Origin of the sequence: Pseudomonas sp. G(2018), from assembly GCF_005502415.1 — a bacterium.
In the GTDB taxonomy this organism is placed as follows: Bacteria; Pseudomonadota; Gammaproteobacteria; order Pseudomonadales; family Pseudomonadaceae; genus Aquipseudomonas.
This window is the reverse complement of sequence record NZ_SCOO01000024.1, coordinates 1-57,671: the sequence shown is the minus strand read 5'-3', so window position 1 is coordinate 57,671 and position 57,671 is coordinate 1. Positions and strand designations below refer to the sequence as shown.

The following is a 57,671-nucleotide window of genomic DNA, read 5'->3' as shown; positions in this document are numbered from 1 at the left end:
GCAGCATTCGCCAGCGCCTGGGGTTGCCGGAAAGTGCCTTCAGCTACCTCAGTTCCCACGGATCGCTGGATATCGAGCACATGCAAACCTATCGCCGACTGATGAATGCGCTGGACGACCCGGCCGATCAGGCTGCGGTGATTCATGCGTCCAAAGTGGTCTACAAACTGTACACCGACATGTTCCGCGGCTTGCCGCATGACGGGGAGAACCTGCATGCGCCTGTCTGAGGCTCGCGTCGTGCTGACCGGTGCCAGCGGTGGTATCGGCCTGGCCATCGCTACCGCGCTGTGTGCCAGTGGTGCTCATGTATTGGCGGTGGCGCGGCATCGTGAGCCATTGATGCCATTGCTCGAACGCTACCCGCGCAACCTGTCCTGGGTTGGCGCCGATCTGACCGCTGCGCCCGACCGGCAAAAAGTGCTGGTCGCCGTCGAAGCCATCGGCGGCGTCAACCTGCTGATCAACGCCGCTGGGGTCAATCACTTCGCCATGCTCGAACAACTGGATGACCGTGACATCCACGCAATGCTGGCCGTGAACGTCGAGGCGCCGATCTGCCTGAGCAAACTGTTGTTGCCGCTGCTCAAGCAAGCCGAGAGCGCAATGGTGGTGAACGTCGGCTCGACCTACGGCTCTATCGGCTACCCCGGTTACGCCAGCTATTGCGCCACCAAGTTTGCCTTGCGCGGGTTTTCCGAAGCCCTGCGCCGGGAACTGGCGGACACGCGAGTCGGGGTCCTGTATGTCGCGCCACGCGCCACCCGCACGAGCATGAACAGCCCGGCGGCGCAGGCTCTCAATGACGCGCTCAAAGCCAGTGTCGACGATCCGCAGGTCGTGGCTTCGGCAGTGATTCACGCCATCACCGGCGAACGCCGTGACTTGTACCTGGGCTGGCCGGAACGTTTTTTCGTACGCCTCAATAGCCTGCTGCCCAACCTGGTGGACCGGGGTTTGCGCAAGCAATTGCCACTGGTCCGTCGCCTGAGTCATAAGCCCGATAACGAGAACCTCAAGCCATGAAAAAATTCGCTGCGTGTTTACTGCTGGGCGCCCTGAGCCAGAGTGTCTGGGCCCTGGACGCTGCCGACCAGCAACGCCTGACCGGCATCCAGCAAAGCTGGGCTCACATCCAGTACGAACTGCCCGCCGATCAGCGCACGGCCGCTTTTGAAAAACTCGCCGCCCAGACATCGAGCTTTACTCAGGAACGCCAGTCGGTCGCCGAGGCGTGGATCTGGTCCGGCATCGTCACCAGCAGTTGGGCCGGCGCCCAAGGCGGGCTTGGCGCACTGAGCAAGGTCAAGCAGGCGAAGGTCGATCTGGAAAAAGCCCTGGCCCTGGACCCCAAGGCTCTGCAAGGCTCGGCCTACACCAGCCTAGGCGCGCTGTATGACCGTGTACCGGGCTGGCCGATCGGTTTCGGCGACGCGGACAAGGCAGAACAGTTGCTCAAGCTCGCCTTGCAATTGAACCCCAACGGTATCGACAGCCTGTATTTCTGGGGCGATCACCTCTACCGTCAAAAACGCTACAGTGAAGCTAAAGCGGCACTGCAAAAAGCCCTGAACGCGCCACCACGGCCAGGTCGTGAAACCGCCGATGCCGGACGCCGCCAGGAAATCCAAACGCTGCTGGTCGACGTGAACAAGAAACTCAACTGACAGGAGTCCACGTGCGTTTATTACTGATCGAGGATGACGTGGCCCTGGGCGAAGGCATCCACCAAGCCCTGGAACGCGAAGGTTACACCGTCGACTGGATACAGGACGGCAGCAGTGCCCTGCATTCACTGCTCAGCGAAGCCTTTGATCTGGCGGTGCTCGACCTGGGCCTGCCACGCATGGACGGCCTCGAAGTCCTGCGCCGTCTGCGCGACAGCTGCTCGAATGTCCCGGTGCTGATCCTGACCGCCCGGGACGCCACCGAAGATCGCATCGCCGGGCTGGATGCCGGCGCCGACGACTACCTGGTCAAGCCCTTCGACCTGGCCGAGCTCAAGGCGCGTCTGCGCGCCTTGCTGCGACGCAGCGCCGGTCGCGCGCAAGTGCTGATCGAACACGCCGGCATCAGCTTGAACCCCGGCACTCAGCAAGTCAGCTATCGAGGCGAGCCGGTGGCACTGACGCCCAAGGAATATCAGTTGCTCCACGAACTACTGTCGCCGCCGGGTCGGGTCATGACCCGCGATCACTTGATGCAGTTGCTCTATGGCTGGAGCGAGGAAGCGGAAAGCAACACCCTGGAAGTGCATATCCATCACCTGCGCAAAAAATTCTCCACCGACTTGATCCGCACCATTCGCGGTGTGGGCTACCTGGTGGAGGAGCGCCGATGACTTCGATCAGGCGTCGCACCCTGACGCTGATCATCGGCCTGATGCTCGCCGGTCTCGCGGTAATCAGCGCGCTCAACCTGCACGACAGCAACCACGAAATTGCCGAAGTCTACGACGCCCAATTGGCCCAGAACGCCCGGCTGCTCCAGGGCGTCATGCGCATGCCGCTGGCCAGCGAAGAACATGCTCATCTGTACCAGGCGTTCAACCTGGCCTTGAGCGAAGCGGTGCCGAGGGTCGATGGCCATCCTTACGAAAGCAAGATCGCCTTTCAAGTCTGGAACCACAAGGGCGAGGTGCTGGTACACACCGCCAGCGCGCCCTCCTTCACCGTGCCCCCGTCGAGTCCCGGTTTCAGCGACGTGGTGGACCTTAACAACCGCCACTGGCGCGCGTTCCTGCTGGAAGACAAACAGAACGACCTGCGCATCTGGGTGGGCGAGCGCGACGACGTCCGTGCCGACCTGGTAGACCGGATCGTGCGCCATACGCTGTGGCCGAATGTGCTGGGCAGCCTGATTCTGGCGGCGATGGTCTGGCTGGCGATCGGCTGGGGCCTCAAACCCCTGGCCGACATGGCGGCCACCCTGCGCGCACGGCACAGCGGATCGCTGGAGCCATTGCACTTGACGCCGCTGCCCAGTGAACTGGAACCGATGCAAGCGGCGCTCAACCGGATGCTGGCGCAGATCCAGGAAGTCCTGGGCCGCGAACGGCGGTTCATCGCCGATGCCGCCCATGAAATGCGCACGCCCCTGGCCGTGTTGCGAGTGCACGCGCAAAACCTGCTCGAAGCCGGCACCGAAGAGGAGCGACGCGAATCCCTGGCGTTCCTGATCGCAGGCGTTGACCGCACCAGTCGCCTGGTCAATCAGTTGCTGACCATGGCCCGCCTCGAACCCAAGGCCACGCCCCCTGCATTGCACACCATCGACCTTACCCAGACTGTTCGCGACAGCCTGGTCCAGCTCACACCCTGGCTGCTCAGCAAAAACCTGGAATTGGCCTTCGACGCCAGCGACCAGCCTTGCAAAGTGACCACGGACGCCGCCGCCATCGACATCGCCCTGAACAACCTGATCACCAATGCGGCGAACTTTTCCCCTGAGCACGGCGTGATCACCGTGCAGTTGAATCAGTCGGAGGGGTTCTTTCACCTGAGTGTCGAAGACCAGGGACCGGGTATCGATGAAGTCGATCGTGCCCGCTTCTTCGAACGTTTCTATAGCCGTGGCAACACACAAGGCGCGGGGTTGGGGCTCACCATCGTCAACACCATCGCCACCCGACTGGGCGGACAGATTACGCTGGTCAACCGACCGGAAGGCGGATTGCGCGCGATCCTGTCGATTCCCGATGGAAGACCGCGCAGTTCAGCGCAGCGCGCTACCCGCGAACCACCGAAGGGGTAGGAGCGAGCTTGCTCCTACAGAGGATTGGGACCGAGCAACAGATCTTGCTCACGCTCGCACAACTGCACCACGTAATCCCACATCACCCGCAGCCGCACGGATTTGTGCAGTTCGCGGCGGGTGCTGATCCAGTAGCTGCGAAGAATGCTTTCGTCTGCAAACAACGGCACCAGCCCGGGATCGGCACTGGCCATGTAGCACGGCAGCACGGCGATGCCCAAACCTGCGCGGGCGGCCTGTTGCTGGGCGATGACGCTGGTGCTGTGAAAGACCACCCGGGGATTGCGGCAGAAGCTGTTGAGGAACATCAGTTCCTGGCTGAACAGCAAATCGTCGACGTAACCGATCCAGGCATGACGCCCCAGGTCTTCGCGACTGCCCAGCGGTGGCGACTTGTCGAGATAATCCTGGCTGGCATAGAGCGCCAGACGATAGTCAGTGAGCTTGCGTGTGACCAGCATGTCGGCGGCCGGCCGTTCAAGGTGGATGCTGATCTCCGCTTCGCGGTTGAGAATGCTGACGAAGCGCGGCACCGCCACCAGTTCCACCTCAAGGCCCGGATAACGCTCGAACAAGCCATTCATGCGGCTGGCGAGGAACATGATGCCCAGCCCTTCCGTGACCCCGACGCGGATCTTGCCCAGGGGCGCCGTGGACTGGGTGATTTCCTCCTGTGCCAGCAGCGCGACGTTTTCCATGGCCTCGGCATGTTTGAGCAACGCCTCACCCGCCGGCGTCAGCTCATAGCCCTGGGCATGCTGCACAAACAGTGCGGTGCCCAGGCTCTTTTCGATGGCCTCGATGTGTCGTGCCACCGTGGCGTGGGTGGTGTTCAAGCGACGGGCAGCGGTCAACAAACGCCCGCTACGCTGTAACTCCAGAAAAAACCGCAGGTCATTCCAGTCGAACATGAATCGTCCTTGAGGCTTGGCGATTGAAGACGCTGTTTAAAAACGCACAGCGGGTGGGTAAAAACTAACATTCTTTAAACGAAAGCTAACAACTAGGATGGGATACAACAAGAACAACAACACGAGGTCATGGATGCAGACTTCCCTTGATGAATACGACTACATCGTGGTCGGGGCCGGGCCGGCCGGTTGTTTGCTGGCCAATCGCTTGTCAGCCGACCCGCAATACCGGGTGCTGCTGCTCGAAGCCGGTGGCCGCGATAACTATGCGTGGATTCACATCCCCGTGGGTTATCTGTTCTGCATCGGCAACCCGCGCACCGATTGGTGCTTCAAGACCGAAGCGCAACCGGGCCTGCAAGGCCGCGCCTTGAGTTATCCGCGCGGCAAGGTGCTGGGTGGTTGTTCCTCGATCAACGGCATGATTTACATGCGCGGTCAGGCCAACGATTACGACCGCTGGGCCGCCGATGGCAACCCGGGCTGGCGCTGGCAGGACGTGCTGCCGCTGTTCAAGAAAAGCGAAAACCACTTTGCCGGCGAATCGGAATTTCATGGTGCCGCCGGCCAATGGCGCGTCGAGCGTCAGCGCCTGTCATGGCCGATTCTCGATGCCTTCCGCAGCGCCGCCGAGCAAAGCGGCATCGCCAGCATCGATGACTTCAACCAGGGCGACAATGAAGGTTGTGGCTACTTCCAGGTCAACCAGAAGGCCGGTATCCGCTGGAACGCGGCCAAGGCGTTTCTCAAGCCGATCCGCCGCCGTCCGAATCTGACGGTGCTGACCGGCGTCGAGGTCGACCGTGTGCTGCTGGAAAACGCCCGGGTATCCAAGGTCAGCGCCCGCTGGCAGGGTCAGGCGAAAACCTTCAGGGCGCGCAAGGAAATCATTCTGTGCGCCGGCTCCGTCGGTTCGCCGAGCATCCTGCAGCGCTCGGGTATCGGCCCTCGCCCGCTGCTGCAACGCCTGGGCATCGGCGTCGCCCATGAACTGTCGGGCGTGGGTGGCAACCTGCAGGATCACCTGCAACTGCGGCTGATCTACAAACTGGAAAACGCCCGCACGCTCAATCAGATTGCCGGCAGCCTGTGGGGCAAGATGGGCATGGGCCTGCGTTATCTGTATGACCGCAGCGGCCCGCTGTCCATGGCACCAAGCCAGCTCGGGGCCTTCGCCCGGTCAGGGCCGGAGCAGACTTCGGCCAATCTTGAATACCACGTGCAGCCACTGTCGCTGGAGCGCTTCGGCGAACCGCTGCATGCCTTCCCGGCGTTTACCGCATCGGTTTGCGACCTGCGCCCACAGAGCCGTGGCCGGGTGGAAATCCGCTCCGCCAATCCGCAGCAGACCCCCCTGATCCAGCCCAATTACCTGAGTCATCCCGAGGATCTACGCGTGGCCGCCGATGCCATTCGCCTGACCCGGCGCATCGTCGCCGCGCCCGCCCTCAAACAGTTCAAACCTGTCGAATACCTGCCCGGCAACAGTCTGCAAAGCGAAGAGCAACTGCACGAAGCCGCCGCCCGGATCGGCACCACGATTTTCCATCCGGTCGGTACCTGCCGCATGGGCAACGATGCGGATGCGGTGGTCGACGCTCAACTGCGTGTTCACGGCATCCCCGGCCTGCGCATCGCCGACGCCTCGATCATGCCGCGCATCACCTCGGGCAACACCTGTTCGCCGACGCTGATGATCGCGGAGAAGGCAGCAGAACTGATCCTGGCCACTACTCTAGACAACGCCCCTGTGGGGGCGAGCCTGCTCGCGAAAGCGGCGGATCTTCAACATTGATGGTGACTGACACAACGCCATCGCGAGCAGCCTCGCTCCCACAAGGGATTTGCATCTGATTCACGGACAAGCAACACCAGTGGAACAACAAAAACAATCACTGTGAGGGATACCGATATGTCAGAACATGTTCAGAGCCTGGAAGCCGTGCGCAGCGCCGTAGTTTTTCACCGAGAACTGAAATTTTTTCATGGAAGCTGAAATGGCGAACGGCATCGGAGCATCATTACCACATTTTTTCTGCAGAGTTTTATGGACGACGCCCCTTGAACATTGGCTTCACTTGGTTCGCTCGCTCCCGAACTACACTGACCATGACTCAGCCTTTCCGCCTTGCGCTTTGCCGTGGCCAACGCCGGCCCGGCACGCCCGTTGCGAGCCATCCGGTTGCCTTCCAGGGCGGTGACCATGGACGACGATTCACCCGGGGTGTTGAGCAGGATCGAGGTAGTGGAACCGCCGAACTGCGCGCCGTAGTAAATCCCGGCAAACATGATCAGCGCCCCGGAGGGATCGACCTTGGCGGTGATCGGCAGCAGCAAGGCCACCGTCAGCGCCGGCCCGATGCCGGGCAAGACACCGATAGCGGTGCCGAGCAGGCAGCCGATGAAACCCCACATCAGATTGATCGGCGTCAGCGCCGCCGAAAACCCCATCAACAGGCCATTGATCACGCCCAGAATTCCTGCCGCCAGTTCGTGCTTTTCTAGCAGGCGACGGAAGTTGAGGATGGTGGTTTCGTCGGGAATGCGCTCCAGACTCAGCCCCGCAAACTGGCGCAGGATAGTCGTCTCGTACAGTGCTTCTTCCATCGTTGGATCGCTGTAGCCGAACCAGACTCCACCCGCCGAGTTTCCCGATGAAGCAAATGACCTTCGCCGATGCCGCGTACTTTGCCAAAATCAGGAAGTATTCTTCAGAGTTTCCCTAGTTGTCCAAACTTGCGTCAAAACTTCGCACTATCAAAGAGCAACCTGCACTAATGCGGTGCTACAGCGTCCGACGGACTGTTGAATTAACTTTTCTTTAAACGGCCTTTAATCACACCGTAAAAGAACAGCACCACCAGAAGTAATGGCGTTCCATCCACCCAGGCCGATTCACTGCCGGTCAGCAGCGCGTAGTTCTCATAGATCAGGTAAACCGCCAGGCTAAACCCCGCCAGTGCAACCAGTGGGCTGACCAAGACTTTGAGAGACCTGCGATCGCTGACTTTCTTGAAATGGACAACCACCGCCAGCGAAATGAATGCCTGAAACCCGATGAGCCCAAGCGTTGCCAACGCCAGCGTCACCGGGAAAAGGAAGACAAAGGCGTCGTAACCCAGCAACACCGCCGGCTTCGGCCGAGCCCGACCTCTTTCTTGAGAGGTTTTTTACTAAATTTTGCCGTCGCTGGACGTCAACCATGGGCCGGTTTCAGCCCGTCGAGGAAGGCAGAAATCAGCCACAAGCAGTCACTCGGGGGTGAGGTGGAATCTCCCTCCATTTGCCCGATTAAGTAGCCGTGGGAGGTCGCCTGTGCATTTATGTCGCTTTCCGAATTGTGGTTGTTGCCGCTGACCAATAACTGACCCAAGTGTTCAACTACCCCTGCTCCCCTTTCGACCGGGATTACACTGAGTAAGCAAATCCGAATCTGAAATTCCCTCACACAAATTCCAATCAGCAGGTTGGATCAGTTTTAGATCAGAGCCAACACGAGAGCTTTCCGAGCAGTCTCAGCCCTACTTTTCCCAGTATCCCGGACTTTGGTAAACCGTCTTCAGGTACTCAATGAAGTAACGCACCTTCGCCGGCAGAAACCGTTGCTGGGGATACACGGCCTGGATGTCATAGTCAGGCAGGGCGAACTCATCCAAGACAGTTACGAGTTCGCCACTCATCAACTCGTTATGGATCTCCCAAGTCGAACGCCAGCCGATGCCCAGCCCCTGGCGCATCCAGGAGAACAGCAACTCACCGTCGTTGCATGCCAGGTTGCCGCCGACCCTCACGGCCACCTGACGGCCATCGCGCTGGAACGTCCAGCCACGTTGCTGTCCACCTTGCAGGAGCGCCATGCAGCGACCAAGCGCGAGCAACAATTGCATGAACGTCTGCAGCATTTAGAGGGCCGCTTGCAACGCCTGCGCGAGGTCGAGGTGCGGCAACTGCAACTGCTGGAGGAGCGAGCCAATCAGATCCTTTCACTGGAAGACAAACACAGCCACGCGTGGGCAGCATTGGAACACTACCGTGAGCAGCACGTGCAACAACGCAACGAGGAACTCACCCGCCATGACCTTCAAGTGCAACAGCTGCAACAGGAACTGCGACGCGCGCTGGACCGTTTAACGACCAAGCAGGAAGAACTTGCGCAGATATACCGGGATTTGGAACGGCTGAGCGCCTTGCAGCAGGCCCGCAATCTGCAGTTGCGCAGCCAGAGCCAGGCGCTGCAGCAGAGTCGCGCCGAGTGCGAGCAACTTGCCGCAGCCGTACAATTGGCCCAAGACAGACAGCAGATATTGCAGACTGACACGTCCGCGCTGCGCGAGCGTGCCCACCGCTACCTCCTCGATCGTCGTCAGGATCGTCGAGACTTGCGCGACATGGCGCGGCAACTGACCCAGTTGCACGGTCTGTTGGCACGCCTAAAGACAACTTGAGATGGCATTTTTTTAACTGCGGTCGCTGGCGCACCGTCTGGTAAAAGACAGTAACTGACGGAACAAATGCGTCATTGGATGGCACTGCTTAAATACCTACAAACCAAGGAGACAGGCAGGCCGTCAGCGCTCAGAGTTGCTCGTATACTGCAGGCTTCTTCCTCGTACGGTAACGAATACAACCACCCTCCTCGCTCAAAAGTTTAGGAGGCGCCCGATGAAGGGTCGACGTAAAAAGCGAGACGCTCAATGGGAAAGCGTACTGCGTTACCGCAAGGAAGCCCGGCGCATGGCGTCTAGCCCCTCTGCTAACCAGCAACGATTTTTTCACGCCGCTTCAACACGAGGAAGTCTGCTCGAACCGGCTGGGCCCATGGCGGGGCCGCCCATCGTCGGGGCTGATCAGAGTTCGTGAATGCCGCGGTCGTCTCGCAGCCACATCGATCGGTCTACTTATTGTGGGGCGATCCTCGATGTATAAAGCGCATACGGATAGTGATTCATCCTGCTGTATGTTTGGGTTTCGTTGACCCGCCGCTGGTAGCGACTGACACTTCGGAAATCACAGCGATATCCGTTCAGTGACACAGGACGATCGCGCCAATCCTGGAGCTTTCTTGTCCAATTACGCCGAAAAGCAATTGGTATGAGCGCTCTCGAAACACTACGCTCATCAAACTAGAGCTCCGCGATATGCCACACAGTGTGTGCCTATCGATTCGAAATAAATAAAAGAAAGTTCTGATCGCAATAGGAAATCCAGTCGAACTCACGTGTTTGCTTAACAAAGCTAAGGTGAGTATGCGTTATTCGCCACTCTTACCACCTGTCGACCGGGACTCAAGATAATTCCGAGTCGAAATATTAAGCGATAGCTTTCTCGTACTAGCAGAAAGGATCAGGTACCACATAGTGGTCCACTGTAATGGGCATCGCCTGCCAAAGCTTGCTTCGTCGTATCCATATCCGTCTTAGCTTCAGCGGCCATTTGATCGGACAATTCTCAGGAATGAAAGCGATGCTAGTGATGAGTTCAGAATCGACTTCCATCAGGGTCCACAACAACAATGCGTGTTGTGCTTCGACGTTGCCGAGCCAATTGAGCGTCCTAATACCATCGAGCATAAAATAATACATCCCAAGCTGGTATTCAAACTCTTCGACAGAGTCTGGCCAGACTATAACTGTATGCAAATCAACATCTCGCGCAAGCAGCTCCGTCAGCAGATCATACAGTTCGAGCTGGAAGTCCAGCAAAGGGGCTTGCAGGCAAGCAATGTAAAAGAAATGGTAAAAATTCAGCTGCAACCATTTGCGATGCAGTAGAAAGCGATTCGATTGCGTCCTGAGCAAGATAATCATCAAACCCAAACAGGGCCAATCCACCCGGCTGAACAGTAATAGTGAAGCGCTACTTTTGAGGCCCCCCAAAGGTTGATCACCAACTCGAACTCTAGCTGCAAGCTGATCCCAGTCCTGTCTGTGCTCAGGATCTGCTGATAAAGCCAGCCACAAGGGGTTATCAAACAGCGCCCGGAGCGAGGGAAAGTGCGTATACATTTCTTCCCGCAGACTAGGCCGGGGGGTGACTCCCTTGAAATATGCATCCCATTTTCGCCTGTCGTCTTTTTGTTCCTCCTGGTGCAGATGCCACCATCTCCACAAGGCGTAAGGCTTTCGCTGACATCCGGCCAAATCACACAATCTCCACACCAATGCCTTGGCCCTCAAATGTCCCACAACAAGGTCGACGTGAGTCGTTGGCATAATCGTTTTACCTCTATGCCGATTCAGCATATGTTAGCTGTGCACGACGCGTAACATGCTCCTCGCATTTATATGCTTGATTTTGGACTCTTTTTCATTTTAAGAAAAAATTGTACATGCGCTAGCTTTTCAAGAAAGTATAGGCAAAGATGAAACCTCACGCAGCGAGTGCCCGTTTTAAAGAGCAGGTAGCTAACCTCATGTAGTAGAACTACAAACGTTTCAAAAAACTATCTGAGAGGGAATGACGATCATGCATTTCCCTCCGGCTAGAGATGATGAATTCCACCAGTCCGGGTCACCACGAAGGCTGGAACGCCGAAAGGCTCCACGCCGATTTACAGCTGCTTGCTGTCAATAGCATTTCGTAATAGCGCACAAACAAACGAGGAATAGTCATTAAACCGATGCTGCTCCTCCTTCCTGGTGCGGGATCCATCCGTAAAAGGAGTGACTCGGCTGCTCCTAACGGGCCCAGCTTGGAGGCTTGGTTGAGCCAATTCGCTCTTCAATAAAGCTGCCACGCCCCAGCTAAATCTTGTTTATCGAGGTACTAATCATGACCTCCATAGATCTATCTCGAATCCAAAACCGTCTGGCAAATATTGCCATTTGCACTAAATGCAAACTGCCGAAACACGGTCGAAAGGGCAGTCAGGTCACCATATTTCCCTCACGAAAAAATGCAGCAGCGGTCATCTGTGAATCGCGTCTGGAAGCTCATTTCTGCGTGGAGTTGGAGCGCAGTCGGAACGTACTGCAGTACGAAGCCCATCCTTTTACAATCCACTTTATGGAAGGGCGGTATCGATATACTCCTGATTTTTTAGTGCAATTCACAGATGGTGAACAGAAATTGATAGAGGTGAAAAATGACCATAGTTATCAGGATAAAAACATCACGGGCAGAATTACACGCTACGTTGATTGGCTCGCCGAGCAGGGCTGCATTCTAGAGTATCTGCCAGCAGCTAAATTTTATGGAAAAATTAGAACACCAAATCTTATTCGACTTTATCACGGTGCCTACTCGAGCCGTGGCTCTGCTAGTTCAAGCATCCGAACCTTGCTGACTCAGTGCGTCCCCAATCGGCGACCAATCGATTTTCTAATCGACAATGGCTATGCGCCTGAAGACATTGCATACGCACTGTTTTACCGAGCCATCCATTGTGACATTTTCAAACCCCTTTGCCTAACTTCCCTTGTGTGGATTTAACCATGAAAAAGCTACCTATACCCAGCCGCAACCCTATAACCGGCACCGCCAAAATTATATTGATGGATAACGATAATGCATTCAACAGCAAAGCTATGCCTACACTACGGCGATGTCAAAATACCCCGCCACGGTAGCTACCTGACAACTCTTTCTTGAGCGCCATGCTGCACCTATCGATAAACACATCAGCAACACGCCGAATATCTCCGATCGAGTAGCAATAGTTGCCGCCAACAGGAGAAATTAACCATGAGTATCGCCGTTGGCGACTTCACATTTAGAGCGGGCAAACCATGGACGTTTTGCCACTGCAATGATCTACCTGACGATGAAACCCGACAGACCTCCCAATAGGTCGACAACCTCCCTTAAAAATATGAAGTCGACAAAATGAAAAAACCAACACCCCCGATTGAAAATTACAAATATGAAGCCCTAGTGATGGACTTATTTATCATCGATGGAAATGGTAACGTTATCGGCCAACCATTACTTACGATGAGTATAGATACACAAACGTGTAACGTCATCGAATCTAACATTTTCGTGAACCCGCACAGTAACGAAAGACATTAAGCACTCTTAAGCGCTCCCTGCGTGCAGATTAGAGGGCGGTGGGAGCATTCAGTGCAGATCGTTTGGGACATAACGAGAGCCCTTACCATGAATATTGCCATCGAAAACTTCACCCTGAAGGTGGGTGAACAATGGAAGTTTCACACGGAAATCTACCTTGTGATTGCGGTAGATAGTGACCGTGCGCAGTTGCGCAGCACAGTTCGTCGTAATCACATTGCCATCCACACGTTGGAGCGACTACGCCAAGCCTTCCGCCATGGAAATCTAAGCAAGGTTCAAGAGGCACCTCTGGATCAGAAGGCGGGCCGGATCATCGAGGCTATGACGGATGAGCAACGAGCAGTGTTTGAGCGAAGCCTGTTCTATACCCGTAGGGCTGAGACTGAATATGGAGGCAGCCTACCCCGCAAACAGACTGTGGCCTTAATTAAGCGCTTGGGTGCACAGATCTCCGATCCGTCACCACCTTGTTATACCACCGTATATGAATGGGTAAAGGCATACCGCCATGCCGGCGGCAATCCAATTGCCCTAGTGAAAGGTACTCGAAGCAAGCAGCGCCGATTAGATATTCAACCCCACGTAGTGAGAGACGCTATTGACTACTGGGTGCGTGAATTATACCTGACCGACCTTCCGTCGAGCATCACCGAGGTCACGGATGCGATCACCTGCAGTCTGGAGGATATCAATAGTAAACGCCCCACTATCGATCAATTGCACGTGCCCAGCAGTATAACCATTTACCGAATCATCAAGGAGTACGACAAATATGAGAAAGACCTGCTACAAAAAGGTCAAAGGCATGCTTTGAAAAAGCAAAAATGGAGTCGAAAGACGGAACAGCCAGAGCGTCTCCTTGAACGCATAGAATGTGACACCCAAGTAATGGACCTCTTTGTCGTCGATGAGAATGGCAAAGTCATCGGCCGTCCCTACTTAACGGTGCTTTTGGAAGTACGCTCTCGCTACATCATCGGTTACGACATCTCTCTTAATCCTCCCTGCATCGAAAAAACATTACGTGCGCTAAAGCGCTCCTTACGCTCGGACCGGGATCACACGGGACTGGGACAAACTTATATCATGGATAATGGAAGCGAATTTGCTGTCAGCAAGTTGGGTTACATCATGCATTTACTCGGTTCCGAGATTGTCTACTGCGAACCGTATGCCCCAGACCAAAAGCCTCACGTCGAGCGTTGGTTCAAGACCCAAAATATTCAATTTGTCCATCACCTGAGCGGCACGACGTTTTCAAATCCAGAAGAACGCGGCGATTATCCATCTGAAAAAAAAGCTGTCTACAAAATCGAGGAGTTGAATACGCAATTCGAAAAATTCCTAGCTATCTATCACCATGCATTTCATAGAAGCTTGAATGACTCACCTCACAATACGTGGGAGAAAAATCTCGATCCCTTTTCCCCGCCCAAGCGAATGGAAAAATCAGACATCAAGCGATTGCTCTGGAGTAAAACCACAGCGCTGCCGACTAACGGCATGATCACCTTTGACAAACTTAGATGGTCTGGCCCAGCTATTTCTGCGCTCTCGACACGGGGTGGAAAAAAAGTCAGGCTTACAGTGTTTTACGATATCAGCGACTTGGGAACTGTATCGGTGTGTCATCCTAACTGGCCAGATGATCTGCTTCCTGTCGAGGCGTACGATGAAAACTATCAGCGCAACCTCACACTTGAAATGCATCACCTTGTTCAACAAAAGCTTCGTAAGGAGGGAAAAAAATTTGATTTCATCCAGGCCCGAAAAGCCCGAATAAATTACATTCTCGAATTACGCAAAGCTAAAGGGAAAACCGCTCACAAACGAATCGCCCGTCTGAATGAGAACGGATCGTTACATAGTACTGATCAGCCTTACCCTGCGAAGAAAACCGCTGTTCCTCCTCTCTTGCCGGAAGTAACGTTGACAGAAGCGATTCCTCCCACCTTTGTCTCAACAGTCAAGGTGCGCCATGAATAATTTAGACAGCCAGTGGCTAAACGAGTTCTCCGAACAACTTGTACTCTTTCCGTCTTATCACCATGCTTATACCATCCTGCAAAAGAGCGTCGAAACCACACGGCAACGTGGGATCCCAACATCAGCGATGGTCATCGGCCCATCAGGTTGTGGTAAATCTACATTATGCAAACTGTTCCGAGATTCGTTTGGAGGATCGTATGAACTCATCAAACCTGATGGCGTTTGTACGATCCGCCCTGCCTTTTATTGCAGTGTCCCCTCCCCCGTAACCGTGAAGTCATTTGCAAAGACTTTGGTCCGCGCGCTTGGAAACGGGGATATACGTGGCGATACAGTCGAGTTGACCTATCGCCTAATGACATTATTGAAAACATGCGGAGTCCAAGTATGCGAACTGGACGAATTTCAATGGTTAGTACGCCCGGAAGCTGAAAAAGCCAGAGATATCGTGATTGATTGGCTTATTACGATCATCAACGACACCATGGTACCGTTTATTCTAGCAGGCACCGAAGATTGCAAAGCGCTACTCGATCAGAGGGCAGCTTTAGCTCGACGATTTCCATATTTGATCGAGCTAAAATTTCTGCAATACAGTGAAGAGAAGGAATCGGACTACATGATACTACTCGGCAAGCTGGACGAGCATATTTACGCGTCGAACAGGTTCATCAGCGGTGCGCACTTAACCGATACAGATATTGCGGCTCGACTTTATGCCGCCTCTGCTGGCAGCCTTGAATATATCAGAATGATCATCCATGGCGCGCTTCAACGCGCTTTAGCGCACGGGGGCTCAGGGTTGGTCATTGAAGACTTCGCCGGAGCATGCTCATTGCTGAACCTGAAGCAAAGCCTAGTACCAAACCCGTTCAGCGAACCACTTTCCACCTGCTACCAAAAAATTTATGCGAATGAAAAAAATGAAAACCTTTAACTTCATACCACTACCTATTCCAGAAGAAAGTCCTACCAGCCTGATAAAAAGACTGGCCCTGTACAACGGGTATGGCAACTGCAGCAAATTTTTTGAACACCACATGCGATTCAAGGCTCCCAAAGCTACCGTTCTTATACAGGGCAGCCGATTTGAAACACTGTTGATATCGCAAGTAGGCCAGTCTCTGCAGGAACACTTACGTCAGGGCTTCTATCGCCTAGCGAATCCGCGTGCCCCCGGAGGTGATTTCAAGATCGGCCCGCTCAGAATTGGCAGACGCCTTCTCCGACCCCGTAAAGCTGCACTATGCACAGAATGCGTTAAAGAGGGCTGGGAAAGATACATTAAGGACATTTGCTTAAGCACGCATTGTCCGGTGCACAACCGGCACTATCTTTTTGCGTGCCCAAGTTGCCAGCGAAAGCTTACCTGGAAGAACCAAAGCACCCTTAAATGTTCTTGCGGGGAAACTTTGGAGTCTCCTGTCTGCACCTCGGAGGAGGCACTCGCCGAGACCAGACTATTTGAAATAATCAAATCGGGCGACCAAACCCGTCTTGAATACTTATTGAATCTGATTGGCCTTTTAGGTGTACCTCGTAATAGAATATGTACCATTTGTACCCCACTTATATTCTCAGCAGCCGCGGCTTTGGCTTTTAATGATTATAAAACAGCCGCAACAGCACTATCTTACATGATTGACACATCTGACGATTTTGAAATTGAGATTATTATCTTAAAGCTCTCATCAATAGCACCAAAAGACTTTTTATCCAAACTAAAACATAGCTTAAAAGCTTCCGCCCCACATAAAAATACAGACTGCCAACAAATTACCATTCCAGATAAATGCATGCCCACATTACTGGGTATCGGCGCTAGAGAATGGCGAGAAGTCCGCTCCGAACAATATCACGGAAGAAAGCTTTTTTTTAACAAAATTGAAGCACGCCAGATAATGGATGCCTATAAATCGAAAAACCGACTAAATATTTCAAAAAAGAGTATTGAAAAAGAGAAACTCAAGGCACTGTGTTATACACAGACCGAGACCACACAACTTCTAAGATTACGCAACACAGAATGCAGGATGCTGGAAATCCACAGTTTACTGTCTCCCTTTGTCCGTGTGGCAGTACGTCCGTTTTTCAAAAAAGATGAGGTAGATCGTTTCCGCGTTGAGTACATCTCGGTAAAAGAGCTAGCAATGCGCCTCAACACCTCAAATGCGCGACTGCGAAGAGCCATCCGAAATAGTCCACTTATTAATTCGTGGGATGATCAAGCGGGTTGCTTGTTTCTGGTCAAAACTGCGGACATAGCCGCAATACAAGAATGCCTTAATAAACTTCCCGCAGTAAATCGTAAACTTTCGGCAAAGAGACACGTACAAACATGTAACCCTAGGCATGTGCGCACGATGGACGTGGTACAAGCCGCACAACACTTGAAGACCCATTCCCACACAGTGATTTATTATCGAGATTTAGGATTGATAAAATGCGCCAACAATAACACTTTGCAGCTTTCAATCAGTGACATTGAAACATTCCAGAAAAAATACTCCACTTGCGAACAACTGGCAAAAGAGCTGAAAACAAGCCAATGCAAAGTAAGCCAACTTCTCGAGCCACTAAAAATCTACCCTATATCAGGCGGAATTACAAACGGGCATCCTTTGTCTGTGTATGACCGATCTACCCTACCACAAAACCTGAAAGAATTAATAAACCCGACACACGATACTTTCGGCACATATTGGATGCGCGATGTTTTATACTCCTTGAATGATGCAGCTCAGCAGCTAGGCATTCTTCATTCTGATTTCCGCAAATTTTTCACCACAACAATCCGCCCAGCTCGAGCCAAGCACTACCGACCTTTCGGCAAGGTTAGCCCGGATGAAATTGGGCACGTCAGGTCACTCCTCGCTTCATATTCGAAACTGTCAACATTACTAATCAGTCGAGGCATCAAACATGCAGCTTTCAGTCGCCGCTTCATACACCCGAAATTTGTTCAGATCTTGAAAATAAATAATGAGGAGTACCTTAGCTTATCCGACCTGTCGAAATTGGAGGCATTGCTTGATAAATACTGTACTCCGGACGAAGCAGGAGCAATACTTCGTCTTTCTAGTGTGCATATTTATCTACTCAGAAAACAAGGATTACTTACTTCAGTTTTTTTACCTGAATATAATTACAAACACCCTTTATTTGAGAGAGCCGAGACTCTAAATCTCCTTAAACTAAGAACCTCCAAGGATCGCCAGCGTTATTCATCATACCCTTGCTAGAAACTTGACGTTACTCTACAACCAAATAAACTTTACTTTTTACCCGATTATTTTTTTGCATGCACAAAGCACTCCTCCCCCAAAGTAATATAGCTTCACCAACGAAATTTTAAATTACGCAGTATTTCCTTAACGAAAAGTCACAGCATTACTTGCTCCCTACCTTTTTCATCAGCAACGATTTTCGCGTAACTACCCCCACGAATCTAATCACCTAGTCGCGACACTTCGAGTACGAACTGTTGTTTTTTAGAGATGCCGTATTCGTTTCAGGAGTTTATTTACTTTACATTTTCTGCGCATGATCCAACGTAATTTGAAATCTGATACTAGAATTTCGGCCCCTATGAAAAATTAGTTCACGGGTGGATGAAATGTACAACCGTAAATCCTCGGGCTGCGGCGACACCATTTCGGCATTCGGTGAAAACCTATGGCAGCGCGGAGACCAGTCAGGAAACCCAGAAAGTCATCTTCGCCTCGTCGCTCGGCACGGTCTTCGAGTGGTATGACTTTTTCCTCTACGGCGCCCTCGCGGCGGTGATCAGCAAGCAGTTTTTCGCCGGGGTCAACGACACCACGGCGTTCATCTTTGCGCTGATGGCCTTCGCCGCCGGCTTCATTGTCAGGCCGTTCGGCGCCCTGGTGTTCGGTCGACTGGGTGACATGATCGGACGTAAATACACCTTCCTCGCCACCATCGTCCTCATGGGCCTGGCGACTTTCTGCGTCGGTCTGCTGCCGAACTACGCCAGCATCGGCATCGCCGCGCCGATCATCCTCGTCGTTCTGCGCATGCTTCAGGGCCTGGCCCTGGGCGGCGAGTACGGCGGTGCCGCGACCTACGTGGCGGAACACGCGCCAATGGGCAAGCGTGGCTTCCACACCAGCTGGATTCAATCCACCGCCACCCTCGGCCTGTTGCTGTCGCTGCTGGTGGTACTCGGCTGCCGCTACTTCACCGGCGATCAGTTCGAAGTCTGGGGCTGGCGCATTCCGTTCCTGTTTTCGATCATTCTGCTGGGGATCTCGACCTGGATTCGCCTGAGCCTGCACGAATCACCGGCCTTCGTGAAAATGAAAGAGGAAGGCAAACTCTGCAAGTCGCCGATCCGCGATTCCTTTGGTAAATGGGAAAACCTCAAGGTCGTGCTGATCGCCCTGTTCAGCATCAACGCCGGGCAAGCCGTGACCTTCTACGCGGCACAGTTCTACGTGCTGTTCTTCCTCACCCAGTTCCTGAAAATGGACCCCGCCGTGGCCAACGGCCTGCTGATCGTCAGCGTAACCATTGGCGCGCCGTTCTTCATTTTCTTCGGCTGGCTGTCGGACAAAGTCGGGCGCAAACCGGTACTGATGCTCGGCCTGCTGCTGGCCACCGCGCTGTACTTCCCGATCTTCAAGACCCTGGCCCACTACGCCAACCCGGCCATCGACCTGGCCAGCCGCCAGGCACCGATCACCGTGCTGGCCGACCCGGCCACCTGCACCTTCCAGTTCGATCCGGTGGGCAAGGCGAAATTCGACAGCCCGTGCGACAAGGTCAAGACCTTCCTGGTCAAACAGGGCCTGCCATACAACAGCGCCGCCGCCCCGGCCGGCAGCGGCGTGCAGGTGAGCATCGGCGACGTGAAGATCGACGGTTTCGACGAAGCCGCCCTGCGTGGTGCAGTGACCCTCGCCGGCTACCCGCAACAGGCCGACATGCAGCAGATCAACAAACCGATGATCGTAGCGCTGATCGTCGCGCTGATCATCATTTCCGCCATGTGCTACGGCCCGCTGGCGGCGCTGATGGTCGAACTGTTCCCGACCCGCATCCGCTACACCTCGATGTCCCTGCCTTATCACATCGGCAACGGCTGGTTCGGCGGTTTCCTGCCAACCGTGTCCTTCGCGCTGGTGGTGTACACCGGGGACATTTTCTACGGGCTTTGGTACCCGGTGGTGATCACCGGGGTGAGTCTGGTGGTGGGGATGCTGTGCCTGCGTGAGACGCGGAATGTGGATCTGGATAAGAACTGAGGGTAGACAGTAACAACCTGTGGGAGCGAGCCTGCTCGCGATGAGGGTGGATCAGTCGCCATCGACGTTGACTGATCCACCGCTTTCACGAGCAGGCTCGCTCCCACAGTGGTTTGTGAGTCACTCGTCGAGTTCGACGACCTCGAACTTCACCTGATCCGGATAAAACGCCATGTATTCACGAATCTGCGCGACAGAGACTTTTGGGTTCTCGTAACTCCATACCGCATTGGCCCCTTCATGCCCCGGCACCTGCAAACTGAAGTAACTGGCATCGCCCTTGTACGGGCAATAGCTGGTGTGATCGGTGCGGGCGTAATACTTCTCGTCAATGTCCTCTCGCGGCACGTAATACACTGGCGGATAATTGGCCTCCAGCAGCACCAGCGCGCGTGAGGACGCGGCCACCTGGATACCGTGAAACTTCACCAACAGGCAGCCGGGCTGCTCGGCGATGGTGATGACAGGACTGGGACCGGTGCTTTTCATGGAAAACGTTCCTCATGACAGTGTTGATCTGTGGGAGCGTGCGATGCGGCGACCCGACTTGCCCGCGATGGGCTGCGTCGCAGCCCCAAAACCTGAGACCACGATGTATCAGGTATAACCCAGATTTTGCATTCGTGACTGCATCACAGCCGAACGGACCCGGTAACCCATCGCAACGCACCCGCTGTACATCCATACAGATAAAGATTGCTCCCGCGCTCATCACCCGCCATTCTGTACACCTCCCGGACACTGATCGACGATGGTGGTTATGCGGCTGTACCTCTGTGAAAAACCTTCCCAGGCCAAAGACATTGCGGCCGTACTCGGCGCCAGGCGTCGCGGTGATGGCTGCTGGCTGGGAACAGACGTCACGGTGACCTGGTGCATCGGTCACCTGCTGGAAACCGCGCCGCCGGATGCGTATGACGCGCGCTACAAACGCTGGGTGCTGGCGGATCTGCCGATCATTCCGGACAAATGGAAGATGACCGTCAAACCTCGCACGGCCAGCCAGTACAAGGCCGTCAAGCGCCTGCTCGGTGAAGCCTCCGAACTGATCATTGCCACCGACGCCGACCGTGAAGGCGAGATGATCGCCCGGGAACTGGTGGAGCATTGCCGCTATCGTGGGCCGATCCGTCGCTTGTGGCTGTCGGCGCTGGACGATGCCTCGATCCGCAAGGCCCTCGCCGCGCTCAAACCGGGTGTCGAAACCTTCAGCCTGTACCATTCGGCACTGGGCCGTAGCCGGGCCGATTGGCTGATCGGGATGAACATGAGCCGGCTGTTCACCCTGCTGGGGCGCCAGTCCGGTTATCAGGGCGTGTTGCCGGTCGGCCGGGTGCAAACGCCGACCCTGCGCCTGGTGGTGGATCGCGACCGCAGCATTGCCGATTTCGTACCGGTCGCCTATTGGGCCATCGACGTGCAACTGCTGCATCACGGTATCCCCTTCACCGCCCAATGGCGGGCGGCCGCCGACGCTTGTGACGATCAGGATCGCTGCCTGAATCAGGCGCTGGCCCAGCAGGCCGCTGCCGCGATCACGGGCGCAGCGAGCGCCAGGGTGATCAAGCTGCGCACCGAGCGGATGCGCGAAGTGGCCCCGCTGCCGTTCGACCTGGGCACCTTGCAGGAAGTCTGCTCGAAGAAACTCGGGCTCGGCGCCCAGGAAACCCTCGATATCGCCCAAGCGCTCTACGAAACCCACAAAGTCATCACCTACCCGCGCAGCGACTGCGGTTATCTGCCGCTCAGCCAGCACAGCGAGGCGCCGGGCATTCTGGCAGCATTACGCCAGGCCGATCCGGCGCTGAACGCCTTGCACGATCACCTGGAACCGCAACGCCGCTCACGGGCCTGGAACGATGCCAAGGTCAGCGCGCACCACGGCATCATTCCCACCGCGGCGGCGAAGAACCTCGAACGACTGGTGGGCAAACAGCGTGCGGTCTACACCCTGATCCGCGCACGGTATCTGGCGCAGTTCCTGCCCAATCACGAATACGACCGCACCCAGGCCGACTTCGATTGTGCCGGTGAAGCCTTGCGCGCGGTCGGCAAGCAGATCGTCGAAGCCGGCTGGAAACGCGCCCTGCCCGAAGCCCTTGCCCCAAACCCGAACAAGGCTCGTGAAGCGCCGGCCCCGCAAACCCTGCCCAACCTCAGCGAAGGCATTGATTGCGCAGTGGCTGGTGTACAACTCAAGGACCTGTGGACCCAACCGCCCAAGCCCTTCACCGAAGGCGACCTGATCAAAGCCATGAAGAACGTGGCCAGGCTAGTGGAAGATCCGCTGCTCAAGCAGAAACTCAAGGACACCACCGGTATCGGCACAGAGGCGACCCGCGCCTCGATCATCCAGGGCCTGCTCGACCGCGGTTACCTGATCAAGAACGGCAAGGCACTTTCAGCAACCCCGGCCGCGTTCAGCCTGATCGATGCCGTGCCGCGAGCGATTGCCGATCCGGGCACCACGGCGATCTGGGAGCAGGCACTGGACATGGTGCAGAGCGGCGAAATGAGCCTCGAAGAATTCGTCACCAAACAGGCCGCCTGGATGAGCAAGCAGGTCAGCCGTTGCGCGGGCCTGAGCCTGACCATCAGCGGCCCGGCAAGCCCCGCCGGGCGTGGTGCCACGCCCTGGAAAAACAAGCGCAAGCCCGCCAAGCGCAAGGCATCGACTGGCGCTAAACGCACAGCAAAACCGTCGAGCAAGGCTTGAAGCAAATCACACCGAGGTTCGATCTATCCTTGACTGACTGGTATCGCGTCTCAGGAGCGACTTCGCATGCCCTCGATAGAACTGCACCCCGCCCAACGCGACGAACTGGAAACCATCGAAAACCTGATGCAGTTCTACACCTATGACTTCAGCGAGTGGTTGCCGCTGAAACTGGGTGAGCACGGCTTTTTCAACATTCAGCCCCTGCCGGACTACTGGCGCAAACCCGCGACCCAGCCGTTTCTGATCCGCGTCGACGGCGAACTGGCAGGTTTCGTGACCGTGGATGACGACACCCACCTGCCCGGCGCCTGCTACAACATCGGCTACCTGTTTGTCGCACGGCGCTTTCGTGGCCAGGGCGTCGCGAAGTTTGTCGTATCCACCCTCTTGAGCCGCTTCCCCGGTCAATGGCAGATTTTCCACATCGAGGCCAACCAGCCCGCGCGCCTGTTCTGGACGGCGGCCATGCCGGGGCTCAGCCGGGACGGATTCACCCGGCATCAGCAAACGATCAAGGGTTATCCCTGCACCCTCTACCGCTTCGAAGTCTCGCCGCAACCCTCCTGACCGGCGCTTTGCGCTCTCCTTTTCTAATTCCACACAGCTTTGTCCGACAATATGTAGTGCCAAAAAATAATCACTACAAAACCGTTGACGCCTTCGAATTGCCCTTGCATGATGCAGACGTCTCCCCGATCGGGAGTACAGGCAACACGTTTGAGCAAGCTCGTCTGACCGCCGAGCTGTTTTTTCCGGATACACGCTGCCCACAAGGCAGATTGAAGAAGCTGACCTGGCCTGAACGTCCAGTACAAGGGCGAGAAGCGCTGGCGATCCATCCTCATGAAGCTTGTGGCCGACCCTGAAAGCGTCGGCAGGGCCAGAAGGTTTTCGCCGCTTCTCTTCGTTGTGACGCTATTGCGTAGCAGTTATTCAACACGACTACATGCAACAGACGCAGGACCTCGCCGATTTCGGCGGACGACTGCTGACGTCCTGGTTTCGGTGCCAGGGATCAACTAACCGATGGGCTACTTGTATTAGCGAATCAACTTTGAAAGATCACCAATTGGTCGAGGGAGCTTTATGATGAATCTGAACAATCAACCGACTATCGAAGAACTGGCTCGTCTGTTCGCGGCGAAAAAAGATACGCTCGACAACCATATTCTGTGGATCAGCAAATCGGGCAGCGTTCATATCGATTGCCTGTCGCCCCACGCCCATGAAGCGGAGTTCGACCAGAACAACCAGAACCTGCTTGCCCGACTGAAGATGTACCGTCGCGGCCAGGGCTACGTCGGCAAGAAAGCCGCGGCCGACAAAGACTTCATCGGCAGTGTTCTGCAAACGCTAAAACAGGCCTGGGCCTCGATGCAGAACCAGAACGAAGTTCGGGTGATTGATCGGTTGTACTAATTAAGTTGAGTCGTCGCTGACTCATTAAATAAAAGGGCCTGCTCTCAAAAAGAGCAGGCCTTTTTTAATGCCCGATATTAAGGTTCACAGCCAATCAAATGTGTGAGCGGGCTTGCTCGCTCCCACAGGGGTTTGTGTTGGTTATGAGAGATCGGTACCCAGCACCAGATCGACAAACGCCAACGCTGCCGCGCTGTGATAGTTGTTCTTGCGCCGAAGCAACGCCGCCCCACGCCTCGGCGCCTCACCTGCCAATGGAATCTTGCGCAAGGCACGATCGCCGGTGGCGATAGGTTCCGGGAGGATCGTCGCCATGGCAGTGTGACGAATGACTTCCAGCAGCGTATTGACCGAATTGACCTCAATGGCCACCTTCGGTGTGATCGCCGCCTGAACGAAATACTCGTCAATGCAGGTGCGTGTGACGAAACCCGGGGTCAACAAGGCAAACGCCAGTTCCGCCATCTGTTGCGTGGTCAATGGGGCCTGGTACTCATACAACGGATGCGCCCGGCCAACCATCAACCCCAACGTCTCGGTAAACGCCGGGATCGACTCGATGTCGGCGTTCCTCACCTGATCAAACGCAATCGCGATATCCAGTGAATCCTCCGCCAACCCGGTTTCGATGTCGTCCATCGACAATTCGAACACCTCCAGGTGGATATTCGGATACCGCTCCACGTATTCGCGCACCAGCGGCCCCACCAGGTACGCCATGAAGGTCGGGGTCATGGCCAGGCGCAAGCTGCCGCGGGACAAGTCCTTCACGTCATGCAGCGCACGCTTGCCTGCCTCCAGTTCCACCAGCACCCGACGGGCGCATTCGATATAGGCCTGGCCTGCATCGGTGGGTTTGACCGTGCGCGAGGTGCGGTCGAACAGGTTGACGCCGAGGGTTTCTTCCAGCTGCCGAATCTGTTGCGAAAGGGTCGGCTGCGACACGTGCAAGGCTTCGGCGGCACGGGTGAAACCGCCGTTGTCGGCGACGGCCAGCAAATAACGCAGATGACGTAGCAGCATGGGTAAACCATCCATAGGCAGTACTTATGCTTTGCATTGTATATCGGTCTTGGACGCTATGAATGGATCGGCAGAAGATGATTCCACACCCAAGCACAACCCCCTGCAACAGGAGATTCACCATGCAACAGTCCCACGCCTACAACGACACCAGCCTTGAACTGACCGCCAGGATTCTCGACGCAAAAGCCCGCAAAAATCTGTCCTTTGAAGACGTCGCTGAAGGCACCGGCCTTGGCTTGGCATACGTCACTGCTGCTCTGCTCGGCCAGCACCCATTGCCTGAAGCCGCGGCCAAGGTGATCGGCGAAAAACTGGACCTGGATGCCGACTTGGTAGCCCGCCTGCAGATCATACCGCTGCGCGGCAGCCTCTCGGGTGTCCCCACCGACCCGACCATCTACCGCTTCTACGAAATGATCCAGATCTACGGCACGACCCTCAAAGCGCTGGTTCATGAGCAGTTCGGCGACGGCATCATCAGCGCGATCAACTTCAAGCTCGATATGAAGAAAGTCGAAGATCCTGAAGGTGGCCACCGTGCAGTGATCACCCTCGACGGCAAGTTCCTGCCCCTGCGTCCTTTCTAAGTTGATACATGGCCCGCACCGCCGCGCGGGCCACACCTGTCACATTCACGAGGACGCAACCATGAAAGCGCTCATCGAAGGTTTTCTAAAGTTCCAGAAAGAAGCCTTTCCGCAACGCACTGATCTGTTCAAACACCTGGCCACCACCCAACACCCGGGTACTTTGTTCATCACCTGTTCCGACAGCCGGGTAGTGCCGGAACTGCTGACCCAGCAAGAGCCCGGTGAGCTATTCGTGATCCGTAACGCCGGCAATATCGTGCCCTCCTACAGCCCCCATCCCGGCGGTGTTTCGGCCACGGTCGAGTACGCCGTCGCGGTACTGGGGGTGACCGATATCGTCATCTGTGGCCATTCGGACTGCGGCGCCATGACCGCTGTCGCCAAGTGCACCTGCATGGATCATCTGCCCGCCGTCGGCAGTTGGCTGCAACACGCCGAGTCGGCAAAAGTCATCAACGAATCCCGGCCGCATGCCAGTGAAGCGGCGAAAGTCAGCTCGATGGTGCGCGAAAACGTGATCGCGCAACTGGCCAATATCCAGACGCACCCGAGCGTGCGCCTGGCCCGGGAGAAAGGCCTGTTGAATTTGCATGGTTGGGTTTACGACATCGAGACCGGTTCGGTCGATGCCCTGGATGCCAACAGCCATCACTTCGTGGCGCTCTGCGAGTATCCGTACACCTGCGCCCTTCCCGCACGATCCGCAGAAGCAGCAGCCTGAAGTTTGAACCTACTGACAGAGAGACGATCGGGGCAGCGCTCCCGACTCCCGGGAGCGCTGGACCGACACGATCGACAGGGCTATTTATCGTCCATCCTTGTTGACGATTGTGAGCGCTTTTCAGGGGCCTCTTCAGCGTTGGGCGGTTCAGGAATATGGCCTGGCGTGAACACGTGTGTCAGCAGGTCTCGGGCATCGACTTCGACGACGCCCTGAACCGAACGAGCCAGACCAACCGCTTGCTCACACTGTTTATGGGTGTTGACGCGACCGCTCAGCGCCACCGTGCCCCCATGGGTTTTGACATGGATTTGCAAACCCAGGCTTGGTTCGGCCATGGCCAGGGCTGACTTCACCCTGGCGGTAATCCACGTGTCGTGAACGCCCCTTTCCAGATCCTGAGAGTAATGTTGAAACGAATGAAGTTTCATGATGCAACCCTCTTCACGGAAGCAGATGCGCTGCCCACCCCATTTGCGGTGCAGCCCTCTGCCTCTCAGGCGAGCGTATGGAACATCTGATTCGTTTTGGAGTGCTCGCCCGCCAATACAGACGCACATGAAAAGTATAGTGCGGCCTTCGCCTGGGGTCGGGGGTGCCGACTCAACGCTTGACCGACAGATCCGTCTGGGTCATGCGGCTGCGAATGGTAAACACGCCATCACCCGAGAGAATCGCGCTGCGCGCAAACAGCCGGCCTCTCTCCCAGTTCGACAGGCCCAGTTCCGGTTTGTTGAGTGCGTACTGGCCGTCGACCCAACGGGTAATGCCGTTGCCGACAAATGGTGCGTTGACCGCGTTGTAGAAACGCTCCTGCGTCGCCGCGTCTTCGCTGATCAGCGACACCGTGAACTGCGGGCTGTAGCGATTGAACAAGGCGATGGCACTGTCCAGGTCGTCGACGATTTTCAGGCTGACTTCCGGGGTTTCTTCCCACTCCCACTCGCGGCCCAATTGCTCTTCGGGCAGCGCTTCGGCCAGGGCTTCGGTGCGGTAGCCTTCGGCGCGGTAAACCTCGACGGTCGCGCTTTGCCAATCGCCGGGCAGGAACGCTTCGCTACCCTCGACGATGTGCAACTTACAGCCCTGGCCCCGTGCCTTGCCGGCCTGTTGCAGTGCGTCGAGAAACAGCGGTACCAGTTCGGCGGCGCGGTCGCGGTGAATCAGGCAGACGTTCAGGGTGTTGCAGACCTTGCGGTCGAGGGAGTTGCGCACCACGCTGGCCAAACGCGTGGCATCGGCATCGGTGTCGGCGATCAGCCAGGCACCACCGGTGCCGTGCAGGCTGACGGCGGTGCCGGCCTGCTGCGCGATGCTGCCCAACTGGCTGACGGCACGCCCCGAACCACGGGCCACCGCCAGTGACAGACGGCGGTCGGCAAACATCGCCCAACCGGCGGCATGATTGACGCTTTCCACCAGCGACACGGCGCCGCTCGGCAAGCCAGCATCGGCGAGCGCGGGATTGAGTGCATGGATGACGATCGCCTGGGCGGTGCCCAACGCATCGCTGCCAATGCGCAGGACCGCCGTGTTGCCGGTGCGCAATACACCGGCGGCATCGGCGAAGACGTTCGGCCGGCCTTCGAAGACGAAGGCGACGATGCCCAGCGGCGACACCACTTGCTCGACTTTCCAGCCATCGTGCTCGACACAACTGATGACTTTGCCGCGCGAGGCCGAGGCATCGCGCCAGGCACGCAGCCCGGCAATCATGTCGCGGCGCATGCGTTCGTCGGCCAGCAAGCGCGTGGTCGAACGACCACGGGCCTTGGCGCGCTCGATGTCGGCCTGGTTGGCCGCTTCGATCAAGGCCCAGCACGCCGGGTTTTCCAGGCGTTGGGCGAACAGATCGAAGAAGGTGCTGATGGCCTGATCCGACACCGCCGACATTGCGATAAATGCCGCCTCCGCACGTTCGATGGCAACGGCTGCCGCCTGCTGGTCAGCCACCGGAATCAACAACAATTCGCCGCTGACCTGCTCCACCAACAGATGGTCTCCGGGCTGGAAGCGCGCCGCCAGTTCGGGGCTGACCACAGTGACACGATTACCGGCGAAAGGGATCGGCGTGCCAGCGACTAGACGTTCGAGCGCAAGAGACATGAAGCGGTTACACCATGCAATGGGCGGGGGGAAAATGTATAGCAAAAGTCCGTGAGCGTCATCCGCCGACCGCCCTGCGCCCCTTGTGGGAGCGGTGGTGTCTTTACTACGTATCAAAGTGTGTACAGCCCCGCCCCTGACACAACAAACCTTCAAACCCCCGCGCCGGGGACACATCGCAGATACACCTGCCTGATGAAATTCACCTGTCGATTGGCCAAGCCGATCCTTGCGCTGAACGGGCACGCGTCGCCCGACATCCCTGACTTGAAGGAGACCAATGTCCATGAGTACTTCGATTTCATCGGCCGTCAAAGGCCTGCACCTGAACCTTGACCGTGCTGGCAGCTGGATCGCGCCGCTGACGCTGCGGGTATTCCTGGCCTGGGAATTTTTCGAGTCAGGCCTGGAAAAATACAATGGCGAGAACTGGTTCGCCGATATCCAGGACCGCTTCCTGTTTCCGTTCAACCACCTGCCGGCCACGTTGAACTGGGAACTGTCGATGTGGGTGGAACTGATCTGCGCCCTCGCCCTGCTGGCGGGACTGGCCACGCGCTTTTCGGCGATCAGCCTGATCGTGGTCACCATTGTCGCGACTGCCGCCGTTCACTGGCCCGCCGACTGGTCGACCTTGAGCGAACTGGCCCAGGGTTACTCCATCACCAACAAAGGTTACGGCAACTTCAAACTGCCGCTGATCTACCTCGCCGCCCTGGTGCCACTGGTGTTCACAGGTCCGGGCAAACTCAGCCTCGATGCGCTGCTGGCGCGCGTCTTCTGGCGTCGCAATCAGCACTGAAACGAAATGCGTTAAACACTGGACAAGCAAAAGGGGACTTCAATGAAGTCCCCTTTTTTTGTTTGGACGTTATCGAACCACCTCTTCCACCGCCTCTGTCTCGGACAGCTTCGGATGCGCGCCGCGCTCATGAACATGAGCATGCGGTGTACGGTCGATCAGCAGGCTCAGCAGTTCCGGACGGCTGTAGTGCCCACGGGAATCCATCATGCGCTTGCGCTTGTCGATCAGGCCCATGTCGAGGTCGACGATCACTTCGCCCTCACCTTCGGTCAACACGCCCAACACCACGCCGTCAGGGCCGATGATCGCGGTGTAGCAACCACCGGAGATCGGGCCGATCGGGCAACCCGTGTCGGCCATGATCTGCGCCTGTTGCTCAGGGTCGAGCCAGGCGGTGGAGTTGACCACGAAGCAGGCCGCTTCCAGAGCATGCTGGCGGATGTTGACTTCCATTTGCGAGGCGAACAGCGGACCGGCGAACGAGCCGGGGTACATCGAGGCGTGGATCTGTTCGCCATCGGCCATCAAGGCGTAGCGGGCCAGCGGATTGTAATGTTCCCAGCACGCCAACTGACCGATGCGCCCTACCGCGCTGTCGACGGCACGCAGGCCCGAGCCGTCGCCCATGCCCCAGATCATGCGCTCGTGATACGTCGGGGTAATCTTGCGGCGGCTCTGGATCAAGGTACCGTCGGCGTCGAACAGCAACTGCGTGTTGTACAGCGTGCCGCCGTCACGTTCATTGACGCCGATGGACACCACCATGCCGGCCTCTCTGGCGGCTGCGCCTATGGCGTCGGTAGCCGCCGACGGTACGGTCACGGCCTGGTCCAGCAGCTTGAGATGTTCCGCGGCCATTGCGAATGGCGCCTGGACGAAAGAGAAATACGGGTAGTACGGCACGATGGTTTCCGGAAACACGGCGAATTGCACGCCCTGCTTACCGAGTTCGAGGATCTTCTCCACAACTTTATTGACCGTGCCTTCACGGCTGTAGAGCACGGGACTGATTTGTACGGCGGCGGCTTTAACGAGGGTCATGATGGCGATCTCATTTACGGAGTGGGCTTCAACGAGTTCAAGATTACGACAATCATATTTAGACTCAAATGTCGTATGCGCCACCTTTTAGGACATGATGATAGTCATGTCCGGTTGGCACGCTGAATCACCTGCGGGGGTTGGCCAAATGCCCGGATAAACGCCCGACGCATGCGCTCCCGGTCACCAAATCCGGTGTCAGTCGCCACCACATCGATGGAGTGCCGACCGGTTTCCATCATCAGTCGGGCCGACTCCACCCGCAGGCTTTCGATGGCCTTGGCCGGCGATTGACCGGTCTCGGCATGAAACACCCGACTGAACTGACGAGGACTGAGATTGGCGGCATTGGCCAACTCCTCCACCGACAACGTGGACTTGAGGTTTTGCTTGGCGTAAGTCAACGCAGCCTGGATGCGGTCGGTCTTGGGCGCCAGTTCCAGCATCACCGAAAACTGCGACTGCCCGCCGGCCCGACGGTGATACACCACCAACTGCCTGGCCACCCGCCGCGCGACGTCGGCGCCCAGATCCATTTCCACCAGGGCCAGCGCCAGATCGACGCAGGCGCTCATGCCGGCGGCGGTCCAGATATGACCATCGTTGATAAAGATACGGTCCTCTTCGACTTTGATTTTCGGATAAGCCTGTTGCAGCGACGCAGCATGGCACCAGTGCGTGGTTGCCCTGCGACCGTCGAGCAATCCGGCCTCGGCCAGGGCGATGGCCCCGGTGCAGATCGAACCCAAGCGTCGGGTACTTTGACTGGCTCGCTGCACAAACGCCACCAAACCTGCTGAGACCGGACGGATAAGGTTATCGCCCATCACCAACAGCGTATCGAACGGACGCTGGTCGAATGCGGTGGTTTCCACTGCGAACCCTGCCGAGGTGGGCACCAGACCGCCGGTTTCGGACAGCAACTGGATGCTGTACACCGGCTCGCCAGCGGCATTGTTGGCCAGCTCGAACGTGGCGGACATGGACAGGCCCAGGACCTGGAACCCGGGGTAAACGATGAGGCCGATGGGGTGCATGGCGGGCGTCTCGGATGACCTGAAAAGTGGCAAAACATATTTCACGCCATACAAACTCTACACCCCTGACCTTTAAGACGACGAGATCTTTTTACGAGTTCATGCTACGTGTAGACACGAATGATTCGAACAGTGTATAGCCGGCGTTACAACTTGAAGTTAGAACCTGCTTGAAAATTATCATTAACTTTACACATCCGCACCCTGCATTAAAGACGAAGAGCGAAAGTTCAATATTTTTTTGGAACATTTTGAAATCAAGCGATAATCGACTATCTCCATATCGCATTAACAACCCACCACAACGCCTTCTTACAAGCAATTCACAGACGAGCCTTTAGCGAGCACACCAATATTCAGGATCAGCGTTGATGGATCCAAGCACCAAAAAATGGTAGTGCGTCAAAAACGTCTGAAAGATGCATTCTGCAAATATACAGTTCGCCACCTTACATGATGTTTTTTTCCACTCCATCGGCACAAACTGGATCCAGATGACTGCATCACAATATCTGGACTAACGGGCGTCCCGCCGGAAATCGATGGGCTCCGCCAGGATCATATTCAATATGCCGCGTGCCACGCTCCCTGCCTTCACGCTGCATAAAACCGCTCTAAATCAGCTTGATTGCCACTCCGCAAGGCATAAAGTTATTTTTACCGGGCACCTCGGGCACCCAATAGAAAACAGAATACTTCCAGGCACTCTACCCGGTTAAGCCTGTCACCCATCGCAACTCGGCCCGCAACTTCAGTCTTGTTCAACTGAATCGCCCCACGCAAAAACAAATACCACAAAAAAACGGACGCACATTACAAATGCCTTCAAACTTTCACCCCTGGATCATGAAATTAAATCCACCGCTAACTCACCCGCAACTAACCAACCAGCAGAAAACCGCTCCAATCCAGCAAGCCGGTTGATACCTGATTGGGTCAGCCACAACAAAAAGTCCAATTGGCCCGGTAAAAAGCCGCTCTTAACCATCTGGTTAATCAGGTCTATACATAACTAGTAACAGTCGGCCACCTGAGGGACAGGCCATGGACAACAACAAGGATTCAGGTACTAACCTGGCTTTTTGGCTACCAGGCAGCGCGGTCATCCTAAGTCTGGTGGTATCGACATTCGCCCTGACCCGCGAACCCTTCCTGGAGCCACGTCCTGTCGGTGCACAATTTCAGGCACAACTGCCTATCGAAGCGCGGCTATGGCAGGACCCGTTTGATGCGCTTGAGCGGTATCGCAAAAAACTCAGGGATACCGGCAACAAAGAGGCCGAGAAAAAACTATGCGTTCCCGAAATCACAACGCCGCCAGGAGAAACCACCCTCACCGACATCATGGTGGCGTTGGTCGAAGGGGGCCCTTATGCCGATGAAGTCGAGCGCCGGCGTCGTACTCGATACGCCCTTTTGGCCGGGTTCAAAAATTCCCACAGAGTGCCTGCTCAGGAGCAGTACATACATTGCTTGAGGCTTACCAAGGATTTCACATTCAACGAAACGGAGTCGGTAAGCGATCTCGCCATCCCTTATGAAATGTTTGTCTCCAATCCCCTTGATCGAGTGCAACCTCCAAAAGGAACACAGCCGCCTGCGAACCAGACAATCGTGTTCTGGCTCAAACAAGACGCTCTGGGTTCACAGCCACTGCAGAACCTGGAGAAATTACGCGTAAGCCTGTCATCCAAACTTGGCAGTCTACGGGAGTCGCCCGCTACCGGCACACAGCCACCCGAGACACCCGCTGTCCTGAAGGTCATCGGCCCCGCAACCTCGACGATTCTTCGCGATATGTACGAAGAGGAGGCCGACGGCAACGCCCCTCCTCATATCGAGATCTATTCACCTCTGGCCACTGCCGACAACGAGCTCCTCGATAAAAGCCTCAAGCCTCGTGATCAGGACACGGAAAAGGAAAAGGACACGAAAAACAAGAAATCGCCGTACAAAGAGACCATGAAAATACTGCGCACCGTCAGCGACGACGGCACCATGACGCAGCTGCTGTTGGAAGAGCTGAAACTGCGCCATGTCGATCCAGCGTTCGGGGTACGTTGCAACAAAGGCAGCCTGCGCCGAGTCGGATCGACTTGTGGGGGAAATAGTTGGCGCAGTTTCGACCGCATCGCGTTGATCTCGGAATGGGACAGTTTCTACAGCCGCGCGTTGATCGAAAGCTTCAAGGCCCAGGTCGCCAAGGACGCCAACCTGCGCGACGACGATGAAAAGGCAGTAGTCAATCAGTGGATTCTGCGCTTCAGCTACTTGCGCGGCCTGGACGGCCGACTTCCGGAGGAAGCCGCCAGCAGCGACAAAACCACTGGTACCGATACCGGCAAGAACAACAAGGACCCCAGCAAAATCGATTTGAGTCCATTGGAGAAAGCCGACGGAAACTCACAGCTTGATTATCTGCGGCGCCTGGCCGACCACATAGCGCAAGTGGATGAAGCCTATCGACGCAACGGTGAAAGCGGCATCGGCGCCATCGGAATACTGGGTGTCGATGCCTACGACAAACTATTGGCATTGCAGGCGCTCAAGAACCGGATGCCATACAAACTGTACTTTTCCACCGACCTCGACGCACGCATGCTGCAACGAGGACAGGCGCAAACCACGCGCAATCTGATATTGGCCGCACCCTACGGCCTGTCGCTGACGCGAGCTCTGCAGCAGGATGTACCGCCGTTCCGCGACAGCCTGCAAAGCGCTGTGTTCATCTCTGTTCTGGCGGCGCTGGCGCCACAATCCTTCGATGCCAAGCGGGCAAAATTCGACTATTCAAAATCAGAGCTGCTCTCGCCCGGCATCTATGAGATTGGCATCAGCGGATTCATCCCATTGGCGAGCCCGCTGAGTGGCAATCGCCCCGCAAGTTGCGAAGCACCGACATTGCTGTCCCGGTCGGATCAAGACCTGCGACCGCATGACCTGATGGCGTTGCGATGTCTTCAGGACCCGTCACCTCCGCCCTATCCTCAAACCACCCAGGCAGTACGCGATCAGCTCAAGAACACCCAATCGTTCTTCTGGGCAGGACCGCTGGCGGTCACACTGCTTTTACTCGGCGCGTTCATCGTCTGGTGGTGGATCGAAGTTCCGAAGAATGACAGCAAATTCACCCATCGCTGGGTACGAGGTGTACCTATCACGCTGTATCTAGTGGCAGCATTCTGCGCCTTTATCGCCACGCGTTTCTGGCACGCGGAATTCCTTTGGGTCACCTTTCTATTGATTTTACTTGGCATCATCTCGTCGAATCTTGTCCGGCGCTCCGAAAGGCAGGCCTTGCTGAAAAACGACGCTGCCGCCGACACAATCAACCACTTACCCAATGCCTCTGCGTGGTACATCGTGGTTCCCCTCGTCGTCTTTGTACTTGTGCTGATGCTGGCGTACCAGATGCGTAGCACGTTGACGGCCAACGGGTTGGGTGAGCCGATGTTCCTGTTCGAAGGTATCAGTGCCTGGCCAACCGTGGCGCTGCGTGTGGCCGCGGTGCTGATATCGCTGTCGGCATTGGCATGGGGCTGGCGCAGCCTGTGCATCAACAGAACCGAGATCGAGATCAGCTACGATTTGCAACCACACATGTGCAGGTATCCCATGACCTTGCGAGGGCAAGCACTGCGCTTCTTTCGTAAAGGACTCGAAAAGGGCTGGACCCTTCGTCGCTGGTGCAAGGAGTTGGGACGAGGCCTGATGTTCATCTTTTTCCCGCTGGTAAGGGCCAGCGATGATTGGGCCAAGTCCTGTGCATCCACCAGGGTTGGCCCGGACGGACGCAAGATGATCTTCATTGCCCCGTTCTGGGGCGAGCACTGCGTATGCGGGTCGTTCGGCGCCCGAATGCTACGCGCTCTTTTTGCTACCTGGATTTTCGTCGTGGTCACCAGCGTACTTTTTGTCGCTTGGCCAATGGAGCAAATTCCCGTACGCGGCGAATCAAGAGTGTGGATGTTGAGCTGGCTGATTCCAACCCTGACGTTCCAGGCACTGGTGTTCTGGGTCGTGGATGCCAATCTGCTACTGACGCGTTTCATCCGCCATCTAAGCGATCATCATGCAATCTGGCCAAGAAGTTTGCAGCTCAAACATAGGGAGATATTTGGCGAGAAGTACAAACATCCCTGCATCGACGACTGGGTGGACTTGCAAATGATCGCCAAGCGCACCTCAGCGGTCAGCCGGCTGATCTATGCGCCGACACTGGTCATGTTGATCCTGCTGGCGGCGCGCAGCAGCCTGTTCGATAACTGGCCAACACCACCCAGCATCATCATTTCATTCCTGCTCACCGCGCTGATGCTGCTGGTCTCTGCGCTGTCGCTTCGTCGCGCAGCAGAAAAGGCGCGCACGGTCGCCTTGCGACACATCGATGCCTATCTGCTGGAAACACCTGCCGATAAGCCGTTCTACGACAAATTCCGCATGATTCGCGAACGCATAGTGGCACTCAATACCGGGTCATTCTCGCGCTATTCCGAGGAACCGCTGGTCCGCGCGCTGCTGCTTTCACTGACGGGTATTGGTGGCTCGGCGCTGGTTGATGCGTTGAATTATGCGAAGTTCTAAAGAAAGACACGCGTGTAGTTGCCTCAGCTTTGTATCCCGAACCGTTAAGCACGCGAAACACTAATCACAAAAGAGCATAACCAAACAACCATTGACAACTTAGAGAGCCATTCACCATGTATCTATATCAAAAACCAAATCCATCAAATACTACAACCGCCCCTCTAAAACAAGTAAATCCCGAAAGCAATAGCTTGTCATACTCTAAAACCCCGCTAGACTTTTGATTACCGTCCTCACACCTCCCAGGAAAAAATCATGGAAATCCTCGAAATCATAAATTCCATTTCATCAATTCTTTCATTACTAGTCAGTCTTTTCGTAGCTGCCAAGGTCGTAAAAATCGGCAACAGCGTACACATTAAAGGCAATGACAACATGACCATAGGCGGAGACTTTAAAGGCTAAGTCCCAGTTTCATCTTTGGAGTTATAGGGTGATGACAAAAAACATTATTGGAGGAAATGATAATCTGCTTGTCGGTGGCGACCTAGTCATCCATTTGTCGCCCGCCGAGCAAGCAGATATATTCGACAAATTCTTCGCCTCCGCCGACCTGCGCTTTAAAAATGAGATCTCCGAAACAGGTAAGGTCTTCCGGATTTCAAAACAAATCGAATACTCTACGGAAAAAATATTCACTTCACTAAAAGAACTTGGTGTACCTACAGATATAGCAATCAAAATCCCCCTACACATAATCGATCTACTAAAGGACGTGCTCGACACTTACGACAATAAACACATAGTAACGACCGCCGATATCCGTGCAGCTGTAGTAATAGCACTTGAAGGGCTTTCTCTAACCGGCAGATTCACTGGTGATACTACCTCGACGTGGGCCGCAGCTTATATTCGGAGATACGGAAACCCCGATTGCGAATTTGTCAAAGTACTGGATCATGGCACGTCACGGGATCTTGATTACAAGTTCATCACAACCGAACTTCTACCCCACATACTTAGCCGAACACTTGGCTTGCCTCGATGCCCGGAAACGGAACCGGAAATACTTCTCTCGCAAGTATTCAGCACAAATCGGCTCAGGACAATGTCAACTGAAATCGTAAGATTGGTTAATACGCTGGGCCTGTATTCAATCAGATATAAAACCCTATTATTATTGGTTCAAGATTTGGCCCTTGAGCCTCCCCAACCTTGGCTGGTAACCCCGGAAACTCAGAAAAAAGTTGTCGAATACAATATTATTCGAATGCACACTTACCATCAAATCATTGGCAGCACATCAGCATCCCGGAATTTTGCCCTTCTTGGATATGCACACCAAGAATTCTTTCGTCATGCCGGCACTACAATCTTGGCACTATACGGTACTTTTTTAGGTGCAGGCTCACATTATGGCCTAAGTGAACTCACCCGAATGCTAAGTCTAAAGCATCAGCACCTTCCTCTTTGGTCTCACTGTGAAATCCGCTCTATAGAGACTGAGCTTCAAGCACTTAAAACATCAGTAACAGAGCTTAAATTCAATACACAAAGTGCATTACAAATCATGCGCTTCCCACCTGCAGATGGTTCCCACTTTGCTAAACTAGAGAAGAACGTTAATTACTTCTTTGATCTTGCAACTGATCTAACCAACACAAAAATGCGCATCAGTTAAAGAACTCACTTATCAAACATAAGCGCTTCACTTTCGGTGACTCAGGTAAATTGAAGAAAGTTTCCCCCACGTTAAAGCAGTTACTTCGCATCCCCACCCTGCGGCTTGTAAAACCGGAACAAACCGATATCCACGGTTCTGATGTACTCCCTGGCCCAATCCGGTTTCACCGTGCGGTCATGGAAATACAGTGCGCCGCCCGTTCGATCCGGCAGTTGCTTGTTCAGCGCCTTGCGCGCGATTTCCTTGGCCATCGCGTATTGCACCTCTTCCTGCACCGAATCGGAACGCCCGTCGCACCACCAGGAGAACTGGCAACTCTTGGTTTCCGAACCCTGCTTGACCACACCGCATACAGTATCGGGAAAGCCCTCATGGCCGAGGCGATTCATGACCACGTTGGCCACGGCTTCCATGTCGGCGGCGTTTTTTCCCTTGGCTTCCCAATAGATCGAACGGGCCATGCAGGTAATGGCGTCGTCCAGCGGCGCGGCGCCGGCGGGGTCGACGGCCTGGACTTCGGACTGGGTAATGGCTTCGGATTTTGGCGCCGGCGCGGAACTGGGATTTTCCGCGGCCTTTTGCTCCAGCACTTCGGCCTTGTCTTCGGCCACTTCTTGCTTTTGTTTCTGATCCTGGTCGGCAGCGAATGCCGGAGCAGCAAGTACAGTCAGTGCAAAACAGGCCGCTATCCAGTCGAGGCGCATGGTTGGGATGACTCAGTTGGAATTATCGCTTCAGTGTAGTAGTGAAATGATTGCACACCCGCCACAACATTCTGGAAAATCCATTGCCTTAACGGGAACAACTTCACGCATCATGGGCGCAGTCAGCCAAAGGGGATCTTCATGCGCTTCACATCGTCCGCCATGCGCTTCGCCGGTTTTTCACTGGGTCTGCTGTTCGCTGCCAATACCCTGGCGAGCGATGAATCGCAACTGATCGAATCGATCAACGTCTATCGCAGCCAGGTGCAACGCTGCGCCGGCCAGGTTTCCTCGGAACTGCCGCCACTGGCAGCCGATCCGCGACTGGTACTGTCCGCCGCGAGCATCGGCAATCTGCAGCAGGCCATGGCCACCGCCGGTTACCCGATGAAGAATGTGCAGGCGATCAGTCTGTCCGGACCGCGTGATGCGCCGTCGGCGATGAAGGCGATCCAGGAAAGTTTTTGCCAGATCGTGCTGGACCCGCAGTTCGTCGATGTCGGCGTCAGCCATCAAGATCGCGCGTGGCGCATCGTGGTGGCCCGACCACTGTTGAGCGCCCGCCTCGGCGACTGGCAGGCCGAAGGCCAGAAGCTGCTGGCCGAGCTCAACGTCGCACGTGCCCGACCACGCCAATGCGGCGCGCAATCCTTCAACGCCACCACGCCACTGACCTGGAACGCCACCCTGGCGACCGCCGCCGAAACCCATTCGCGCAGCATGGCCAACAACAACTACTTCGATCACAAGGATCGCGATGGCCGCACGCCGGGCGACCGCGCGGAACTGGCGGGCTATGACTTCCAGCAGATTGGCGAGAACATCGCCGCCGGGCAGGACAGCGTGCGCAAGGTGGTCGACGGCTGGCTGACCAGCCCAGGGCATTGCGCCAACCTGATGAACCCGCAGTTCCGCGATGTGGGGGTGGCGTATGCGGTTGATCCGAAGAGTGATGCGGGGATTTACTGGACGGTGATGTTTGGGGCGCAGTGACGGCGGTCAGCGCGCCCCAGCCGACGGCTTCTTTGCAGGATTTATAGCGGTCGACGGCTTCCCCGTGAAAATGCACTCAGGCATTGACCCGATTCAGGTCATTGATCGTTTGACGGAGAAAAGGATATGAACAGGGATAAATCACGGCCTTATCGCGATTAACGACCCACTGTTCGAAGATATTTACCATTGATTTTAATTGCTTGAATTCAACAACTTACAGAATCTTAAAGCCATCTTTCAAAGCAACCCATTCCATCATAGATCCGCTCGATCAACCGGTCATCCATAGTGATTGGACGCCCTCGCAAGTTGCTCTTAGCCTGCGCTCAACACACCTGTAATTGTGGGAGCGAACCTGCTCGCGCGGGACTCAAGCGCGCCGCGTTGCCCCCCCTAACTGCGCGTTATCGTTAACAACCAGCGTCGGAACACCGCCCGGAGTCGGTTCGCTCCCACACTTAAATCAATGCGTGCAGCGCCAAGCGAGGATGTCATGTCGGAACGAGTCTTGATCGATGGGTTCGCCAGGCGCGTGGACTATCTGCGGATGTCGGTCACCGATCGCTGCGATTTCCGTTGCGTGTATTGCATGGCCGAAGACATGGAATTCCTGCCGCGCCAACGGGTACTGACCCTGGAAGAGATCTATCAGGTGGCACAGAGCTTCGTCGCACTGGGCACCCGCAAGATTCGCCTGACCGGGGGCGAACCGCTGATCCGCCCGGGCGTGGTGCAGCTGTGCCAGAACATCGCCGCCCTGCCCGGCCTGCGTGAATTGTGCATGACCACCAACGGTTCGCAGTTGGCCAAACTGGCCGAGCCCTTGTTCGAGGCCGGGGTAAACCGCCTCAACATCAGCCTCGACTGCCTCGACCCGCAACGCTTTCGCGAGCTGACCCGCACCGGCGAACTGGCGCAGGTGATCAAGGGCATCGACGCCGCCAATAAGGCGGGGTTTCGCAATACGAAGCTTAATTGCGTGGTGATGAAGGGTCGCAACGATCACGAGATCAACGACCTGGTGAGTTTCGCCATCGATCGCAACCTCGACATTTCCTTTATCGAAGAAATGCCCTTGGGCACCATCCATGAACACAGCCGCGCGGAGTCGTTTTACTCCAGTGCCCAGGTTCGTGAGCGGATTGCCCAACGCTACACGCTGATTGATTCCGCCGAGTCGACCCAGGGTCCTTCGCGCTACTGGCGACTGGCCGAAGCACCGCAGATTCGCCTGGGGTTCATTTCGCCCCACAGCCACAACTTCTGTGGCACCTGCAACCGGGTGCGGCTGACTGTCGAAGGTCGTCTACTGCTGTGCCTGGGCAACGAGCATTCCGTCGACTTGAAGGCGGTACTGCGCGCTCATCCGGGCCAACCCGAACGTCTGGAGAACGCCATCATCGAGGCGATGAAGCTCAAGCCATACCGGCACAACTTCGAAGTGAACGACGACGTTCAGGTCATTCGCTTCATGAACATGACGGGCGGCTGAAACCATGATCGTCAGACCCAAATCCAATCTGGTCGGCGTGCTGACTTCACTCAAGGGTTCGATCGCCAAACGCATTGCGCGACGCAGCCTGATGGTGACCTTGCTCACTTCGGCCATCGTGCTCATCGAAACCTTGCACCCGAGTTATCTTTCCAAGGTCAGTGCCACCCTGCTCGGTCTGTCGCTGTCGATCTTCATGAGCTTTCGCAACAACGTCTGTTATGACCGCTGGTATGTGCGCACCATCGAGCGTGATGTGCAGGAGGCGTTGGGGGTGACACAACTACCGCCCCACATGGAGCCGGTGGATTTTGTCCTGAACTGACACTCAGGCCATTCACCCCCAGGATTTGAATCACAATTAACGTTATCTGAGCACCGGACGTTTACAGACGCCCCTTTCACCCCTAGTATCCAGTCACCCCCGGATGGCTTGTTATCGGCCTCCGACGTTTTCCACTGCTGGAAACATGAGTCATGCGCACTTCGCCGTCAGAGCACCACGTCTCGACTCAGGCCACCTCGCTGTTGGCCATGGACGGCATTGCCTCATGAAACGCATCGTCAACCTGCCCATGGCCCTGCGCCGCTCAAAACTGCGTCACTCCGCACGTCCGCCGGATAGCACCCTGCTCGCCTGATCGCGTTTTCAACGCATCGAGCCCCTCTTTTCGCTATCGCTGCCAGCACGATCCGGGCCTGTACCCGTCGTCGTGCCCTGGCCTGAATCCGTGCGCCTGCGTGGCGCCAACGTGAGTGACGAACAATGAAATTCGCAGCCCTTGAAGACGCCCGGAACTTTCTGGCGAACAACCCCGATATCGACATGATCGAGCTGTTCATTCTCGATGCCAACGGTGTGCCACGCGGCAAGCTGTTGCACCGCGAGGAACTGCTGGCGGTGTACGAAAGCGGTCGCCCGCTGCCCAGCACCATCCTCGGCCTGACCTTGCAGGGCGATGACGTGGAAAACTCCGGGCTGGTCTGGGATGTGGGCGATATTGACTGCCGCGCCTACCCGCTCGAAGGCAGCCTGGTGCGCTTGCCATGGCGGCAGATTCCGACCGCCGCGGTGCAAGTCAGCATGCACCCGCAGGAAGGCATGCCGGCGAGCATTGCCGACCCGCGCCACCTGTTGATCAAGGTCATCGAGGGCCTGAAGGCGCAGGGTTATCACCCGGTGATGGCCTGCGAGCTGGAGTTCTATTTGCTCGATGCCAAGCGCGACCACCTCGGTCGCCCGCAACCGGCGCTGGATGCGGATGGTGGTCGACCGAGACACACCCAGGTGTATGGCCTGCGCGAACTGGAGCAGATCGAACCGTTCCTCGCCGACCTCTACGCGGCATGCAAACTCCACGACATTCCGGCGCGCACGGCGATTTCCGAATACGCCCCGGGCCAGGTGGAAATCACCCTGGAACACGGCGATGCCTTGCTCGCGATGGATCAGGCCGTGCGCTACAAGCGACTGGTCAAAGCCATCGCCCACAAGCACGGCATGCAGGCCACGTTCATGGCCAAACCCTTCGATCATCTGGCGGGCACCGGCATGCACATGCACGTCAGCATCGCCGATGCCGAGGGCCGCAACCTCTTCGCCTCCGAAGACCCGGCGGGTACCCCGCTGCTGCGCACGGCCATCGGCGGCATGCTCGCCTCCTTGCTCGATTCGCTGCTGCTGTTCTGCCCCAACGCCAACTCCTACCGGCGTTTCCAGGCCAACAGTTATGCGCCGCTGGCGCCGACCTGGGGCGTCGATAACCGCACCGTCAGCCTGCGCGTACCGGGTGGCCCGGCCAACAGTCGGCACATCGAGCACCGCATCTGCGGCGCCGATGCCAACCCGTATCTGGCGGCGGCAGCGATTCTGGCCGGCATCCACCGCGGCATCCGCGAAGACCTGGATCCGGGCGAACCGGTCGAAGGCAACGGCTACGCGCAAGCCACGCAACTGCTGCCGACCGATTGGCTGACATCGCTGACGGCGCTGGAAAATTCGGTGTGGGCACGGGATGCGCTGGGGCAGGAGTTTTTGGGGGTGTATCTGGCGGTCAAGCGGGCCGAGTATCGGCAGTTCATGGCTGAAGTGGGAGAGCAGGATTGGCGTTGGTATCTGACTGAGGCGTAAACCAGTCGCCATCCGCAGCCCCCCTCCTGTGGGAGCGAGCCTGCTCGCGAATGCGGTATGTCAGTCACCAAAAGTGCTGAATGTACCGGCCTCTTCGCGAGCAGGCTCGCTCCCACAAGGGGCGGCGCCAGCTTCACTCCCCCTTTTGCCAGGACATTGTCATGACCCAACGCACCCATTCCTACTACACCGCCACCCTCAACCAGGACACCGACTACCCCACACTGCAAGGCCGACACCGGGTTGACGTGGTGATCATCGGCGGCGGTTTCACCGGCGTCGCCACGGCCGTCGAGCTGGCGGAAAAAGGCCTGAAAGTGGCCATCGTCGAAAGCCACAAGATCGGCTGGGGTGCCACCGGGCGCAACGGCGGCCAGGTCACCGGCAGCCTGTCGGGCGACGAAGCGATGCGCAAACAGATGCGCCGCACCCTCGGCGATGAAGTCGACGATTTCATCTGGCACCTGCGCTGGCGCGGGCACCAGATCATCCAGCAGCGGGTGGAAAAATACAGCATTGCCTGCGATCTCAAACACGGCCACCTGCATGCCGCGTACAAGCCCAGCCACATGGACGGTTTGCGCAAGGATTACGACGAGGCGGTGCGCCGTGGCATGGGCGACGAGGTCAGCCTGCTCGACCGCAGCCAAGTGCGTGACCTGCTGCAAAGCGATCTCTACCACGGCGCCATCAAAAACACCCGCAACATGCACCTGCACCCGCTGAACCTGTGCATCGGCGAAGCGCGGGCAGCGGAAAGTCTTGGCGCGCTGATCTTCGAAAACAGCGAAGTGCTGGAGATCATTCACGGCGACACGCCGGGTGTGCGCACCGCCCACGGTCGCATCGACGCCAATCAGGTGCTGCTGGCCGGCGACGTCTACCACAAACTGGAGCCGGGCCAGCTCAAGGGCAAGATTTTTCCGGCCATGGGCGGCATCGTCACCACCGCGCCACTGGGCGACCTGGCCAGACAGATCAACCCCGAAGACCTGGCCGTGTACGACTGCCGCTTCGTACTCGACTACTACCGCCTGACCGCCGATGGCCGCCTGCTGTTCGGTGGTGGCGCCAACTACAGCGGCAAGGATTCACGCGACATCGCCGCCGAACTGCGCCCGTGCATCGAGCAGACATTCCCGGCGCTCAAAGGCGTGGCCATCGACTACCAGTGGAGCTGCGCGATGGGCATCGTCATCAACCGCATCCCGCAACTGGGCAAGCTGTCGGACAACGTCTGGTATTGCCAGGGCTACTCCGGCCATGGCATCGCCACCACGCACATCATGGGCGAAATCATGGGCCGGGCGATCACCGGGCAACTGCAGCAGTTCGACACCTTCGCCGCCTGCCAGCACATCCGCGTGCCCATGGGCGACCTGCTGGGCAACCCGATGCTGGCGGCGGGCATGTGGTACTACCAGATGCTTGAGCGGTTGCGCTGAGGGCATCTCTTCCAAAGGGGGTCTGCGCTGCTCATGAAATTTATGTCCCACCACAGTCCATTGTGGGAGCGAGCCTGCTCGCGAAAGCGGTGGGTCAGTCAGCATGGATGCTGGATGTGATGGACTCTTCGCGAGCAGGCTCGCTCCCACAGTGGTTCTCTGGCGCTCAGATGTTCTCTGTGGGAGGGCCTCACCCCTCCACCTGCACCACCTCGATCCCCAGCCTGCGGTAATCCTCGACATTGCCCGATGCCACATGCCGCTCGGTGATCAGCGTGTGCAAGCGCGAGCACGGCGCGACCACGAACGGCTCCACCGCGCCCAGCTTGTCCGCCGTGGTGACGGCAATCACATGGGACGCACTGTCGAGCATCGCCTGTTTCACCGGCACCTCGTCAAAGTGCAGCGAACTGATGCCGACTTCCGGGTGAATGGCGCACACTCCGGTGAACAACAGATCGGCCTTGATGCCTTCGAGCAAACGCAGGGTTTCATGCCCGCTGGCCGACATCGTCGCCGGATTGAGTTGCCCCCCCGCCAGAATCACTTTGATGCCCTTGTACTCGGACAAGGTAATCGCCGTCATCGGCGACGCGGTGACCGCCGTGATGCAGATGTCCGACGGCAACGACCGCGCGATCTGCAAGGTGGTGGTGCCGGAGTCGAACATCACGATCTGCCCGTTTTCGACCCGGCTGGCCGCCAGCTGCGCCAGGCGGGTTTTCACTTCATCGGTTTCACTGATGCGGGTGAAGTAGTCCTTTCCGGTGTCCTTGGGTCGAGGCAGCGCTCCACCGTGCACCCGCTGCACCAGTCCGGCGCCGGCCAGTTCTGACAGGTCGCGGCGAATGGTGTCTTCCGAGACGGCGAAATGCTGACTCAGCTCCGAAGCCATGACCTTGCCGTCGCGCTCGAGGATCAGGAGGATTTTCTGCCGGCGCAGATGCGGGAGTTCGGTGGTGGAATGATCGTGCATGAGTCTGCCTGTTTATGCGCGAAATTGCGTGTTTGTCCGAGATTAGCCAAAACACAGGGCAAACACAAACCGGCGAACCCGGCAAAAAATGCCAGATATCAATTCTTTCGATCTTTCAAATCATGAAGGCGAATTTCTTATTTTTTATCGACCTGTTCAGAATGGCGCCGTCACTCATGTTCTGGATGGATACCTCATGAATCTCAATTTCGCTTTTGCCTGCATGATCGTGGTCTCGTTCACCATTGCACTGGTGCACAGCTGATCGGCCCTGTCGCTGGTGGCGACGGTTTGACCGGTCTTGACGACACCGTCCCGGAAGGCCCGTTTACCCTGCACCAACTGCTGCGACACGAAGCCGGGCTGGCGGATTATTCCGAACTCGCCGAATTCCACACCGCTGTCGACTGTTGAGCTGACACACCGGCGGTGCCCCCGGCAGCGTCGTGGCGGTCTATCGCAGTAGCGATGGTGCCAACACGGCCAGTTGCGCGGTGTTTCAAGCAAACACTCAAGACGCGGTGGTCGAAACCGAAGTGGTGAAGCGCCTGGCGGCGATCCTGAAAGCACATCATTAAATATAAACGATAACGCTTATCAATAATTTGTCAGGCAACCTGATGCACTATTGATTTGAAGCAATACAACCCACTCTTCCTGTCAGCATCCTCCATACCGTCGGTCGATAAGGCTCGCGCCGTTAAACCCGGGAAAAACTTCGTGATCTAGTCTGAGTGCAAGTTCGGCGGAGTGAATTCAATGTCATTGGCAGAAGAACAAAAACTGCAGCGGCGCAAGGAAACCCGGCTGTTCCTGTTTCTTGTCGTCTGCCTGTTTCCGCTGCTGTCAGTCGCTATCGTTGGCGGCTACGGCTTCATCGTCTGGTTTTTCCAAATGATCTACGGCCCGCCCGGGCCACCCAACTGACCATATTCTGTTGGAGTCAGCGCATGGACGAAGCCCTGCACATCGCCAGCCTGGTTGTACTTGCCCGACCTGAACTATTTGAAGCCGTAAAAGCCAACTTGCGTCTATTGGACGGCGTGGAACTGCATCAGGAAAGTACTGCCGGAAAACTGGTGGTCGTGCTTGAAACCACACACGAAAACCAGATCCTGCAACGCATCGAACAGATCAACAATCTGCCGGGCGTACTTAACGCTGCGTTGATCTATCACGAAATCCTCGATTCCGCCGGAGACGTCGAATGAGCATGTCGCGTCGAGCATTCGTCAAGGCCCAGGCCGCGGCCATTGCAGCCTCTGCCGCTGGGCTGCCGATTTTCACCACCGCCAGCAATCTGGTGACCGAAGCGGACATGGTCACCCTGGACTGGAACAAGGCGCCCTGCCGCTTCTGCGGCACCGGTTGCAGCGTGATGGTCGCGACCAGGGACAATCGCGTGGTGGCCACCCATGGCGACGTCAAGGCCGAGGTCAATCGCGGGCTCAACTGTGTGAAGGGCTATTTCCTGTCCAAGATCATGTACGGCGTCGACCGCCTGACCCAGCCGCTGCTGCGCATGAAAAACGGGCAGTTCGACAAACAGGGCGAGTTCCAGCCGATCAGTTGGGACAAGGCCTTCGACATCATGGAGTCGAAATTCAAGGAAGCCTTGAAGAACAAAGGCCCTGAGTCGATCGGCATGTTCGGTTCCGGGCAATGGACGGTGTGGGAAGGCTACGCCGCCAACAAACTGATGAAGGCCGGCTTTCGCAGCAACAACATCGACCCCAATGCGCGCCACTGCATGGCCTCGGCGGTGATGGGCTTCATGCGCACCTTCGGCATGGACGAGCCGATGGGTTGCTACGACGACATCGAAGCCACCGATGCCTTTGTGCTCTGGGGCTCGAACATGGCCGAGATGCACCCGATCCTGTGGAGTCGGGTCACTGACCGGCGTCTGAGTTACCCGCATGTAAAAGTCGCCGTGTTGTCGACCTTCGAACACCGCAGCTTCGAGCTCGCCGATATTCCCATGGTGTTCAAGCCGCAAACCGATCTGCTGATCCTCAACTACATCGCCAACCACATCATCGAAAGCGGCGCGGTCAACAAAGACTTCATCAGCCAGCACACGCGCTTTGCCCAGGGTGCCGATGACATCGGCTACGGTCTGCGACCGGATGATCCACGGGAAAAACAGGCGAAGAATGCCGACAAGGCCAATACCTGGACGGACATTTCGTTCGAGCAGTTCGCCGCGTTCGTCAAACACTACACGCTGGATCGCACGGCCAAGGAGACCGGTGTCCCGGCTGAACGACTCAAGAGCCTGGCCGAGTTGTATGCCGATCCCAAACGCAAGGTCGTGTCGTTCTGGACCATGGGTTTCAACCAGCACACTCGCGGGGTGTGGGCCAACAACCTGATCTACAACATCCACCTGCTCACCGGCAAGATCAGCGAGCCGGGCAACAGCCCCTTCTCGTTGACCGGCCAACCCTCGGCTTGTGGCACTGCTCGGGAGGTCGGCACCTTCGCCCATCGCTTGCCCGCCGACCTGGTGGTGACCAACCCGAAACACCGCGCCACCGCGGAACAGATCTGGAAACTGCCCGCCGGCACCATCCAGGAGAAAGTCGGGTTTCACGCTGTGCAACAGAGCCGCATGCTCAAGGACGGCGTGCTGAACGTCTACTGGACCCAGGCCAGCAACAACATGCATGCCGGACCGAACATCATGCAGGAAACGCTGCCCGGCTGGCGCAACCCGGAAAACTTCGTGATTGTCTCGGACGTCTACCCCACCGTGTCCGCCCAGGCCGCCGACCTGATCCTGCCCAGCGCCATGTGGGTGGAAAAGGAAGGTGCCTTTGGCAACGCCGAGCGCCGCACACAGTTCTGGCACCAATTGGTGAGCGCACCGGGTGAGGCCAGGTCGGACCTGTGGCAACTGGTGGAGTTTTCCAAACGCTTCAAGATCGATGAAGTCTGGCCCGCCGAGCTGCTGGCCAAGTCGCCGGAATACAAGGGCAAGACCCTGTTCGACGTGTTGTTCAGGAATGGTCAGGTCGACCAGTTTCCGGTCGGACAAATCGAGGCTGGCTACAAGAACGACGAGGCCAAGGCCTTTGGTTTCTACCTGCAAAAAGGCTTGTTCGAAGAGTACGCCCGCTTCGGCCGTGGCCACGGCCATGACCTCGCTGCCTTCGACCGTTATCACAGCGAACGCGGCCTGCGCTGGCCGGTGGTCGATGGCAAGGAAACCCGCTGGCGTTACCGCGAGGGTTATGACCCTTATGTGGAGACCGGCAGCGGCGTGCAGTTTTACGGCTACCCGGACAAAAAGGCGATCATCTTCGCCCTGCCCTACGAGCCGCCAGCCGAAGCCCCGGATGCCGAATATCCGTTCTGGCTGAGCACCGGCCGGGTCCTGGAACACTGGCACACGGGAAGCATGACCCAGCGGGTCGAGGAGCTGTACAAGGCCGTGCCGGATGCGCTGGTGTACATGCATCCCGACGATGCCAAGGCCATGAACGCGCGCCGTGGCAGTGAGGTGAAGCTGATCAGCCGCCGCGGCGAAATCCGAGCGCGCATCGAAACCCGGGGGCGCAACAAACCACCGCGGGGTCTGGTATTCGTGCCGTTTTTCGATGCCAACAAGCTGATCAACAAGGTCACGCTCGATGCCACCGACCCGATCTCCAAACAGACCGACTACAAGAAATGCGCCATCCGCATCGAGTTGATCAGCGCGGCCTGAGGAGCACCGTCATGACTTTTCGAATCCTGCCGTTGGTTTTGCTCGCCTTGATGGGTGCGGTCATTGCCGCCGAGGTCGATTACCCGTTGGATGCGCCGGGTCCGGACGGACGCCGGCCCGGTGGCACCCTGACCCAGAGCATGCCCGCCCCGCCGATTGCCAACGATGAAAACAAGGACCTCAAGCGCGAACGCAATTACCCCGACCAGCCGCCGACCATCCCCCACAGCATTCGCGGTTATCAGATCGACATGAACGGCAACAAGTGCCTGTCCTGTCACAGCCGGGCCAACAGCGCGCGTACCCAGGCGACGATGATCAGCATCACCCACTACATGGACCGCGACGGCCAGGCGCTGGCGGCCGTTTCACCGCGTCGCTACTTCTGCAACCAGTGCCACGTACCGCAAAAAGAGGTGTTGCCGCTGGTGGGCAACAGCTTCGAGACCATCGACAAAATCCTGCAAGACGACGCCAACGCCGCGCAAAAACCTTGAGGAGGCGCCATGAAAGCACTGTTCGCCCTGCTTAAGGACTACTGGGGCATCCTCTGTCGGCCGAGCGTTTACTTCAGCCTGGGGTTTCTGACGCTGGGTGGCTTTATCGCCGGGATCATTTTCTGGGGCGGTTTCAACACCGCGCTGGAGCTGACCAACACTGAAAAATTCTGCGTGTCCTGCCATGAAATGCGCGACAACGTGTTCGTCGAGTTGCAGGACACCATCCACTACACCAACCGTTCCGGTGTGCGCGCCAGTTGCCCGGACTGCCACGTCCCCCATGAGTGGACCCACAAGATCGCACGCAAGATGCAGGCGTCGAAGGAAGTCTGGGGCAAGCTGTTCGGCACCATCGACACCCGCGACAAATTCCTCAACCTGCGCCGTGAACTGGCCGAACATGAATGGGCCAGGCTCAAGGCCAACGATTCGCGCGAATGCCGCAACTGCCACAACTTCGAATTCATGGACTTCACCCGTCAGAGCAAGCGCGCCGCGGCCATGCACTCAACGTCACTGGCCAAGGGCGAAGCGACTTGCATCGACTGCCATAAAGGCATAGCGCACAAACTGCCCGATATGAGCGGGGTGAAAGGCTGGTAGGTCACCGGTTGCTTGCGACATGACCCGCGCTGCCAGCCGTCACCAGCGCCTTCAACGACGCATCGAACTGCTTCAGCGCCTTCACTTGCAACTCGGTCTGCTGGTTGATCTGCGCGGCAATCTGCGGCGCGGCTTTGCCATGCACCCACACCGACGGCATTTGCTGTGCCCGCGAACCTTCGGCCTGGCCGATGTATTGCAAGTTGGCGTCGTAGAATTTGGCCATGAACCGCGCTTCAACCTGGTCGTTGCGCTTGGACACCAGGCGGCTGTAGGTGTCGAGCATCACCACCACATCCGGATGGGCCTGCACCGCCGCATCGAGGTTGTCGTAGACCGTCACCGAAGCGAATTCTTTCTGCAACGATCCCATCAACCAGTTGATCGCCCGCTGCGGATCGGAGCTGTCGACGAACGCCTGGCTGATCCGCGAATCGAGCTCTGGATTTTTCGCCCCTTTGACCGCCACCGCGTGATAGCTCTCAAGGTATTGTTGCGTGTTGAGCGTGTTTTCGCTATAGAGCACCGCCACCGTTTTCGCCTGCTGCAAATTGGCGCTGCTGTCGGCGATCGGCAGGAAATGGCAGGACGGATCGGCCGCCACGGCCGGTACGGTGGCGGCAAGGCTGCCGGTCAGCATGGCGACGACGGCCAACAGAGTCGAAATTCTCATCGCGCAGGTTCCTTCAAGGGCGAGATTGCAATGACCCTATCCTCCTCTGATGACAGAAAAACAGAACTTGCATTCTTTAATGATGGATATCGAGCAAATGAATGATGGCTATGGATGTGCTTACCCAGTCATGCCGGACGCTCACAAGCCCCTGCCTGGGGCACCAGATTGATATCGACCCGCCGGTTGGCCGCGCGCCCGGAAGCGCTGTCATTGCTGGAGATCGGTTGACTGGCGCCGACCCCCTGTACGGCGAAGCAACTGTCGGGAATGTCACCCATGCGCTGCATCCAGCCACGCACGGCTGAGGCCCGGGCATAGGACAACTGGAGATTTTGCTCCCGGTCGCCCCGGTCATCGGAGTGGCCGCTGATGACGATCAACCACCCGGGCTGCGCCTTGATGCCAACCAGGGCGTTGATCAGGACCTTGGTTGAGCCAGGCTTGAGTTCAGCGCTGCCAGCGTCGAACAGTGCCAGACTGTCCAGGCGCACGGGGGCGGGAATCGCCTGTTCCCGCAGCCAGAGGCTTGCCAATCGCTGCATGGGCTCGCCGGTTGCCCCCCACCAGACCCCGCACGCCAGAGCAATCAACGCCGACACAGCCCCCAACCACATGCCGCTTCGACGTCGGGCAGGCTCCATTGGCGGTGCAGGCCGGGCAGACCAGATCACGATGGGCGCCAAGGGGGGCGGGACGGAGTCCCTGGCCGGCAGCCGGATGGGAATGCTCCTAGCACTGTCTCGTTGCAGGCGTTGCGTCAGGCCCGCGATCAGTTGGCGCAGGGTCTGCAATGCAGTCAGGGGGAACTGAACCTGATGATCCAGACGCAGCTGCACGCGCAACAATTCGGTGTCTACCTGTGCAAGCGCCGGTAGGTTCCGTGCGTCCATTGGCAGACCGCGCACCACGAATTGCAGCTGAACGAACAGCCAGGCCAGGATGTCCTGGCGCACAGACTCCAAGGCAGGCCACAGGTCGGGCCATTCGCAACTCAGCGTATCGACCAGAGCCAACCCCTGCGCCATACCCTCCAGACCGTAACGTTGACTGCGCGCCAAGGTAAACGCCGCCGCCGATTGCAGGTCCGCGCCGTTGAGCTGGAACAGCACCAGACACAACTGCTCCACCCTCGCCCAGTCCACGTCCGGGCAGGCCGGGTGGTTGAGTTTGGCCAGCTCGTCACCCAACGCCACGAACTCGCCAAAGCCCTGTGGATCGCCACCGACCCGCACACGCATTTCAAATAACGCCGTCATCCAGCTTCCCTTCCGTTACAGGTTCGATTGCGACAGCCAGTCCTGCCGCTTCAGGTGACGCACCATGACGTTGCCCCCGGGCCCCAGTGTCGTGCCGAAACTCACCTGTTTACCGCTTCGTAGCTGCACCTCCAGCGCGTACTCCAAATGCCCCGGCTGAACCTGCGGCAGCACTTTAATGTAGAGGGTTGCCAGCCGTGGTTCGTACTTGAGCAGCGTGCGCTCCATGGTCTTCATCATTCCATGCGCCGATGCGGGCAGCCCTTGCAGGATTACACCCATGTCCGGAAGTCCGTAATCCGGCAAATGTGCGAGTGCCCCGGCGCGACTGTTGAGGATACGTTGCACGTTATCAAGTACCGACAGGGTGTGTTGATCCTCCTCACTGACGTGATGCAGGTCCAGGCCGCCGTCGAAGTTCTGCAGAATCATTTCGTAGAGTGAAGGGTTTGAATCCGTCATCCGTTACTCCTTGGCCGATGGGCGCAAAGTCAGGCGGTTGTCACCCAACTCGATGACCCGAGCCTGGTCCGGGTCCAATTCATCGCGGTTCAGTGTCAAGCGCCATGTGTTCGTCTCAATGTCGGGCTGGCGAAACAGCGCGACCACAGAAACGAACCGTGCATCCTTGTCCATCGGCACGCTCAGTTGCGCCCCCTCCCCCGGCTTGACCACCACCGCCCGTGTATCCAGCAGATCACTGCGCAGCAGGTTGTCGTCATCGTCGACCAAGGTGTCGTAGGTGGCTTTTTCCAACGTCTTGCCATCGCGTAGCTGGTACACCCGCACCAGGGTCGGGACCGACAAATCATTCATATCCACCGCTGTGTTATTCACGGCCGTTCTGGAGCTGAAATCCAGGTGCAGGGTTTTCACCTGCTTGTAGAAAATCAAGCTCGCGGTGGACGCCGTGGCGTCTGTCGCCGATTGAGTCAACCCGCAGCCGCTCAGCAGCACGAGGAGCGTGGTGACTATCAGTGATTTGGAAATGGTAGGCGACATGTTGCAGCTCCTTTTCGTCGGGATTGCATTTCAGACCTTGATAACAGCCCAGGTTGATCGCGATGGTGTCGTGCTCCGTCTCTTCAGACGTATTGCCATCGAGTCCCAGTACACCCGTCATCCCCAGCAACACGGGGGCAGCGCCCAGAATCGCTGGCGGCAGGCTGTGCAGTGGTAGCGACAATTGCAGCCGCGCGGTGCAGCGCCAGCCCAGATACACCTGTAGCAACACCAGCAGATCGTCATACAGCCGGCCACCCGGTAACCAGCTTCGAGCCTCTTGCCGATCCTCGGTGAACAGCCCCAGACGCAATTGGCTGTTGGCGTCGTAGCCGACAGGGCCAAGAGGCGTGCCTTGGGACAACCTCACCGGATGGTGCGTGGACAGCCCGGCCGGTTGCGCCAAGGCAATTTTCCGTGGCCAATGCGCAGTCACCTTCACGCGAGTGTTGGGCGCGAGTAGCGTCACCAGCGCGCTGATCCCCTCGGCGTTACGGGTGGGCAGGCGCATCACACTGAGCAGCGCAAGAAAGCGCGAAACCGGCGTGGCGATCCGCTCGGCGGTGCCGGGAATTCCCAAGCCGATGAGGCCCAGCAGGCATTGCGACGTCGCATCACTACCGCCCGCCTCGAAAGTCGCCGGGTAGGAGTACTTGCGCCAGACACGATAGAACTGGGTAAAGATGCGGTGATTGAACATATCGAGGAACGCCTCCAACGCTTCGTGCCCTTCGCGGCGCTGGGTGATGTCGTCGAGAAAAACGGTCGGCAACGGCGAATCCACGCCATACAAGCCAAGCAGACGTGTGCGCACCGTGGCCGGGCGTTGCGGCTGGTTGTCGTCGGTCTCGATCGCCCGCAGTTCGCCGGCGGGAAAGCCCATGCCGGGGTCGGGACGAAAGCGCACCGGGTCATCCGCCGGATGTGTGGTGCTGCCCAGCGGTGGGTGATCGGGTATCGACTGTTCCAGCAACTGGCAGAAGCGATACAGATTGGCCTCGGCCACCCGCCCCTGCAGTGCCTGGAGTAACCCGGTGGCTTTCAGCCGGGAATACGCTGACTGTGGTTCTCGTTCCATCGCAGGCACTTTCCAGTAGGTTGAAGGATCAGCGTGAGCTGGTTGAACAGATGAATGTCGGCGTACAAACCGAAGAAGCGATTGAGCATCTCGCCGAACAGGGTGATGTCGCCGTCACCGGAAAAACCGTTAGCGTCCAGGGTGACTTCAATGTCCACGCCGCGCAGCAAGAAGCCTTTTTCGAAGCGCTGCTTCAAGAAGTGTTTGACTTCGACGATGGCGGCCAGGCGCCGTCGATTGAGTTCGCTACCCGTCCAGTCATACAACGCCAGGGTGCCGCGCAGTACTTCGGCGTTGTCGAGCATCGGCAGAAAGTTCGACCCCAGGTGACTGAGTACGCGCCAATGGAAGCGGTCGCGGTTCGGCGGATAACAGGGCAACGTCGGCACGCAAAGGTTGCGCACTCGCAGGCCGGACTTCGAGGATTGCACCAGCGTGTCGAGCAAGGTGCTCTGCAACGCCTTGCGCGGGAGTTGGCCATGCGTGCCGGTCAATTGCAGCGACAGGCTTTGGTCGTTACTCAGATTGTCCTTGTCAAAGCCTTCGCCGCCGAGGATCAGCCAGGTATCGTGCAGGCCATTGGCGCCCCGTTTCAGGCGGGTATGGAAGTAACGCTCGGGCGCATCGTCGCGCAGCATGCCGCCCTTGTGGCGAAAACTGCTGAATGGCACATAGTCGTGACGCTCGGCGTTTTTCGACGCGGTGACCCGATCCACTGAATAGATCTCCGTGTGACCGTCCTGCAAGCGCATTGGACGAAGCAAGTAGTCCGTCTGCAACGGTTGCAGCGTCAGCGGATCGGATTCGAGCGTGAACAGATTGATCACCGGCACCGCATGCAGGCGAATGTGCTCGGCGCTCAGATTGAAAGCGGGCGACCAGGCCTCGCGCAGGACCACCTCCAGCTCAAACCAGGCGGCACCCGGTGCCAACTTCAGATGTTCGAGCCCACACAGTGTCACGAACATGAATTTTTCGCGAAAGGTGAAATACTCCAGCAGCAGCTGATAACCGCTGAAGGCACTGTCACCCTTGGGCCACAAGCGATCCTCATCGGCGAAGCCCTTGGGTGCGAAATACCCCTCCAACGGATGACGTTCCAAATCGTCCGGCAGGCGTACGTACAAGGCCTGGGTGTTGAGGGTCAGCGCTTGATGCAGCGCGCTGGCCAGCGATGCGTCGGCATTGAGGTACAGCGGCAGGCGACTTAGGTCAATCTGGCTCCAATCGGTCATTGCACCGCAGGTAAAGCGCAGTCGCAGCAACGAACGCCCGTCGGGTTCGTTCGCCAGTCGCAAGGACTCGAGCAACAGTGGCCGTAACGTCAGGTCCTGGGTGGTGGTGTAGCGGCAGCGGGTTCGCTGCGGACCGATGGGCTGCGACAGTATTTCAAAACCGGTTGCGATCACTTCACTGTGCTTCATCTCCTCCACCTGTGGTGAAAGTTCGACAATCGATAGCGATGGAATGGTGCGTAGATAATGCGGCCATAACAGGCTGACCAAGCCTTCGGTCAGCTCCGGCAGGTCATCGTCGAGTTTCTCGCGCAACCGCCCCATCAGGAAGGCGAAGCCCTCGAACAGGCGTTCCACATAAGGGTCGCGTGCACCCGGTTTGTCCAGGTTCAGTTGCGCTGCCCGATCCGGAAAAGCCTCGGCAAATTCCCGGCCGGCTTCACGCAGGTAACGCATCTCAGCGTCGAAGTAACGCAGTGTCAGATTGTCCATGCTCACGGTAAAAGTCCTGATCAAAGAGGGTTAGCCGCACAGCACCGCTGCGCGTACCGGGTCGATGGCCACCAGCGCCGCCAGCAGCGCGTCCATCCGCTGCCCGAGGGTGGCTTTGTCGGCGTCGTTGCGCTGGGCTTTCAAACGCAAGAGCTTGAGTAGACGGGCCTTGATCTCGAAACTCAGTTGCGGCTCCCACTGCGCCAATGCCTGGTGTTGCGCTGTTGCATCCAGCTCGCCCAGTAGATGCAGGGCCAGATCGCTCTTGCTGTATTGCTCGGCCACCCGCGCCATCAGCAGGTGCAACAACCATCGTTGCCGACCGGTATCGATGCCGGGACGCGCCGCCAGCCAGGCCAGGGCCTGCTCGACGCCTTCGCTATCGGCCTGAGCCAAGGCTTCTCCCTCCAGCGAGAGGATTTCGCTATCGATGCTTGCCGGTGCAGCAGTCGGTGCCGGCAGCCACTGCGGCTGGCGATTGCCGCTGACGTGCTGCGCGATCCACTCGCGGGTGGTCTCGTCGGCCATAGGTGTACCGTCGCTCCAGCACAGCACTTCCAGGCCTGGCAGTCGTTCAAGAAACATCCCCAGGTCCCGCTTGACGATATCGGCCCAGTTGTCCAGAGGCGCGGGTTGTTTGCTCAACGCCTGACAGGCGTACCACTGCAAATCCAGCCAGAAATGGTTGACGCCCTCGGCGTAAATGCGCTCGACCTGATCGAGCAGCTCATTCCAGTTTTGCTGCAGATACAGCCGTTTGAGTTGCGCCCGATAGTCACCCCGGGGCGGCGTCAGACGAGTCAGGCCTTTGGCATCCTGCGGCGGCGCCTGATGCACCGTGTCCCAACGCAGGCTCTTCATCAGACGATGAGCCGCCAGCCAGCCTTGAGGCTGTTCGCGCAGATACCCGGCGAGCGCGCGACCATTGTCCAGCAGATCACGACCGGATTTGATCGCCGTCGCAGCGGCTGCGCCGGTCTGGGCATTGGCTTCGTGGCTGGCACTGTTCTGCGGCACCAGCGCATCCACCCCGCCGGACTGCGCCAGCCGGGCGGACAAAGCACCATACAGAGCGCCCAATTCCGGACGCTCGTCCTGCGGCCAGGCGTCCGTTCCGCGCTCCAGCCAGGCCAGCGCCGCCACCGTGCGCTCCGCCTCTTCCTTTACCACTTCCGGGTACAGCGACAGGCACTCGAGTACCTTGGCGCTGGTCAACCACTCCAGGGACATCCTGCGGCTATTGGCTCGCGTGGGCAGGACATGCGCGGCGTAGCGTTCGAGCAAGGCCGCCAACAATTCCAGGCCATCGGCCAGACCGGCTTCACCGTCCTTCTGCAGGCGTGCCCACAGGTAATAGGTGGCGACGCGCAGGTCCTTGCAGCGCTGGCTGAGCAGCTTCTGCGCCAGCTGAATCACCAGGTCCACCTCCGCGCCGGACAGCCTGTTGACCTCCTCGCGCATGCGCTGGAAGTCATCGTCGTAGCCGGGGTCTTCGCCAACCGGGGTTTCGGCACTGATGGGCTCCAACCAGGCTTGCCAGCGTTCGGCTTGCAACCGGGCCAGCGTCAGGGGGTCACGTTCACCCAGGCAACGGGAGATCAGGGTTCGCAGGTTCATTCGACACTCCCGTTTTGCGCGACTGCCGCACGTCCTTCGCTCATGAAGATCTGCTTCGGCAGCTTGAAGTCCCTCAGCTTGAGCAACGCCAGCGGTCCCGCCCCCAGTTCGGTGCGCAGGTTCCAGGTCAGGTAGATGCCATCGGGCG

At 57.2% G+C, this 57,671-nt stretch carries 49 protein-coding genes and 5 pseudogenes (1 of these 54 running past the window's edge); 33 read left to right on the top strand and 21 right to left on the bottom strand.

Translation table 11 applies throughout. The features are described 5' to 3' along the window. The 5 genes in view from FFS64_RS20995 to FFS64_RS20975 are tightly spaced (at most 11 nt apart) and all read left to right on the top strand, a layout consistent with a single transcriptional unit that may run on beyond the window. On the top strand, window positions 1-230 hold the 3' portion of the coding sequence (locus tag FFS64_RS20995; protein ID WP_137806994.1) for a TenA family transcriptional regulator. 445 nt of this gene lie to the left of the window's left edge; the window shows 230 of its 675 coding nt (coding positions 446-675); the start codon falls outside the window, past its left edge; its stop codon occupies window positions 228-230. Continuing rightward, on the top strand, window positions 217-1,026 hold the full coding sequence (locus FFS64_RS20990; protein ID WP_137806993.1) for an SDR family oxidoreductase: 810 nt from the start codon (window positions 217-219) through the stop codon (window positions 1,024-1,026). The genes FFS64_RS20995 and FFS64_RS20990 overlap by 14 nt, the downstream gene beginning before the upstream one ends. After that, window positions 1,023-1,667, top strand: coding sequence for a tetratricopeptide repeat protein (locus FFS64_RS20985; protein WP_137806992.1), 645 nt, complete (start codon window positions 1,023-1,025; stop codon window positions 1,665-1,667). Before FFS64_RS20990 ends, FFS64_RS20985 begins: the two co-directional genes overlap by 4 nt. Window positions 1,668-1,678: 11 nt before the next feature. Further along, window positions 1,679-2,341 (top strand): response regulator, encoded by a 663-nt coding sequence (locus tag FFS64_RS20980; RefSeq protein WP_137806991.1) that lies wholly within the window; start codon window positions 1,679-1,681, stop codon window positions 2,339-2,341. Continuing rightward, window positions 2,338-3,753, top strand: a complete 1,416-nt coding sequence (locus FFS64_RS20975) for an ATP-binding protein (RefSeq protein ID WP_137806990.1) — start codon at window positions 2,338-2,340, stop codon at window positions 3,751-3,753. The genes FFS64_RS20980 and FFS64_RS20975 overlap by 4 nt, the downstream gene beginning before the upstream one ends. Before the next feature lie 14 nt (window positions 3,754-3,767). On the opposite strand, the gene FFS64_RS20970 is transcribed toward FFS64_RS20975, so the two are convergent. Then, window positions 3,768-4,664, bottom strand: coding sequence for a LysR family transcriptional regulator (locus FFS64_RS20970; RefSeq protein ID WP_137806989.1), 897 nt, complete (start codon window positions 4,662-4,664; stop codon window positions 3,768-3,770). Window positions 4,665-4,797: 133 nt separating this feature from the next. On the opposite strand from FFS64_RS20970, the gene FFS64_RS20965 reads away from it, so the two are divergent. Beyond that, a complete protein-coding gene (locus tag FFS64_RS20965) occupies window positions 4,798-6,459 on the top strand; it encodes a GMC family oxidoreductase (RefSeq protein WP_137806988.1) in 1,662 nt (553 codons plus the stop codon). A 341-nt stretch (window positions 6,460-6,800) separates the two neighbouring features. Here the strand turns inward: FFS64_RS20965 and FFS64_RS20960 are convergent. The 4 genes and pseudogenes from FFS64_RS20960 to FFS64_RS20950 form a co-directional block, all read right to left on the bottom strand. After that, window positions 6,801-7,115: pseudogene (locus tag FFS64_RS20960) on the bottom strand (tripartite tricarboxylate transporter permease); the annotation flags it as partial. Continuing rightward, window positions 7,116-7,295 (bottom strand): annotated as a pseudogene (locus tag FFS64_RS31425) (transposase); the annotation flags it as partial. A gap of 179 nt (window positions 7,296-7,474) precedes the next feature. Further along, window positions 7,475-7,792 carry a hypothetical protein gene (locus FFS64_RS20955; RefSeq protein WP_256660506.1) on the bottom strand — a complete coding sequence of 106 codons (318 nt, stop codon included), beginning with the start codon at window positions 7,790-7,792 and terminating at the stop codon, window positions 7,475-7,477. A 393-nt stretch (window positions 7,793-8,185) separates the two neighbouring features. Continuing rightward, window positions 8,186-8,518 (bottom strand): annotated as a pseudogene (locus FFS64_RS20950) (LysR substrate-binding domain-containing protein); the annotation flags it as partial. Between the two features lie 60 nt (window positions 8,519-8,578). Between FFS64_RS20950 and FFS64_RS20945 the strand changes: the two are divergent. Next, a complete protein-coding gene (locus tag FFS64_RS20945; RefSeq protein WP_137806987.1) occupies window positions 8,579-9,109 on the top strand; it encodes a hypothetical protein in 531 nt (176 codons plus the stop codon). 885 nt (window positions 9,110-9,994) lie between these two features. Here FFS64_RS20945 and FFS64_RS20940 read toward each other — a convergent pair. Next, window positions 9,995-10,876, bottom strand: a complete 882-nt coding sequence (locus tag FFS64_RS20940; protein ID WP_137806986.1) for a hypothetical protein — start codon at window positions 10,874-10,876, stop codon at window positions 9,995-9,997. A gap of 559 nt (window positions 10,877-11,435) precedes the next feature. Here FFS64_RS20940 and FFS64_RS20935 point away from each other — a divergent pair. The 5 genes from FFS64_RS20935 to FFS64_RS20915 all read left to right on the top strand — a co-directional run bounded on the left by FFS64_RS20935 (window position 11,436) and on the right by FFS64_RS20915 (window position 19,933). Then, entirely contained in the window at window positions 11,436-12,095 is a 660-nt protein-coding gene (locus FFS64_RS20935) for a TnsA endonuclease N-terminal domain-containing protein (protein ID WP_137806985.1), read from the top strand. Window positions 12,096-12,761: 666 nt separating this feature from the next. Next, window positions 12,762-14,663, top strand: a complete 1,902-nt coding sequence (locus tag FFS64_RS20930; RefSeq protein ID WP_137806984.1) for a DDE-type integrase/transposase/recombinase — start codon at window positions 12,762-12,764, stop codon at window positions 14,661-14,663. After that, a complete protein-coding gene (locus tag FFS64_RS20925; RefSeq protein WP_137806983.1) occupies window positions 14,656-15,603 on the top strand; it encodes a TniB family NTP-binding protein in 948 nt (315 codons plus the stop codon). The genes FFS64_RS20930 and FFS64_RS20925 overlap by 8 nt, the downstream gene beginning before the upstream one ends. Continuing rightward, window positions 15,590-17,908 (top strand): TniQ family protein, encoded by a 2,319-nt coding sequence (locus tag FFS64_RS20920; RefSeq protein ID WP_171017114.1) that lies wholly within the window; start codon window positions 15,590-15,592, stop codon window positions 17,906-17,908. The genes FFS64_RS20925 and FFS64_RS20920 overlap by 14 nt, the downstream gene beginning before the upstream one ends. Before the next feature lie 423 nt (window positions 17,909-18,331). Next, window positions 18,332-19,933: an MFS transporter gene (locus tag FFS64_RS20915; protein WP_137806981.1), complete on the top strand. Its 1,602-nt coding sequence runs from the start codon at window positions 18,332-18,334 to the stop codon at window positions 19,931-19,933. A 120-nt stretch (window positions 19,934-20,053) separates the two neighbouring features. Here FFS64_RS20915 and FFS64_RS20910 read toward each other — a convergent pair whose 3' ends face one another. After that, window positions 20,054-20,422, bottom strand: a complete 369-nt coding sequence (locus FFS64_RS20910; protein ID WP_095195058.1) for a DUF427 domain-containing protein — start codon at window positions 20,420-20,422, stop codon at window positions 20,054-20,056. A gap of 271 nt (window positions 20,423-20,693) precedes the next feature. Here FFS64_RS20910 and FFS64_RS20905 point away from each other — a divergent pair, with 271 nt between their 5' ends. The 3 genes from FFS64_RS20905 to FFS64_RS20890 all read left to right on the top strand — a co-directional run bounded on the left by FFS64_RS20905 (window position 20,694) and on the right by FFS64_RS20890 (window position 24,071). Beyond that, window positions 20,694-22,649, top strand: coding sequence for a DNA topoisomerase III (locus FFS64_RS20905; RefSeq protein WP_137806980.1), 1,956 nt, complete (start codon window positions 20,694-20,696; stop codon window positions 22,647-22,649). A 66-nt stretch (window positions 22,650-22,715) separates the two neighbouring features. Then, window positions 22,716-23,219, top strand: coding sequence for a GNAT family N-acetyltransferase (locus FFS64_RS20900; protein WP_137806979.1), 504 nt, complete (start codon window positions 22,716-22,718; stop codon window positions 23,217-23,219). A 522-nt stretch (window positions 23,220-23,741) separates the two neighbouring features. Beyond that, complete coding sequence (locus FFS64_RS20890) at window positions 23,742-24,071, top strand: hypothetical protein (protein WP_137806977.1); 330 nt, start codon at window positions 23,742-23,744, stop codon at window positions 24,069-24,071. Between the two features lie 141 nt (window positions 24,072-24,212). On the opposite strand, the gene cynR is transcribed toward FFS64_RS20890, so the two are convergent. Next, entirely contained in the window at window positions 24,213-25,094 is an 882-nt protein-coding gene (gene cynR, locus FFS64_RS20885; RefSeq protein WP_137806976.1) for a transcriptional regulator CynR, read from the bottom strand. A 122-nt stretch (window positions 25,095-25,216) separates the two neighbouring features. On the opposite strand from cynR, the gene cynS reads away from it, so the two are divergent. Further along, window positions 25,217-25,684, top strand: a complete 468-nt coding sequence (cynS, locus tag FFS64_RS20880) for a cyanase (RefSeq protein WP_137806975.1) — start codon at window positions 25,217-25,219, stop codon at window positions 25,682-25,684. Between the two features lie 61 nt (window positions 25,685-25,745). Next, complete coding sequence (locus FFS64_RS20875; protein WP_137806974.1) at window positions 25,746-26,408, top strand: carbonic anhydrase; 663 nt, start codon at window positions 25,746-25,748, stop codon at window positions 26,406-26,408. A gap of 80 nt (window positions 26,409-26,488) precedes the next feature. Here FFS64_RS20875 and FFS64_RS20870 read toward each other — a convergent pair whose 3' ends face one another. Beyond that, window positions 26,489-26,839, bottom strand: coding sequence for a BON domain-containing protein (locus tag FFS64_RS20870; protein WP_095195066.1), 351 nt, complete (start codon window positions 26,837-26,839; stop codon window positions 26,489-26,491). 172 nt (window positions 26,840-27,011) lie between these two features. Beyond that, window positions 27,012-28,514 (bottom strand): aldehyde dehydrogenase family protein, encoded by a 1,503-nt coding sequence (locus FFS64_RS20865; protein WP_137806973.1) that lies wholly within the window; start codon window positions 28,512-28,514, stop codon window positions 27,012-27,014. Window positions 28,515-28,800: 286 nt separating this feature from the next. Between FFS64_RS20865 and FFS64_RS20860 the strand changes: the two genes are divergently transcribed. Beyond that, the gene (locus tag FFS64_RS20860; RefSeq protein WP_137806972.1) at window positions 28,801-29,316 is read left to right on the top strand and encodes a DoxX family protein; all 516 of its coding nucleotides are present in this window, start codon (window positions 28,801-28,803) and stop codon (window positions 29,314-29,316) included. 69 nt (window positions 29,317-29,385) lie between these two features. On the opposite strand, the gene FFS64_RS20855 is transcribed toward FFS64_RS20860, so the two are convergent. Both FFS64_RS20855 and FFS64_RS20850 read right to left on the bottom strand, forming a co-directional pair. After that, complete coding sequence (locus FFS64_RS20855; RefSeq protein ID WP_137806971.1) at window positions 29,386-30,360, bottom strand: nitrilase-related carbon-nitrogen hydrolase; 975 nt, start codon at window positions 30,358-30,360, stop codon at window positions 29,386-29,388. Window positions 30,361-30,464: 104 nt separating this feature from the next. Continuing rightward, window positions 30,465-31,397, bottom strand: a complete 933-nt coding sequence (locus FFS64_RS20850; protein WP_137806970.1) for a GlxA family transcriptional regulator — start codon at window positions 31,395-31,397, stop codon at window positions 30,465-30,467. A gap of 1,044 nt (window positions 31,398-32,441) precedes the next feature. Between FFS64_RS20850 and FFS64_RS20845 the strand changes: the two genes are divergently transcribed. From FFS64_RS20845 to FFS64_RS20840, 3 genes are all read left to right on the top strand, one after another. After that, window positions 32,442-35,981, top strand: coding sequence for a hypothetical protein (locus tag FFS64_RS20845; RefSeq protein WP_137806969.1), 3,540 nt, complete (start codon window positions 32,442-32,444; stop codon window positions 35,979-35,981). 258 nt (window positions 35,982-36,239) lie between these two features. After that, entirely contained in the window at window positions 36,240-36,389 is a 150-nt protein-coding gene (locus tag FFS64_RS31320; protein WP_171017113.1) for a hypothetical protein, read from the top strand. A gap of 28 nt (window positions 36,390-36,417) precedes the next feature. Beyond that, entirely contained in the window at window positions 36,418-37,605 is a 1,188-nt protein-coding gene (locus tag FFS64_RS20840) for a hypothetical protein (RefSeq protein WP_137806968.1), read from the top strand. 80 nt (window positions 37,606-37,685) lie between these two features. On the opposite strand, the gene FFS64_RS20835 is transcribed toward FFS64_RS20840, so the two are convergent. Next, a complete protein-coding gene (locus FFS64_RS20835) occupies window positions 37,686-38,312 on the bottom strand; it encodes a cell wall hydrolase (RefSeq protein WP_137806967.1) in 627 nt (208 codons plus the stop codon). A 141-nt stretch (window positions 38,313-38,453) separates the two neighbouring features. Between FFS64_RS20835 and FFS64_RS20830 the strand changes: the two genes are divergently transcribed. The 5 genes and pseudogenes from FFS64_RS20830 (at window position 38,454) to FFS64_RS20805 (ending at window position 44,376) form a co-directional block, all read left to right on the top strand. Further along, window positions 38,454-39,305 (top strand): CAP domain-containing protein, encoded by an 852-nt coding sequence (locus FFS64_RS20830; protein ID WP_137806966.1) that lies wholly within the window; start codon window positions 38,454-38,456, stop codon window positions 39,303-39,305. A gap of 496 nt (window positions 39,306-39,801) precedes the next feature. Next, window positions 39,802-40,800 (top strand): GTP 3',8-cyclase MoaA, encoded by a 999-nt coding sequence (gene moaA / locus FFS64_RS20825; RefSeq protein ID WP_137806965.1) that lies wholly within the window; start codon window positions 39,802-39,804, stop codon window positions 40,798-40,800. Between the two features lie 4 nt (window positions 40,801-40,804). Further along, a pseudogene (locus FFS64_RS20820) lies at window positions 40,805-41,035 on the top strand (bestrophin family ion channel); the annotation flags it as partial. A gap of 531 nt (window positions 41,036-41,566) precedes the next feature. Continuing rightward, entirely contained in the window at window positions 41,567-42,931 is a 1,365-nt protein-coding gene (locus FFS64_RS20815; protein WP_137806964.1) for a glutamine synthetase family protein, read from the top strand. A gap of 161 nt (window positions 42,932-43,092) precedes the next feature. After that, window positions 43,093-44,376, top strand: a complete 1,284-nt coding sequence (locus tag FFS64_RS20805) for an FAD-binding oxidoreductase (RefSeq protein ID WP_137806962.1) — start codon at window positions 43,093-43,095, stop codon at window positions 44,374-44,376. A 190-nt stretch (window positions 44,377-44,566) separates the two neighbouring features. Here the strand turns inward: FFS64_RS20805 and FFS64_RS20795 are convergent, their stop codons facing one another. Continuing rightward, on the bottom strand, window positions 44,567-45,352 hold the full coding sequence (locus FFS64_RS20795) for a DeoR/GlpR family DNA-binding transcription regulator (RefSeq protein ID WP_137806961.1): 786 nt from the start codon (window positions 45,350-45,352) through the stop codon (window positions 44,567-44,569). A 285-nt stretch (window positions 45,353-45,637) separates the two neighbouring features. On the opposite strand from FFS64_RS20795, the pseudogene FFS64_RS20790 reads away from it, so the two are divergent. The 7 genes and pseudogenes from FFS64_RS20790 to FFS64_RS20765 all read left to right on the top strand — a co-directional run. Then, window positions 45,638-45,757, top strand: a pseudogene (locus tag FFS64_RS20790) (serine hydrolase); the annotation flags it as partial. A gap of 41 nt (window positions 45,758-45,798) precedes the next feature. Beyond that, window positions 45,799-45,930 carry a hypothetical protein gene (locus FFS64_RS31775; protein ID WP_256660504.1) on the top strand — a complete coding sequence of 44 codons (132 nt, stop codon included), beginning with the start codon at window positions 45,799-45,801 and terminating at the stop codon, window positions 45,928-45,930. 181 nt (window positions 45,931-46,111) lie between these two features. Continuing rightward, entirely contained in the window at window positions 46,112-46,279 is a 168-nt protein-coding gene (gene napE / locus FFS64_RS20785) for a periplasmic nitrate reductase, NapE protein (RefSeq protein WP_137806960.1), read from the top strand. 23 nt (window positions 46,280-46,302) lie between these two features. Beyond that, entirely contained in the window at window positions 46,303-46,563 is a 261-nt protein-coding gene (locus tag FFS64_RS20780) for a chaperone NapD (RefSeq protein ID WP_137806959.1), read from the top strand. Beyond that, window positions 46,560-49,064, top strand: a complete 2,505-nt coding sequence (gene napA, locus FFS64_RS20775) for a nitrate reductase catalytic subunit NapA (protein WP_137806958.1) — start codon at window positions 46,560-46,562, stop codon at window positions 49,062-49,064. Before FFS64_RS20780 ends, napA begins: the two co-directional genes overlap by 4 nt. Before the next feature lie 11 nt (window positions 49,065-49,075). Next, on the top strand, window positions 49,076-49,561 hold the full coding sequence (locus FFS64_RS20770; protein ID WP_137806957.1) for a nitrate reductase cytochrome c-type subunit: 486 nt from the start codon (window positions 49,076-49,078) through the stop codon (window positions 49,559-49,561). A gap of 9 nt (window positions 49,562-49,570) precedes the next feature. Beyond that, window positions 49,571-50,167, top strand: a complete 597-nt coding sequence (locus tag FFS64_RS20765; RefSeq protein ID WP_137806956.1) for a cytochrome c3 family protein — start codon at window positions 49,571-49,573, stop codon at window positions 50,165-50,167. Between the two features lies 1 nt (window position 50,168). On the opposite strand, the gene FFS64_RS20760 is transcribed toward FFS64_RS20765, so the two are convergent. From FFS64_RS20760 to tssA, 7 genes are all read right to left on the bottom strand, one after another. Next, window positions 50,169-50,840, bottom strand: a complete 672-nt coding sequence (locus tag FFS64_RS20760; protein WP_137806955.1) for an ATPase — start codon at window positions 50,838-50,840, stop codon at window positions 50,169-50,171. Window positions 50,841-50,968: 128 nt separating this feature from the next. Then, window positions 50,969-52,099 (bottom strand): OmpA family protein, encoded by a 1,131-nt coding sequence (locus tag FFS64_RS20755; RefSeq protein WP_137806954.1) that lies wholly within the window; start codon window positions 52,097-52,099, stop codon window positions 50,969-50,971. 15 nt (window positions 52,100-52,114) lie between these two features. Then, on the bottom strand, window positions 52,115-52,561 hold the full coding sequence (tssE, locus tag FFS64_RS20750) for a type VI secretion system baseplate subunit TssE (RefSeq protein ID WP_137806953.1): 447 nt from the start codon (window positions 52,559-52,561) through the stop codon (window positions 52,115-52,117). A gap of 3 nt (window positions 52,562-52,564) precedes the next feature. Beyond that, complete coding sequence (gene tssJ, locus FFS64_RS20745) at window positions 52,565-53,035, bottom strand: type VI secretion system lipoprotein TssJ (RefSeq protein ID WP_137806952.1); 471 nt, start codon at window positions 53,033-53,035, stop codon at window positions 52,565-52,567. Beyond that, window positions 52,929-54,179, bottom strand: a complete 1,251-nt coding sequence (tssG, locus tag FFS64_RS20740; protein WP_137806951.1) for a type VI secretion system baseplate subunit TssG — start codon at window positions 54,177-54,179, stop codon at window positions 52,929-52,931. Before tssG ends, tssJ begins: the two co-directional genes overlap by 107 nt. Continuing rightward, window positions 54,143-55,912, bottom strand: coding sequence for a type VI secretion system baseplate subunit TssF (gene tssF / locus FFS64_RS20735; RefSeq protein WP_137806950.1), 1,770 nt, complete (start codon window positions 55,910-55,912; stop codon window positions 54,143-54,145). Before tssF ends, tssG begins: the two co-directional genes overlap by 37 nt. A 24-nt stretch (window positions 55,913-55,936) precedes the next feature. Next, window positions 55,937-57,523, bottom strand: coding sequence for a type VI secretion system protein TssA (gene tssA / locus FFS64_RS20730; RefSeq protein WP_137806949.1), 1,587 nt, complete (start codon window positions 57,521-57,523; stop codon window positions 55,937-55,939). Window positions 57,524-57,671 lie beyond the last annotated feature (148 nt).

Excerpts from the sequence above, each read along its gene's own strand:
- FFS64_RS20990 (WP_137806993.1), top strand. The coding sequence starts at position 217 with ATGCGCCTGTCTGAGGCTCGCGTCGTGCTGACCGGTGCCAGCGGTGGT.
- FFS64_RS20985 (WP_137806992.1), top strand. The coding sequence starts at position 1,023 with ATGAAAAAATTCGCTGCGTGTTTACTGCTGGGCGCCCTGAGCCAGAGT.
- FFS64_RS20975 (WP_137806990.1), top strand. The coding sequence starts at position 2,338 with ATGACTTCGATCAGGCGTCGCACCCTGACGCTGATCATCGGCCTGATG.
- FFS64_RS20970 (WP_137806989.1), bottom strand. The coding sequence starts at position 4,664 with ATGTTCGACTGGAATGACCTGCGGTTTTTTCTGGAGTTACAGCGTAGC.
- FFS64_RS20965 (WP_137806988.1), top strand. The coding sequence starts at position 4,798 with ATGCAGACTTCCCTTGATGAATACGACTACATCGTGGTCGGGGCCGGG.
- FFS64_RS20940 (WP_137806986.1), bottom strand. The coding sequence starts at position 10,876 with ATGCCAACGACTCACGTCGACCTTGTTGTGGGACATTTGAGGGCCAAG.
- FFS64_RS20935 (WP_137806985.1), top strand. The coding sequence starts at position 11,436 with ATGACCTCCATAGATCTATCTCGAATCCAAAACCGTCTGGCAAATATT.
- FFS64_RS20930 (WP_137806984.1), top strand. The coding sequence starts at position 12,762 with ATGAATATTGCCATCGAAAACTTCACCCTGAAGGTGGGTGAACAATGG.
- FFS64_RS20925 (WP_137806983.1), top strand. The coding sequence starts at position 14,656 with ATGAATAATTTAGACAGCCAGTGGCTAAACGAGTTCTCCGAACAACTT.
- FFS64_RS20920 (WP_171017114.1), top strand. The coding sequence starts at position 15,590 with ATGAAAACCTTTAACTTCATACCACTACCTATTCCAGAAGAAAGTCCT.
- FFS64_RS20910 (WP_095195058.1), bottom strand. The coding sequence starts at position 20,422 with ATGAAAAGCACCGGTCCCAGTCCTGTCATCACCATCGCCGAGCAGCCC.
- FFS64_RS20905 (WP_137806980.1), top strand. The coding sequence starts at position 20,694 with ATGCGGCTGTACCTCTGTGAAAAACCTTCCCAGGCCAAAGACATTGCG.
- FFS64_RS20900 (WP_137806979.1), top strand. The coding sequence starts at position 22,716 with ATGCCCTCGATAGAACTGCACCCCGCCCAACGCGACGAACTGGAAACC.
- FFS64_RS20890 (WP_137806977.1), top strand. The coding sequence starts at position 23,742 with ATGAATCTGAACAATCAACCGACTATCGAAGAACTGGCTCGTCTGTTC.
- cynR (WP_137806976.1), bottom strand. The coding sequence starts at position 25,094 with ATGCTGCTACGTCATCTGCGTTATTTGCTGGCCGTCGCCGACAACGGC.
- cynS (WP_137806975.1), top strand. The coding sequence starts at position 25,217 with ATGCAACAGTCCCACGCCTACAACGACACCAGCCTTGAACTGACCGCC.
- FFS64_RS20875 (WP_137806974.1), top strand. The coding sequence starts at position 25,746 with ATGAAAGCGCTCATCGAAGGTTTTCTAAAGTTCCAGAAAGAAGCCTTT.
- FFS64_RS20870 (WP_095195066.1), bottom strand. The coding sequence starts at position 26,839 with ATGAAACTTCATTCGTTTCAACATTACTCTCAGGATCTGGAAAGGGGC.
- FFS64_RS20865 (WP_137806973.1), bottom strand. The coding sequence starts at position 28,514 with ATGTCTCTTGCGCTCGAACGTCTAGTCGCTGGCACGCCGATCCCTTTC.
- FFS64_RS20860 (WP_137806972.1), top strand. The coding sequence starts at position 28,801 with ATGAGTACTTCGATTTCATCGGCCGTCAAAGGCCTGCACCTGAACCTT.
- FFS64_RS20855 (WP_137806971.1), bottom strand. The coding sequence starts at position 30,360 with ATGACCCTCGTTAAAGCCGCCGCCGTACAAATCAGTCCCGTGCTCTAC.
- FFS64_RS20850 (WP_137806970.1), bottom strand. The coding sequence starts at position 31,397 with ATGCACCCCATCGGCCTCATCGTTTACCCCGGGTTCCAGGTCCTGGGC.
- FFS64_RS20845 (WP_137806969.1), top strand. The coding sequence starts at position 32,442 with ATGGACAACAACAAGGATTCAGGTACTAACCTGGCTTTTTGGCTACCA.
- FFS64_RS31320 (WP_171017113.1), top strand. The coding sequence starts at position 36,240 with ATGGAAATCCTCGAAATCATAAATTCCATTTCATCAATTCTTTCATTA.
- FFS64_RS20835 (WP_137806967.1), bottom strand. The coding sequence starts at position 38,312 with ATGCGCCTCGACTGGATAGCGGCCTGTTTTGCACTGACTGTACTTGCT.
- FFS64_RS20830 (WP_137806966.1), top strand. The coding sequence starts at position 38,454 with ATGCGCTTCACATCGTCCGCCATGCGCTTCGCCGGTTTTTCACTGGGT.
- moaA (WP_137806965.1), top strand. The coding sequence starts at position 39,802 with ATGTCGGAACGAGTCTTGATCGATGGGTTCGCCAGGCGCGTGGACTAT.
- FFS64_RS20815 (WP_137806964.1), top strand. The coding sequence starts at position 41,567 with ATGAAATTCGCAGCCCTTGAAGACGCCCGGAACTTTCTGGCGAACAAC.
- FFS64_RS20805 (WP_137806962.1), top strand. The coding sequence starts at position 43,093 with ATGACCCAACGCACCCATTCCTACTACACCGCCACCCTCAACCAGGAC.
- FFS64_RS20795 (WP_137806961.1), bottom strand. The coding sequence starts at position 45,352 with ATGCACGATCATTCCACCACCGAACTCCCGCATCTGCGCCGGCAGAAA.
- napE (WP_137806960.1), top strand. The coding sequence starts at position 46,112 with ATGTCATTGGCAGAAGAACAAAAACTGCAGCGGCGCAAGGAAACCCGG.
- FFS64_RS20780 (WP_137806959.1), top strand. The coding sequence starts at position 46,303 with ATGGACGAAGCCCTGCACATCGCCAGCCTGGTTGTACTTGCCCGACCT.
- napA (WP_137806958.1), top strand. The coding sequence starts at position 46,560 with ATGAGCATGTCGCGTCGAGCATTCGTCAAGGCCCAGGCCGCGGCCATT.
- FFS64_RS20770 (WP_137806957.1), top strand. The coding sequence starts at position 49,076 with ATGACTTTTCGAATCCTGCCGTTGGTTTTGCTCGCCTTGATGGGTGCG.
- FFS64_RS20765 (WP_137806956.1), top strand. The coding sequence starts at position 49,571 with ATGAAAGCACTGTTCGCCCTGCTTAAGGACTACTGGGGCATCCTCTGT.
- FFS64_RS20760 (WP_137806955.1), bottom strand. The coding sequence starts at position 50,840 with ATGAGAATTTCGACTCTGTTGGCCGTCGTCGCCATGCTGACCGGCAGC.
- FFS64_RS20755 (WP_137806954.1), bottom strand. The coding sequence starts at position 52,099 with ATGACGGCGTTATTTGAAATGCGTGTGCGGGTCGGTGGCGATCCACAG.
- tssE (WP_137806953.1), bottom strand. The coding sequence starts at position 52,561 with ATGACGGATTCAAACCCTTCACTCTACGAAATGATTCTGCAGAACTTC.
- tssG (WP_137806951.1), bottom strand. The coding sequence starts at position 54,179 with ATGGAACGAGAACCACAGTCAGCGTATTCCCGGCTGAAAGCCACCGGG.
- tssA (WP_137806949.1), bottom strand. The coding sequence starts at position 57,523 with ATGAACCTGCGAACCCTGATCTCCCGTTGCCTGGGTGAACGTGACCCC.